Consider the following 51,003-nt stretch of genomic DNA (forward strand, 5'->3'; position numbering starts at 1 on the left):
CGACACAAATTTCTATAACCCTTCTTTATTTTACAAAAGTCAAGACGACTTCATTTAGCGTTTTATTACATAAATAATTTAAAGGGTATTAAATATACCACACAAGAGGATTATATCCTCTTTTTTTATTTTTATCAATCCATAATAAAACTTTTAAAAGGCTATTTAAAGTCAATTAAAGACTGAGCATACCAAGTTTTATTAATAGATAGTTTTCCTGGGACATTTGAGCTAAGATATTAAGCAAACAGCTTAATAAATAACTTATAAATGTCAAATTTTATGAAAACAAAAACATTTCAAAAATTAGTATTGTTAGGTCTAACATTACTTTTATCAAGCAATCTTTTTGCTCAAGGAAACGGAATAGCAGGTATCACAGAAGCTACCCAGATGGTTACTTCTTATTTTGATCCAGCCACTAAACTTATCTACGCTATTGGAGCTGTGGTTGGTCTTATTGGAGGGGTAAAGGTGTATAACAAATTCTCAAGTGGTGATCCCGATACAAGCAAGACAGCTGCAAGCTGGTTTGGAGCTTGTATCTTCTTAATTGTAGCGGCTACAATTCTAAGATCATTCTTCCTTTAAAAGATACTTATATGAAAAAGTATAGTATCAATAAAGGCATTGGAGCAAGCGCAGAGTTTAAAGGACTCAAGGCTCAGTACCTGTTTTATTTTGCAGGTGGACTATTAGGAAATCTAATTCTTGTTATGGTTTTGTATATGGCTGGGGTAAACAACAAAGTTTGTTTAGCCCTTGGTCTTGGACTATCGGGGTATCTTGTTTACAAAGTATTTTCATTAAATAAGAAATACGGCCAGTATGGTCTTATGAAACTTCAAGCCAGAAAGTACTTTCCAAGGTATATCATCTCAAGAAAAGATCTTAGAGGGTATTTAAGTAGAAACTTAAAACTAAGACACTATGAGAAATACAGCTAAGACAAATACATTAGAGCGGATGTTTCCAATTCTATCAGTGGAGAACAACTGTATTGTCTCAAAGCAAGGAGATATCACGGTTTGTTATAAAGTGATCTTACCTGAGATATTCACCATCTCAGATAAGGAGTATGAGACTATTCACAGCCTGTGGCATAAGGCTATAAAAACGCTTCCTGAGTTTACTGTGATTCACAAGCAGGATTGGTTTGTAAAGGAAAGTTACCACGCTGATTTTAAAGATGCAGAGCAAAGCTATCTAAGTAGAAGCTTTGAGAGGCATTTTAATGAGCGTCCCTATCTGAATCACAGTTGTTATTTGTTTATCACTAAGACCACTAAAGAGCGAATTAAAAGTCAAAGTAACTTCTGTTCACTTACAAGAGGAGAACTCATCCCTAAAGAGATTAGAGATAAAGACACTATTCAAAGCTTTTTAGAAGCGACTACACAATTAGAAAAGATAGTAAATGACAGTGGAATAATTCACTTAACTAAACTTACGGAAGAAGATATTATCGGCTCAGAAGATAAAAGCGGGCTCTTAGAGCAGTATTTAACGCTAAGTCCCAGTAAAAGAGGTAGTCTTCAAGATATAGCTATAAGTAGCGATAAGGTTAGAGTAGGAGATAATAATCTTTCTTTACATACCCTTTCAAACACAGAAGATCTTCCTAGTGAAGTATCGTGTTTATCAAGTTATGAAAAACTATCAACTGATAAAAGCAGTATGGCTTTATCGTTTGCAGCGCCTGTTGGACTCTTGCTTAATTGTAATCATATCTACAATCAGTATTTGTTTATAGAAGATAGTGATTACAATTTAAAACAGTTTGAAAAGTCGGCCAAGAATATGCACTCTCTTGCTAGATACAGTAGAGCGAATCAAATAAACAAGCAGTGGATAGAAGAGTATTTAAATGAAGCGCATAGTAAAGGTCTAATATCCATTAAAGCTCATTTTAATGTAATGGCATGGTCAGATAATTATAATGAGCTTAAACAGCTTAAAAATGACTGTGGAAGCGCAATCGCTTCTATGGAGTGCGTACCAAGACACAACACAGTGGACGTCCCCACACTTTACTGGGCAGGTATGCCAGGAAATAGCGCAGACTTTCCAAGTGAAGAGAGCTTTTATACTTTCATAGAACCTGCCTTATGCTTTTTTACAGGGGAGACCAATTATCAAAACTCACTATCTCCTTTTGGAATTAAAATGGCAGATAGACTAACTGGTAAACCGATTCATTTAGATATCTCCGACCTACCCATGAAAAAGGGAATTATCACCAACCGCAACAAGTTTATCTTGGGACCATCAGGGAGTGGTAAGAGTTTTTTTACCAATCATATGGTAAGACAGTATTATGAGCAAAACGCTCATGTACTCTTAGTTGATACAGGAAACTCCTACCAAGGCTTATGTGAATTAATTAAAGGCAAAACAAAAGGGGAGGATGGAGTATACTTCACCTATACCGAAGAAAACCCAATTGCGTTTAATCCTTTTTATACCGATGATGGGGTATTTGATATTGAAAAAAGAGAGAGTATTAAAACGCTCATTTTAACGCTTTGGAAGCGCGATGACCAGCCTCCCTCACGATCGGAAGAAGTTGCGCTTTCAAATGCTGTTAGTGGATACATCCAAAAACTTCAAAGCAGCGATATAAAACCAAGTTTCAATACTTTCTATCAGTACATCAAAACAGATTACAAAACTGAGTTAGAAGAGAAACAAGTTAGAGAAAAAGACTTTGACCTCTATAACTTTTTAAATGTACTTGAGCCTTACTACAAAGGCGGGGAGTATGACTATCTATTAAACTCAGAAAGTGAGCTTGACCTTTTAAACAAACGCTTTATCGTTTTTGAGATAGACTCAATCAAAGAGCACAAAATTCTTTTTCCCATTGTGACTATTATCATCATGGAAGTGTTTATAAATAAGATGAGGCGTCTTAAAGGACAGCGCAAGCTAATCTTAATTGAGGAGGCGTGGAAGGCCATTGCTAAAGAGGGGATGGCATCGTACATTAAATATCTTTTTAAGACCGTTAGAAAATTCTTTGGAGAGGCAATAGTAGTTACCCAAGAGGTAGATGATATTATCCAATCTCCGATTGTAAAGGAAAGTATTATCAATAACTCTGATTGTAAGATTCTACTTGACCAGCGCAAGTACATGAATAAGTTTGATGATATACAAGCGATGCTTGGCCTTACTGACAAAGAAAAAGCTCAGATACTTTCAATAAACCTAAACAACAATCCTAACCGCCTTTACAAAGAGGTATGGATTGGCCTAGGTGGAATGCAATCGGGAGTATATGCTACAGAAGTAAGCTACTCAGAATACTTAGCTTATACCACAGAAGAGACTGAAAAACTACAGGTAATGAACCTATCTAAAGAGCTTGATGGTAATCTAGAGATGGCTATAAAGCGTCTTGTACAAGAAAAACAGACTGAATAAGTAAATACGCTAACCCAACTTTTCTAAGGATAAAAAATAGTACTCAGTAGAGTAACCAATCAATTAAAACATAAAATATGAAAAAACTATTGCAGGTAGTTGTGGTAGCGATGCTACTAGTTCTACCAATAAAGAATTATGGGCAGTGGACAGTATATGATCCTGGAAATTTAGCCCAAGGTATTATAAATAGTGCTAATGAAATAAGGCAAACTTCTGCTACAGTTAGCAATGTAGTTAAAAACTTCAAGGAAGTAGAAAAAGTCTATAACCAGAGCAAGGAGTATTACGATAAACTCCAATCGGTTAATAACCTAGTTAAAGACGCTAGAAAGGTTCAACAGACAGTGCTTTTAGTAGGGGACGTTTCGGAGCTGTATGTCAAAAACTTTGGCAAGATGCTTAATGATCCAAACTTTTCCCCTCAGGAGCTTGTAGCTATTGCCAATGGATATTCCGTGCTTCTTCAAGAAAGCACAGAGCTTGTCAAAGAGCTTAAGCAGATTGTAAGTAGCTCAACCTTGTCTTTAAATGATAAAGAGCGCATGGATGTTATAGATAGAGTTTACAAAGAAGTAAAAGACTATCACAACCTTGTTAGTTACTATACAAGAAAAAATATTGGCATCAGCATCTTAAGGGCTAAAAAGAAAAATAATACCCAAAGGGTACTTGATTTATACGGTACTTCTAATCAAAAATACTGGTGAGTTATGGCTAGAGATAATCTTCATGAGGTTTTACAAAACCTCTATTACGATATGATGCCACTTACAAGTCAGATGGTATCTGTGGCTAAGAGTTTAGCAGGTCTTGGAGCGCTTTTTTATATCGGCATTAAAGTATGGCAAGCCTTAGCAAGAGCAGAAGCTATTGATGTGTATCCAATGCTTAGGCCATTTGCTTTGGGAATTTGTATTATGTTTTTTCCAACCCTTGTTCTAGGAACTTTAAACACGGTTTTAAGTCCTGTTGTAAAGGGAACGCATCAGATATTAGAAACCCAGGTTATAGATCTAACATCTTTACAAAAACAGAAAGATATTTTAGAAAAGGAGGCTATGCTTAGAAATCCTGAGGCTGCTTATTTAATTTCTGATGAGGCCTTTGATAAAAAACTTGATGAGCTTGGCTGGTCACCCTCGGATCTAGCCACTATGACAGGAATGTATTTAGAGAAATGGCAATATGATTTTCAAAAAAACCTAAGAGATGCCTTTAGAGAAATCTTAGAGATGATTTTTCAGGCTTCTGCTTTAATTATAGACACGATTCGGACCTTTTTTTTAATTGTGCTTTCTATACTAGGGCCAATTGCATTTGCCATTTCTATTTGGAGTGGTTTTGAATCTACGCTCTTACAGTGGCTCACGCGGTATATAAGCGTGTATCTCTGGCTTCCTGTAGCGGATTTATTTAGCGCAATGCTAGCTAGAATTCAATCCTTAATTCTTGAAAGAGATATGCTATTGCTTTCAGATCCAAGTTTTATCCCTGATACCTCAAACACGATATATGTGATTTTTATGATCATTGGCATTGTGGGATACTTTACAATTCCTACAGTGACAAGTTGGATTATTCAAGCCAGTGGAGGCTCGGGCTTTCTTCGTAATGTAAATCAATCTGCGCTTAAAACAGGTAATATTAGCTCGGCGGCAGTTGGGGCTACCTCGGGAAATATAACAGGTAGACTAATTAAATAATTTAAACACTTTAAACATGGAATTTAAATCACTTCGAAATATAGAAAATAGTTTTGTGCAGATTCGGCTCTACGCTATTGTATTTGCAGTTGTTTGCCTTATAGTAGTAGGATTCGCTATTTACAAAAGCTATGATTTTGCTAAAGAGCAACGAGAGAAGATCTATGTGCTTGATAAAGGTAAATCACTTATGCTAGCTCTGTCTCAAGACGCAAGTATAAATAGGCCAGTAGAGGCAAGAGAGCACGTAAGGCGCTTTCACGAGCTGTTCTTTACTCTCTCACCTGAAAAATCAGCCATTGAGGGTAATATGCAAAGAGCGTTTAATCTATCTGATAAAACCGCCTTTGACTATTATAAAGACTTACTTGAAAAAGGATATTACAGCAGAGTCATTTCAGGAAATATTCAGCAACGAATTGAGGTGGATAGTATTAAAATAGATTTTAACACCTATCCCTATAAGACGCTAACCTATGCAACGCAGTATATCATACGATCTAGTAACCTAACTAAAAGAAATCTTGTTACAAGTAGTCAGCTTATCTCAGCTGTACGGTCTGATAATAACCCGCAAGGATTTATTATCGAAAAGTTTACAGTTGTAGAGAACAAAGACTTAGAAGTTGTTAAACGTTAAAAAAACAAGATTATGAAGAAGCTACAACTTTTAAGACATAGTTATTTAAGTAAACTACAAGCTTACTGGAATAACCTCTCTATAAAAAGACAACGAGTTTTATTACTTACCGCTTTTACTCTTTACACATTAGTTTGTCTTTTTATTGTAAAGACAAGTTTTAGCTCTAAAATAAAGCAGGCAATAAGTAGGGAGGATCAGAGTAATATAAAACCAGTTAAGTATTTGCTTAAAAGGCAAAAGATAGAATCACACTCAATTATTAAACTAAAATATTATGAATCAAGATCAGTTATCAAATAAAACCCACCAGATAGAGAAAGTACCCAAAGAAAAAAAGGCAATTCAAAATCTTATAGAAAAACACAAAAAGCACATAGTCTTTGCTTTAATGGGCATTGTCTTTTTAGGGGTAATGTACCTTTTGTTTAAACCCGAAGAAAAGGAGTTAATCTCTCATAATGATTCTGTTCCTGAGGCGATAACCAAGGGGATGCCAACAGATAAAGTAAAAGCTTATGAAAAAGAGCTATGGGAACAGAAAAAGCAAGAAAATGAAAATCAGATTCACTCCTTAGCAGACTATTGGAATGATTCGCAAGAGGAGTCTAATAATACTTACAATCACAAGGATTATAATGCGGAACCTACTTACACTCCTTATGAGAGGTCTTACGAGAACTACAAACAAAGCCAAGATGTACTTGGTAGTTTTTACAGTAGTAGTACTGAAAATTCTGAAACCGAAAATCTTAAAAAGCAAATACAAGAGCTAGAGAAACAATTAGAAGAAAAAGACACTCCAACACCTATTACTATGGATAATCAATTAGAACTTATGGAAAAGTCTTTTCAGATGGCAGCAAAGTATTTGCCAGGAGGTCAAAATCAAACTGAATTACCGTCTTCAAATAAGACTACAAACGCTAAAACAATTTCAAGTAAAAAACAGGTCATAACAATGCTTGATAAAACAAGTAAAGAGATTGTATCTTCACTGGTAAAACCAACAAGTTTACTAGATTTTTTACCTATTAATCCTAAATCAAATCAAACCTTTTATACAGCAGAAGGAGAACGTAAAACCCAGAACCATAAAAACAGTATAAGGGTAAGTATTAAAGAAAATCAGGTTATTATAAACGAAGGTTACATCAAACTAAGACTCTTAGAAAGAATCGTAATAAATGGGGCTCTGTTACCTGAATCAAGTACACTGATTGCTAAGGTAAAGGTAAACAGTGGCAGGTTAGAGCTTATTGTAAATTCTATTAAGATAGAAGAGACCATCATAGAAACAGAGCTTATCGGCTATGATAATTATGGGCAAAGAGGCTTAGAGGTATTAGACCTTCAAGAAATAAGCGCCTCAAAAGAAATCATTGCCAATATGGGACAAACAGCAGGAACGAGTATATCTATGAGTAGATCTGCTTCAGATCAAATTGCTTCAGATCTAACTAAAGGACTTATTCAAGGAGTATCTGGTTACTTTTCAAAGAAAGTAAAAGCCCAAAGAGTAACCCTAAAACAAGGACAAGAACTGTTTCTTGTACCGAAAGAATAACATTTAATAACCAAGTAAAACAAATCATTATGAAAACAATCATTAAATATATGTTACTATGCTTATTAGCAGTAAACACAGTAACTTCCCAAAATTATACCAAGTCTATCAATTTATCAAATGCTGAGGTAACTCCTTATGAGGTAGAACTAACCCAAAACAAAACTACTCATATCTTGTTTCCAAGTAGTGTTGAATACGTAGATTTAGGAAGTAGTGACATAATAGCAAGCAAAGTAGAGGTTACATCAAATGTACTTCGTTTAAAAACGATTACAGAATATATTTCACCTACAAACTTTACTGTAATTACAAACGATGGTAAATACTATAGTTTTTGTGCTACTTACAATGAAGAGCCAACACAACTGAGCTATGACTTAACCAAGTTTGAAAATCAAAACAGTAAACAGCAAAGCGAAGTTCTATTTAAAGACTTAGGGGACACCAGTCCAACTCTAGCAGATCTTTTTATGAAAGCAATCATCAAAAGAAACAAGAAAGAGCTAAATATTAAAAGCAAAAGCTACGGGGTAGAAGCAAGGCTGAAAAGTATCTACACTCAAGATGGTAAACTCTACTTTCATCTTTCTATTAACAATAAAAGCAATCTACCCTATGAAGTTGACTATATTAGTTTTAGAATCAAAGACAGAAGGACCTCTAAACGAACCACTATTCAAGAAATGAGTTTAAAGCCCATTAGAAGCTATAGTGATGCTCAAACTATTAATATTCAAAGTAAACAAGACAATGTATTTATGTTAGATCAGTTTACCCTATCAGATAAACAAATGCTTTTAATTGAAATTAATGAGAAGAATGGAGTGAGAAATCAAAAAATAAGAGTGCTAAAACATAATGTATTAAGCAGTAAACAGATTGAATTGTTAAGAATATAGTTTTATACATAGTATAATATTTTATTTAAGTATAGAAAACCACCGCCTTTGGCGGTGGTGATGTTTTATAGGCTATGCCTTTTATAGGTTTGTACTATAAAACATTTAAACAGTGAGTAAATATAGAAAATTAACGCATGTATATTACAAATGTGATTATCACATAGTTTTTACACCCAAGTATCGCTTCCAAATTTTGGAAGGAATGGTAAAAAGTTTGATAGAATATGATATTCAATTGATTAGTAGTTGGAAAGGTGTTCAAATACAAGAAATGAATATTCAGAAAGATCATATTCATTTAGTATGTTCGATTCCCCCCAAAGTATCTATCAGTGAATTTATGGGAATTCTTAAAGGTAAACTAGCTATAAAACTCTTCAAAACATATCCAACATTAAAACAGAAGCCATATTGGGGTAATCATTTTTGGTCTCGTGGATATTTTGTTAGTACAGTAGGATTGGACGAAGATATGATAAAACGATATGTCAAGTATCAAGAACATAACGATAATCAATCGTAATGCCCCTTTGGGGCTAATCTGAAAAACAAAGCCACCATTTTTAATGGTGGTTTTTTACTAGATCTTAAGAGAATTTAAAGTGGGGCTATCTTATAAAGACTAGTCCCACTTTGTTTTTTTTAACTTTGTATGGATGATTCTTATTCCTGATCTTCAACTGATTATTTTAGTTTACCTTAAGAATATAATATAAGTTTTTCCTAAGTACACGACAAAAATCTAAAGCAATTGATATTTAGAGGATTGTACTTATTTTTAGACAGCAATAATCTTGATAAGTAGTCAAGTCCAAGTTTAAATACACTCATAAGCCTATTGCCATGATTCTTGATTGTGATAGGCTTAATAGTATCAATATCCTAGCATTCATAGGGGGGTAACCTTGTTTTTTTGCACAACACTTTTTTAAAGTATTTTAAAGGAAAATCAACGGATGGGTTTTAACAGATAAATGAGAAAATATTGTTGTTTTGGTTGAATAATTCACAATAAAAACGGAAGTGAATTTTTCGATTTGGACAGGTTATTTTCGATTTCAATTGCCACAAGAATACTTTTTTTGTCCTGAGATAAATGAGTGTTGTATATTTATTTTCTAGTATTTTCTTCCTGATTAACCTTTTCTCTACAATGCAATCTGTTTCAACTTTTTAGTAAAGATTGTTTTATATTCTTCTTTGTACTCATCAGTTAAAAAGCTTCGATCTATTAAGTCATATACTTTATTAGCTTGCTTAGAGAAATCTTTATAGATATTATTCCTTACAATTGCTGTAATACCTAAACTCATTGCAAGTTCATCAAAGTTTACTTGTTTAATCTTTTTCTTACGACCACTTAGGGTTAGTGCTAAATCTTCTTTTTCATCAGGAAAGACTAAATTCAGATTTAAAAGGTCATACGCTGGAGAAAATAAGATACCCTTATCTGTGTGCATTAAAGAGAAGTTCTTTAGGTGCATGTCGTTATTACCTGTTATAAAGCTAAACAAGACAAGTCTAAAGTATTTGATTGTATCTAAGCCCGAATTGGTAGCGTATCGTTTAATGATCTTCCCTACACGCTCATAGGAGCTTTTGTATTTTTGTTCAGTTAACAATTCTGATAACTGACATAAATCTTCTACATGAATTTTTTTGTTTTTCACTCGATCAAAACGCTTGGTAATATAAGCCAGCTCACCGGTAGAGGTGCGAATCAAAGCATGTTGTGCGGTTTCAATTTTAAATAGCTTAGCTAGGTGCATGGTCAAGTCTTCTACTTGTGGCATAAAAGCAAAATTAGGAGATTGAGGCTTGAGGATATAATCCCCCCATAAACTGACTAAGGTTAATCGTTTACTACCGTTTTCACTGTTTAAACTTAAGGATATCTTAGGTTGTACCCCTGTTAACGCTAATCGTTCGTTTACCGTTATTTGTGCTAACTTATCTAATTTTTCTTTATCTAATTCTAATATAGGAACTTTTGTAGTGCCAAAGAACTTCTTCGAACAAGTAGTATGATATTCGCCTGTTTCAACAGGCTTATAACAAAATAAACAGTTATTCATGATTTGCCGCCTCCATCGGATAAACTGAGACCGCTCCAATAGTGTCTCTACATAAGTTGATTAATAATTCAAATCGATCTCGGGGATTGAGCTTCCAATGTTTTTCTCCGATATCTAATAGCCATCCTTCAGGAATTAACCCATCGAAAAAAGGAAAGAGTACATTGCTATGATAGGTTTCTTCAGATAGGGGGAGCGTTAGGCTAATTGGATGCGGATGAGGTGTTCTTAGATAATCTTGATTATAGTAAAAGGAATATCCATCATCTCCTTCCAGGAGATAACCAGCTAACTGATCTTGAAAGTATATTTTTGCTTGTCGTGCCATTATTCTCTAGTTTGATCAATTACACCAACTTCTTTACCAAATAAAGCTAACACATCGTTTACTTTGTCTAAACGGAGTGTTTTTTTACCTTGTTCTAAATCACGTACAAAACGCAAGCCTACACCAGCATTTAGGGCTAAATCTTCTTGCGTAAGCTTTAATTCTTTTCGCTTTTGCTTTACAAATACTTGTATTGAATCCATATCTATACCTTTTCAGGTATAAATATACATAAAAAATGGAATAATACCCCTTCGGGTATAGTTTGTGTGAGATTCAATATTTTATACCCGATAGGTGGTATTTTATGAATTAAATAAAGCGTTTTTTCCTTCAAATGGTCTATTTAGATACTAATCCTATTACTTTTTTAGGAATTGTCCACGATTATTCAAATAACAACAAAGGCTTTACTGTTTGGAAAGGCTTATTAGAAGGGTGATTGACCTGCGGAAGGATTTGATTAAATTTGTGACAAATGTAAATCTTTTTTTATGAATGAATCTATTAGTAATCAGATAGTAGATAAGATTTCTAAATCTAAGCGTGGAGAAATTTTTTTCGCTATTGATTTTGTTAAATATGGTACAGCTGACAATATTTGACAAATACTCTCTCGTTTAGAAAAAGAAAACCTTATTGAACGATTAACCCATGGTATTTATATAAAACCAAAGCAAGATTCTTTATTAGGAACAATTTATCCTAGTATAGAGGAAATTGAAAATGAGATTGCAAAAAGAGATAAGGTGCCTATAGCGCCAACTGGTGTATTAGCGTTGTATCTATTAGGATTAACAACCCAGATCCCCTTAAAGACTGTTTATTTGACTAAAGGATCTCAAAGAGAAATTAAGGTTGGAAATAGGAAGATTAATTTTAAGAGAACTGTCCCTAAAAACCTTATGATAAAAGATGATCTGTTACATTTAGTAGTACAGGCTTTTAAAGAGAAGGGGCAAAGAGAAATTACGGATTCTTTTTTAAATGCGATTAAATTAGCTGTTGATAAAATAGATCAACAAGTGGTAGAATCTCAATTGAAATTTGCTCCGGTTTGGATTCAAAAAGAAATTAAAAAACTTTATTATAAACAGGAGTATGTGGATTAATTTATCTGAAGAACAAAGAGTTGCTGTACTAAAAAAAGCTGAAGTTGTTTATGGACTACCAGCTTTTGTAATAGAGAAAGATTGGTGGGTTTGTATTCTTTTAAAGGCAATATTTCAATCTAAGTATGCAGATTCTATTATATTTAAAGGAGGAACTTCTCTGAGTAAGGGCTTATAATTTAATACAGTGATTTTCAGAAGATATTGATTTGATTATTGACCAGCGTTTGCTGGGGTTTGGTAAGCTTGATTCTAAAACACAAATTAAAAAACTTAGAAAAGCTTCTGGAGGATTTATTATTAATGAATTTAGAGAAGAGTTAATACATCAATTAACTGAGTTGGGAGTAGATCCGAATTTATATGAAATTAAGCACACAGCACGTCAATGTAGAGACGATTTATCAACCGTGTCACACAGATAACATCCACAATCATATAGGCGTAAGGTGTTACGCCCATATGATTGTGTGCTGATCACATCCGTAAACAACAAAAGCACAAAAAAATTAATACAATAATCCAAATTGCCATAAAGGAATAACATTCAGAAAGCCAGTTTCTATATCATCTTTTACAACATAACTGTTCTCAATATTTTTAATTTGTTTTTGGCTTTTGTTTTTGCCTCCTATTTCAAAGGTTATATTCTCAATTAAGAAATCTGAGTCAGCAGAAGATATAACATTATGTTTTACTCGTGTCTGATTTAAGAAGAATGTTTCACGAATATTTCCAATATTTGAAGAATCACTTGCTAGGTTGTAAATCAAATTGGTATTGTCTAGATAGATTTTATCTACCTTGCCTAATCCTCTAATTCCCCCAGTATTGTTACGTAGTTGAGTGATTAGCCCAGCTTCTTCAATGTATAGACAATAGTCAGCAATATTATTTCTACTTACAGATAGCATTTCAGCTATTTTACTCATATTAGGTTTAAAAGGAACACTTTGAGAAACGATAGCTAATAATTGTTTTAATTTTCTACCTGTAGCCACATTCATATTAGCATACATTGGAATATCATTCTCTAAAGTCTGATTAATTATCTGAGCCAAACGAATATCAAAGTCTTGTTCTAAGGCAAAAGGATAATAACCTTTCTTTAAGTAATCAGTATAGTATAATAAAGGCCTTTCTATCTCTGGAATATTAACCTTATGCTGTAGTACTTCTTGTAATGTGTATGTTTTAGCAGAAATGTTATGAAATAGTTTCAGATACTCTCGAAAAGACAAACCTTGCATATTATAGATAATAGCTCTACGACTTAAATCAGAAGCTCCCTTTTTAATATCAAGTACAGATGAGCCCGTAAATACAACTTTTAAATTTTTATGGTAATCATAAATCAGTTTGAGGTCTTTTGCCCAATCAGGGTATTTATGAATTTCATCAATAAATAAATACTTGCCTCCAAACTTGACAAAGGTATCAACTAACTCAATGATTTTATTATCCACAAAATAAAAGTCCTCTGCGGTAATGTAAAGTGTTTCTGTAGGACTTAAATTCTGTTTGATATATTGCAGGACAAGAGTAGTCTTACCTACACCACGGGGACCAATTAGACCTATCATTCGATTTTCCCAATTGATTTGATTATATATGTAGCGAAAGAAATCTGTGTTAGCCTCATTGATTAACTTGTTTGAATACTCAAATAACCGTTCCATACTGTTTATTTTATTACAAATATAAGTATAAATGCACTCACATAGTGCGTTTATTTTAAATAAATGCACTATGTGAGTGCTGTTTTATCTTTTTTTGTTGTTACGGATTGTAAATCTGAGCCATCGGGAGTTAATTGAGCCTTGAAAAGCGATAAGTAAATAATCGAGTAAGAGGCTGAAGATTATTTCTTCAGCCTCCTACTCGATTATATTCTTTAGGAGATTTATTTCCTAATACTTTATGAGGATGATTAAAATTATAATTCTCTCTCTATTTATTAGCCAATCTTTGTAATTGGTATATATCATTGAAGTAAAAAGCATGATGTTAACCCTTATCAATGGCTTAAATATGTTCTTGAAAATATTCAATCCATCAACCACAAGAATATTACAGACCTATATCCGCATAATTATAAGAAGTTAATTACAGACTCAGTAGAATGATTTTTAGACTGCACAAGGTGTACTTGCTTAGGTGGATCCTTTTTATGCCTTTTTTAAACGTTTAGGACGCTATTTATTGCACAATATTTAACGCATAAACTGATTTTTGTTTGGTTTATGCGTTTTTTTTGTACATTAGCTATATAGTGAAAGTAACATTTCTCATTGTATAGAATATAATTCATTAATAGGATTATTTGTACTTTATGAACGATATAATAGACATTACTGCTTTATCAGATAAAGCTATTTTACAAAAACTAGGATTTTTTATTCAGCAAACGCGAATCAAAGAAAATCTGACGCAAGAAGACTTAGCCCAACAAGCGGCTATTAGTCGTACTACCTTGAGTTTGCTAGAGCGTGGTGAAAATATTTCGTTGATTAATCTCATCAAAATCTTACGTATTTTAAATGCTTTGTATGTTTTAAATAGTTTTGATGTGCTAGAAGAACTCAGCCCAATAGAATTAGCTAAAGGCGAAAAGCAAAAACGACAAAGAGCATCAAAAGCACCTAACCAACAACAAGACAATTCAGATTTAGGATGGTAACAACTGCATTTATTAACATATATGGCAAACGTTTGGGATCCGAACAGAGGGTTGGCAAGCTTTGAGTATGATCCTCAATTCAAGTTGGAGGAGCTGCCCATTGCTCCCATTAAAATGCCCAACAAAAACCGTATTTATAATTTTCCCGAATTTAGGGATAATGATACTTTCAAAGGAATGCCAGGTTTATTAGCCGATGCATTACCCGATCGCTACGGTAAGGAATTAATCAATGCTTGGTTAGCACGTCAAGGTCGACCAGACAACAGTTTAAATCCGGTAGAGTTATTATGTTTTATCGGAAAAAGAGGAATGGGCGCCTTAGAATTTGAGCCGGTTATAGGAAAAGAATCTACGTCTTACGACTTAGAGTTATCGGATTTAATAGAAACCACTAAAGCGTTATTAGAAAAAAAAAGAAGAATTACATATTAGTACTCAACACAATATGGAAGATGTGATGTTAGATGTGCTTAAAATGGGAACTTCTGCAGGAGGGGCTCGCCCTAAAGCAATTATAGCATACAATAAGAAAACGGGAAAAGTAAAATCCGGGCAAACACTAGCCGAAGATGGTTTCGAACATTGGTTAATCAAGTTTGATGAAATCAGCGATGTCCAATTTGGTGTTTCAAAAAGTTACGGTCGTGTAGAAATGGCTTATTATAAAATGGCGACAGATTTTGGGATTGAAATGACAGAATCACGTTTGATTGAAGAAAACAAACGCGTTCATTTTATGACCAAACGTTTTGACCGTGTGGGTGGAAATCAAAAAGTACATACACAAACCTTATGTGCCTTGCAACATTACGATTTTGCAAATATCACATCATATAGCTACGAACAAGTATTTCAAACCATGCGTTTATTGCGCTTGACTTATGCAGAGGCCGAACAAATGTTTAAACGTATGGTGTTTAATGTAGTAACACGTAATTGTGATGATCACACTAAGAATTTTGCATTCTTAATGGATGCTCAAGGAAAATGGAAATTAGCCCCTGCCTATGATATTTGTTTTGCCTATCGTCCAGATAGTATGTGGGTGAGCCAACACAACTTGAGTATCAACGGAAAACGCAAAGATTTTGAACGCAAAGATTTAGTAACCATCGCCGAACAAAATTCTATTCGCAATCCTAATAAAATCATAGATCAAGCACTTGATTTAGTAAAAAACTGGAATCATTATGCGCAGATGTATCAAGTTGACACAACATTGGCACATCAAATAGATCGTGAATTAATAAAAGAAATGAAATGATTATAGATAAAACACGTAATAAGTTTTAAGAAATCACCACGCCTGTATTTTTGTTCTTTGATCCAAAGCAAGAATATAGAGAGGAAGTATTGGCGATAAATGAACCTGATTTTAAAGTTGAATTCACGCTTTAAAACAGGATCAACAAATGTAAATCATCTTTTTGGCTCTTTTTTACAGAAGCGTTTTATACAATAACCAACCTAATATTAGGGAATCTTAAGCTTAAAATGACTTTTTAAGGTTCGATTAACTATTATTCTATTGCACAAGATGTATTAGCTTAAAAGTATACGGGGATTCAAGTTGTAAATTTGTATTTGAAATTAATCATTTCTTAATTTCTTCAATCGACGTTGATAATCTTGTAAATAATTACGTTTTAGTTTCTCTGATAAGAATGATCTTTCGATTAAATCTACCACTTGTTCTTCTTTCGAAGTTAGATTTTGAAGAACTTTAGCAATCAATTTTTCTGTTATTCCTGCCTTAGCTCCCAATACAATCAATTGATCGATGATTTTTCCTTTTGAGATTGATTTAGGTAATATTGCTTCTTTTAATGCAAAGTCAGCATTGTGAATATGGATTTTAGTATTTAGCAAATCATAAGCTGGACTTAATTTAAAATCGCCTTGTTGAGTTTCTATCAATGAAAAATTCTTTAAATGAGCCTCTCCATTAGAAAATAGATAATTGAAAACGATTAAAGTAAACAACTTAGGTGCTTCTACTTTCCATGCGGGTACATATCTTTTCAATGCATCAAATAACTCTAAATAATTTGCTTCATATTTGTATTGCTCTCCATCTGTTGCAGGTGATTTTCCTAATAATGAAGCGAAATCTTCTATAGCTAATTTATTCCCATTTCCATCATAATCAAAACGCTTTGTAAGATAGCCTGGACTTCCATCTTCAAAAAAGATTAACACATTTTCTGCTGTCTTAATTTTAAAAATTTGTTTCGCAATTTGCATCGTTAAATGTTCGTTTGCAGGTGCAAATTCTCTATTTTTTGGTAAATCTGATATAGGTTTTAAAATATAATGACCACTTTCAATTTCATTTGTCAACCGTAATTCATTTCCATAGATAGATTATTGTATTGTCATTGGGTTTAATAAACCAGAGAAAGCTTTAGATACTTATAAAATAAGATGGCAGATAGAAACACTATTTAAAGCCTTCAAGTCTAGCGGATTTAATATAGAAGATACACACTTGAAAAAAATAGATAGAATTGAAAAACTACTCATGTTAGTGATGATTGCTTTTGTATGGTGCTATAAGATTGGGGACTATATTGACACTATAAAACCTATCACAATCAAGAATCATGGCAATAGGCTGATTAGTGTATTTAAACTTGGACTTGACTACTTATCAAGATTATTACTCTCTAAAAATGGACACAACCCTTTAAATATCAATTGCTTTAGTTTTTTGTCGTGTACTTAGCATCTATTTATATCTTTTTTTAATAATTTAAAATTCTCTTGGTATTATTCAATCAAAAGAGCATCTATTTTTTATCCTCCCTTTCTTCAAAACTCTCCAATTCCTTATTTACTTCTTCCAATAATTGCTGTTCGCTTGGTAAGTAAAGTTCGTATTGGCTTGCAATAATCTGTTTTTGATTTTCTGGTAATGTAAATTTTACTACTGCATCATTTTTATTAGCACAAAGCAAAATCCCAATGGTAGGGTTCTCGTATGGCAGTTTTTCTATCCTGTCATAATAGTTCACATACATTTGTAACTGCCCAATATCCTGATGAGTTAGTTTAGTGGTTTTGATTTCAATAATTACAAAACATTGCAAAATGCGGTTGTAAAATACCAAGTCCACAAAGAACTCATCGCCCTCAATATGTATTCTTTTCTGCCTTGCTACAAAGGAAAATCCATTGCCTAACTCCAACAAGAACTCCTGTAAGTGTGTAATAATGGCACTTTCCAAATCTCTTTCATAATAAGATGTTTCTCTTTTCAAGCCCAAAAACTCCAAATACATTGGGTCTTTAATGATTTCTTTGGCATCAGACGGCTGTTTCTCATTTTTGGCAACCGCTAAAACACTTTCTTTATCATTGCTCAACAAAAGCCGTTCGTACAAACTGCTGTAAATCTGCCGTTCCAATTGCCGCACCGTCCAATTATTTTTTATTGTTTCAGCAATATAAAACTCTCTTTTATCCTGACTGTCAACGCTTAAAAGTAGCTTGTATTGGCTCCAACTCAATTGTGCATACAGTGTATGCACATTCTCAAATGTGCGGTAAAACTGACGGTAAAGGTTGATTTGTCTTGTGGAAAAACCACTTCCGAACTCGGGTTGCAGTTGTTCTGAAAGATATTTGATAAGAAACGTTCCATAATCTGCACGTTCTTTTCCCTCTTGTTCTTCTTCAAAGATACGTTTGCCAATATGCCAATACATCAGCGTTCGCTGATGGTCAACGGCACGTATAGCCTTATCTTTTGATTGGGCTATAATGGCTTTTATATCTGTTATAATGGATTGGTTTATAAGCATACTTAAATATTCATCTACATTTAACAAAGGTACAAATTATAATATACGGCTACTTCTGATTACACCTAATTTAATGTATAATAATGACGTTATTATCAAAGTTGAGCAACAAAAGACCGTTCCAAACCTTTAAATTTATGTGATACCTTTTGCATATCCTTACCGACTTTCTCGTTGAGTATCTTGGCGTAAATCTGTGTGGTGGCAATGTTCTTATGTCCTAACATTTTGCTCAAACTTTCAAGAGGAACACCCTCACTCAAAAACAAGGTAGCAAACGTATGGCGTGCCAAATGAAAGGTTACTTTCTTTTCTTTAAGGCAGTCAATTTGTTGGGAAATTACTTTTAGTCTATCATTACAGAAACTGTTGGACGGAACAGGGAAAACCCTGTCGTCCTTTGACAGTCCTGCGTATTTTTCTATAATTATTTTGGGAATATCCAACAGCATTACATTGGACGATGTGGCTGTCTTTCTTCTACGTACAATAATCCATTGATTGCCGTCAAAGAACTCTTGTATATTACTGTTTTTAAGTCCTTTTATATCCGAATACGAAAGTCCTGTAAAGCAACTGAAAACAAACAGGTCTTTAACCAACTCGTCTTTCTTTTTTTCGCAGTTGAACGTTACAAGCTGTTCCAACTCGTTCCGCAACAGATAACCCCTGTCCTTATCCTTTTTGGTGTTCTTGTACTCGCTGAACGGATTAAAGGCAAGATGCTTTCTGCTCATTGCCAATCGGCAAAGGGTAGTAAAACCAATCATATACACCCAAATCGTATTATGCCCGATACTTAAATCGTTCCGCAGATAGTAGTCGAAATCCTGTACAAATTCGGAAGTAAGGTCGTTAAACGTAATATCGGTATAACCGTATTTGACGAGGGCAAAATTCTGCAGGTGCTTCAAAAGCGTTTTGTACCTGCTGTTTGTGCCTTGTACCCGAAGTCCGCTGTTTACCTTTTTTTCAAAGTCTGCTATAAATTGTTCGTAGAATTTGAAAAAGGTCAGTTCTCCACTTCCCATTCCGAGAAAGGTATTTTTTAGTTTAGTGCTGTTTACCGTTTCCTCGTTCTTTAGGATTTTGGAATAACATTCCTCGATACCCAAACGGATTTTATCAAGTTTACCGTTTACCTCTTGGGCTTCTCGGCTTTTGCCTAAAACCCTGCCATACTTCAAATCCCAATTAGTTGCGGAAATATCCAACTTTGTGCTGAATGCAGACTGTTTACCGTTTACGGTAACTCTGCACATAATTACAACTTTTCCGTTTTTCTTCGGGGCATTCTTTTTAAGGTAGAAAAGAACCTTAAACGTTGATTTTTTGTCGTTTCCATACTCACAATTCTTAATGATAAAGTTAAACCTATGTGAGCCACGAAACAATATGAAAACCTATGCAAAACACTGAAATATAGTTTTTTAGAACGATTGTTTCCAATGTTTAACAGTAACGTTTTAGTAACCTTACTTTTGCCAAACCTCGCTTTTTTCTGCTTTTTACCTCATTACCAAAAAATCAAAAAACGATTGTAAAGCCTTTAAATTTGGACTTTTATTGTCATAGTATTGAAGAAGTTTTACAAAACTAAAAAGTTAAGATGACTTCATTATTAGAAATAAGCTGTAAGTCTTAATCCTGATGCTATATAGTGCAAATCTGCTTTATTAGAATTTAAATTTAATAGAGGGGTTTCAGGAGTATAGATTATTGTTGGTTTTGGACTAGAATAATCAACATATAATGTTAGTCCTAATTGATCTGTTAAGTTGTAAGTTAATGCACTTCCTGCTGACTATCTAAAAGAGCTATGAGGTTTGTATGAAGCAACGGTGATATTATCTTTGATTGTATTGGGTAAAAATATATTACTATTGTTTTGCTTTACTTCAAGTTTTCCTGTTGCACCAAAAGAGTATCCAATGGTGGTTTTTAAAATTAAATTGAAGCTTAGTACACGACAAAATTATTAAACAGTTGATTTTAAGAGAAATAAAGGAAAGGATTATTTGTAAAAAAGGCTGATATTCAGTATATTAAATAATTATTTCTCACGTAATGCCTTTAAAAACGAACAACAGCCTAGAGTACAAAAATACAGAACTTCTAACAACTATAAAAGCTAATTTTAAAGGTAAATTAGGGTTAGCTAGGATCCGACTTATTTGTTTGTTTATCGTCTCTCTATGCAAAGTAAAGTCTGTGAATTTTTCTAAAGTATCAACTGGATTTGACAATTGTGCAACAACTAGTAGTAACTATAGACGTATTCAACGTTTTATATCCTCAGTTGATTTGAAATTGGAATGGGTTTCAAGACTTATTTTTGCACTTATACCTAATGAAGAATCTTATGTTCTTGTGATGGATCGCACCAATTGGAAGTTTGGCAAACAAGACATAAACATCTTAATGCTAGGTATTAGTTATAAGAATATGTGTTTTCCAATACTATTTAAAATGTTAGATAAGCGTGGTAACTCAAATACAAATGAGCGAAAAGAACTCATTAATACTTTTATTGATTGGTTTGGCAAAGATCGTACCCGTTGTGTATTAGCTGATAGAGAATTTGTTGGAGAAGATTGGATTAGCTATCTAAATGATAAACAGATTAAATATTACATTCGTATTAGAAATAACTTTAAAGTTTACCTGCCTAGCAAACAGAAAGAAATAACAGCTTCTCATCTATTTAATAACTTAAAACCTGGTCAAACAAGACAGTATCACAAGATTGTTAGAATTCATAATCAGCTATGTTATATCTCTGGAACTAAAGTGATAACAGATGGTAAAATAGACTTCTGTATAATCATAGGTTTTAATAAACCAGAGAAAGCTTTAGATACTTATAAAATAAGATGGCAGATAGAAACACTATTTAAAGCCTTCAAGTCTAGCGGATTTAATATAGAAGATACACACTTGAAAAAAATAGATAGAATTGAAAAACTACTCATGTTAGTGATGATTGCTTTTGTATGGTGCTATAAGATTGGGGACTATATTGACACTATAAAACCTATCACAATCAAGAATCATGGCAATAGGCTGATTAGTGTATTTAAACTTGGACTTGACTACTTATCAAGATTATTACTCTCTAAAAATGGACACAACCCTTTAAATATCAATTGCTTTAGTTTTTTGTCGTGTACTTAGAAATTGAAGTTATCATTAAAATGAAAGGCTTAGATTACACTATTGTTTGAAAAAAAATACTATATTGTAAATATATTTAATTAAATAGTAGATAATATGTTGTATCCTTTTATTTCAGTTGGTTTAATAGTTGTTTTTATCATTTGTCTTTTATACATATTATTTGTTAAAAGGGATTTTGAAGGACAAAAGAATAATATTTTAGTAGGTTTATTCTTTTTAGTGATATGGGGTATTATTTACTATTACTTATTAGTATAATCAAAAGATTTTCACAAGGCTCTGCCTTGAGGTAGAAGATTAAAGATTAGTATATTTGTTTGATTAGTGAATATATATATTCAAACGGCCTAATAAAAGCTTACTACTATATCATTTGGTTTGTCTAATAAAATATAGAAGAACTGTTTTATCAGAGGATGTTGAAATTAGTTTGGTTGAAGTTTGTAGCAAGATTTCAGAGCGTTATGAAATACATTTTGTTGAAATCGGAACAGATGAAAATCATGTACATTTTCTGATTTAAAGTGTACCAAAACTTTCTGTAAAGATTATTGGTAGGACAGTGAAAAGTATTACCTCAAAAGAGATTTTTCGATTGCATCCAGAAGTAAAAAAAACAGCTATGGTAGAGGTGATTTTTGGACAAGCGGATATTATGTAAATACAGTTGATCAATATGGTAATGAGGATGTAATTAAGAAATACATTCAAAATCAAGGAGAAGAAAATACTGTATATAAGTCGTTCAATCAAAATCAATTACTATTATCTTTTAAGTAACGCGATACCTTGAAGTAGTTTGTTAAAAAAAAATTAAATATTGTCAGAATGTATTTTTGTAATTATGATTTTACAAACCTTTTTGTTAGAGTAAAGTCAGATAGCACAGAGCAACTATATAAGGTTAGATTTAACTACATATCCGTTTGATATTAATAATAAAGCCCCAGTTTAATAGACTTATTTCTTATAAACCAAAAGGATTAATAGCTACAGATATCTATTTCTTATCTCTATGTAATTTTACCAGTAGTAAATCTGTTTGTAATATTAGTAAAAGCCTTGGTTTATTTATTGGAAATATAGATCCCCCCACAACTCTTAAGCTAAACTTGATTTAAGAAAGAGGCCCCTAATTAGGAGCCTCAAAAGTGAATTGTTGTTTGCTAGCTCATTTTGAGCTACTTGAAAAAAGTGTGAGTTTTGATACTTCTTTTAAATCTAGCAACAAAGATTAATTAAAGTGTGAGTTTTGTTGTTACTTTTTTAAATCTAGTAACAAAGATTAAATTGAGAATTAATAATGACTTATTCTCTTCATTAAAACATGTAAATTAAAAATAATAACTTTATCGCTTCCTGCATTTACTGCTTTAACAACAATGCAAAGCTAATTCTTGAACTCTTATTCAAGCTTATATAAAAACGAATAAAAACTGCGTTAATCACCATTCTCTTTATATTTATTTCTGAATTGCAAAGGAGTTAGACCTGTTTTTCTTTTGAAGAATACTGTCAAATGATTAGCTTCTTTAAATTTTAGTTTAAATGATATTTCATTTATGTGTAAATCTTTATATAATAACAATCTCTTAATTTCCATAATCATTCTTTCTGATACCCAAGCATAAGGAGTGATATTATCAGTTTTTTTAAATGCATATTCAATTGATCGAACACTTAGTTTTAATTCAGAGGCATACATTTTTACAGTCATGCTTTTATCTATATTATTGTTAACTAAATGTTTGAAATTAGATACAATTAACTTATCGTGTGAAATATTTAGCTGTTGAGTAGTAGATTTATCAATAGCATTTTCTAAAATTAGTAATGTATTGAAAAGGTAATTATTTAAAATATATTGCTGTTTAGGGTAAAAACTTTTGTTTAACTCTTTTTTGATAAGTGTAAATAATAAAGTTAATTCTTCATACTGCCCACTTATATCAATTGACTGTAAATGATCAGTTAAATCAAAAAGTTTTGTATTATAGAAAAACTGAAAATGTAGCTCATCAATACAAAAGAATTCTTCAGTAAACATCAAAATCTCAGACTTATAATTTATAGGCTGACAATATTGCTCTACCTGATTCTTTGAGACTATTAAAACTCGTTTAGGAGCGACATCAATTGAAACAGAATCTAAATAATATGTTCCTTGTCCTTCCAAAAACAGATGAATACAAAAAAAAGTTAATTTATGAGGATAAAACAAGTGTTGATCCCTAATTTGTACTAATTTATTAACATCTTTGCAGTTGATGTATAATCTATTATTAAATCGGTGAAGAAAAGGTTCCAAAGGTAACTTATTCATAAGTAAAAACAGTAGTGTTTGTTTTAGAGTAATCTCAATAATGAGTAATATTAGTCATTATTTTCTTTGTACAAAAGAAAAGAAAATTAGCTATACAATCTTATATTTTAACGAAAGTAATATGTATATCCCCACAAATAAAAGAGTAATTTGAGATAGAGTCTTTAAATATACCTATCTACCCCTGAGTAAGAGTTTTTTGTGAGATCTAAATATTATTGTACAGTGTTTGAGATTAACTTTTTGTAGTTATAAGTATGTAGATCCGAAATGTTTTTTTTCAGTTTGCAAAAAATATAAATTATAATAGCTTGTAATAAATACAGCATAAATCCCTTTTTTTCAATGTAAAAGCTTTATTTGATTACTCTGGTTGATAAAAACAAGTACACGCCCATTAACGTTTGATTAAGCTTGTTTTAAATAATGCCAAATAGAGAATAAAAACTTTTATCTATATCGCAGGGTGATTAAGATAAATTAAATTGATGCAAACTACTAAGGTTAAATATCAAACAAGGTTTACTGAGAAATCGATTTCACTTAGATTATCTGTATATACTTGTAGCTTAAATCACTAGGATAGAGCATTTCATATCCTTGAATGCTAGTTAACTGATTCTTTGTTAGACTTATAAAATTATTATATTAGGATTGTGTTGATTCTGTTTTATACTTAATTACCCAATAACTAAATGTTGCTGACTTAATTCCTACATTTTTACATTTTTTGCTTGTTTTAATGCACTTGCTTTGTAATGCTTTACAATAGTTACTTTATTGATCATAAAAATAAGCAAGAAGTTAGTATAAGTCAAAGAACCTTTAAATATACAAAAAAGGTTTGGAAAGCTTCAGAGTTGGTTTATGAACAAACCGGTTGCGAGTCATTAATCTCTATAGAGCAAGAGAAACAAAGATTAAAACAAGTTTATAACACTAACTCAGTATTTGCAGATATTACCTATAGTTAGGTATGATTGTATGCTACAATAAAAACATCTAATATTTTATTAGATATTAACAGAATTTAAAGTGGGGCTATCTTATAAAGACTAGCCCCACTTTGCTTTTTTTAACCTTTGTATGGCTGATCTTGATCCATGTAATCCTCAAGAGACTGTTTTAGTTTATCTAGAAACATAGTCCTTGAATAACTTCTTGTTTTCATGCGGTGAAAGGTGTGGTGAATATTATCTGAGATATTAATTTGGAAAACTTGCCCTAAAGCTTTTGATAGTTTTTTTATTTTAACCTTACCATGATTTACAGATTTTGTCACATACAAGGCATATATTAGTTCTATTAATGCGCTATTTGATTCAGACCAGGTTATAGCGTTTTGGGTGGCTGTACCTATAAGGGAATTGTAAGAGGTTGTTTTATTGTTTAAATACGCACTTAGAAGTTCATAGGTTATAATACGTGCTATTTTATAATCATAAAAGGTTGAGAATTTAGGGTTTATTTCAAAACTAAAACTATTTACCAGATGTGTTTTATTTATGTGCCCTGTTGTAAAGTATTCTATATCTCTATGTGAAGCCTTTGTTTTATAATATTTATAGATATCACTATATAGGTGGTATTTTTTATATTCACTGTGGAGTTGTTTTAGTTTTTCTTGAAAGTATATCTTAGCAGATACTATATCACTTGGAGACTCGCACTTAAAACCGTATAATTTATTGTAGAAGATAAGCTTTCCAAGAATTAAAGGTTTAATGTTTTTAAAAAAATCAATTTCTTGCTCTTGACTGGTAAAACCATAAAGAAGAACTTGTTTTTTGATTTGTTTTAAAACAGCTTTTAAAAACTCGATCATTTCTAATGTACTTGAAATAGAAACAGATTCTAATGCCCCTAGTTCAGCTTCTTTTTTGATAATCTGACTAAGGGCATTTTTTGTTGTTGTTGTTTGATTCATGAGTTGTAATTTTTATTAAGGTTGGTTTTGTTTTTAGATTTATCATAAATGTTGGTTTTTGGATAACTGTGCTAAATAAGTAAAAATATTAATCTTAATCAATACGTATTTATACGTATAATTACGTAAAAATACGTATTGACTTTATAGTTTAAAGTATTAAACTTTATGGATTAATTATAAATCAGTATTTTTATGAAAATTTCAAATCAAAGTGGTCAAGTGATTACAAAACAAAAAGCTATTGAGTATATCACTGAGTTTAAAGCTCAGTATCCAGATGCGATAAATAGCTATTATGTAGGGATAGATAAACTACAAGCGCTTTTGAGTCAAACCAATTGTATAGGTATGCGTATCTATCCAGGGCTCAATAAACAAACCGCTTTAACCAATATGGTTTTAGTAGGAGTAGATCAAAAAGGGCAGGATATTAGCGATGGAATTATCCTAGAGGAATTAATCACTTGTCCTCCTGCTTGTTCGTATGATAATACTTTGGGATAAAAGCAAGCTTTATGTATCAATGGAGGTAATAGTATTAACTTTATTGTTTGGAATTATACCCTTTTGTCTTTACCTGTATAAAAGGCAAAAGGGTATTTATTGTGATAAAGCTTATTTGGGAATTGTTTTATTGTTTTTTATTGCTTCTTTGTACGAGACAATAGCAAGTCTTATTTTAAAGATTAATGTTCTTGCATGGTTCCAAGTTTATTCCCTTTTAGAGTTTATAGCTCTGTTTTACCTTTTTATAAACTTATTAAATAGAAAACCAAAGGCTTACTTTTACCTGTCTTTAGGTCTTTTTGTAATAGTTTATCTGTTTTCATTCCGCTTTTTAACAAACCATCATTTTCTGGTATCAAAAACTATAAATAAGGTCTTTGTGATGATTTTTGTGATTGTTTCTAGTTTTATTGTAATTAATCAGAATTTTATTCAAAAAACAAGTCTAAGACTCTTTAAAAGGGCTGATTTTTATATGGTAATAGGCCTTTTTGTTTATTATAGTGTGACTATACCTTTGTTTGTGTTGTGTAGTTATAGAGTGGATAACAAATTATATTTTTTAGATTATTGGTTAATTAATATTCTAGGGAGCTTAACCCTTAGAATTGTAATATCTATTGGAATATGGAAAATAAAATAACGCTTATCTTTTGGCTGGCCACAATCTCGGCCACTGCTTTGTGTGGTGTGGTTATAGCTATTGTGATATTATATCAGAAAAATCTTAAGGAGTATCAAATCAAACTTTTAAACAACCGACTTAGTATTATTTTAGAAGCTGAGCACAAGGAAAGAGCTCGCATCTCAAGAGAGCTTCACGATGGGGTGTGTAACGAGTTGGCATGTGTGTTAAGTTATCTACAGATAATAAAACTCTATCAAGATAAAAAGACAAAAAAAGATGCCTTAAAACAGATAAAGAAAATAACTTTAAACACTTATAAGCAGCTTCAAGAGCTGAGTTATCATTTATCTCCACCTTATATTGAGGATAATCCTTTAGAGTGTATTTTATCTGATTATATAAACCGAATTAACAAGACAAGTAGTATTGAGTTTAGTTATCACTATGAGCCAGTTAGTTTTGAGTTAGATCAAAATGTAAAACTAACTTTTTATAGAGTAGTTCAAGAGCTGATACAAAACATCATAAAGCACAGCGGGGCTAGTAAGGTAAGTTTAAGACTTCTTTGGGATAAGGGTAAACTTATCTTATTAATTAGTGATAATGGAATAGGCTATGATTCTGATATAAAAAGTGATAACGCCCAAAAAGGTATAGGTCTTAGTAATATACATGCTAGATTAAAACAAATTAATGCTGATTTTAGGCATATAAGAGAAGAGAATTCAAATGCAATAGGTATTTATTATGCAGAGCAAAATAATAAAAGTAGCAATAGTGGATGATCATACAGTCTTTCGAGATGGTTTTGAATTGATTATATCTAGGATTAGCTCTGTAAAGGTAGTCTTAAAAAGTTCTAATGGGTTAAAATTATTACAAGGCTTAAAGACAATAGAGGTTGATATTGTGTTTTTAGATATTCAGATGCCTAAAATGGATGGTTATCAAACAGTGGCAGAGTTAAATAAAACTTATCCTTCTTTAAAGGTAATTATACTTTCTAGCTTTTATGATCATCATAGTATCGCTAGAATGCTTAAGTTTAATATCTCAGGATACTTAAGTAAAAAAGCCAAATCTAAGGATATTGAAAAAGCTATTTTAACAGTTAACAAATCATTAGAGTATTTTGGTAAAAGGGTTAGAAAGGTTCTAATAAAACTTAGTTTTGATATAGAAAACACCACATGTGTTTTCTCCCAAAGAGAATTAGAAATTATAACTCTTAGCGCTAGACAGCTTAGCTCCTCTGAAATAGCTGATATCTTACATATTAGTTGTAGGACAGTTGAAAAACACAAAGAAAGTTTACTTGAAAAAACAGGATCTTATAATTTTACAGGTGTTGTTTTATATGCAATTTCAATGCATTATATTAAAAAACAGGATTTTATAAACAGTTATAAAACCTCTAAAAAAAATAAATCATAAAAAAAAAACTAACTAGTCTATGTAAAAAAGCTGTAATTGATTGCTTTTAAATCACATTATAATAAAAAAAACAAGCTTGAGTCTGTTGGTAATAAAAGATTAATTCTTACTAATTGAAGTCGTCTTGACTTTTGTAAAATAAAGAAGGGTTATAGAAATTTGTGTCGCTAAACAAACAAAACCTACAACTCCATATACCAAGTACTCCAAACTACCATCTTCAAAATTACATAGTTACTACATTAGAAAAATAGTCGATCTTCCTATTTTTGGTAAACAAACACTGATAAAATTGAAAGCTCGAAAATTCTATTGTTCTACATTAGAATGTCCTTTGAAAATCTTTACAGAGCGATTTAAATCGATCTTTTCTTCTTATCAAAGAAGAAGTGATAGGTTAACTAAAAAGTTATTGAATTTAGTTATTCTAACAGGAGGTAGACCTATTGAGAAAATATGCGCAGAATTTTCTGTTACTATTAGCGATACTTCTTTACTTCGAATTATAGCAAAACAAGAGCTTCCAACAACTACTAATGTTACACATTTAGGTGTAGATGATTGGGCTATTCGAAAAAGAGAACGCTATGGAAGTATTCTTATAGATCTAAATACCAATAAACCAATTGGTTTGTTAAAAGATAGGGAAGAAAACACATTTTATCATTGGCTTACTCAAAACAAACAAGTACAGTTAATTTCAAGAGACAGATTTATCAATTATCAAAGAGCTTCTACACAAGGAGCACCCCAAGCTTTACAAGTTGCTGATCGTTGGCATTTACTAAAGAACTTAGGAGAGACTGTTCGAAAGATTTTAGATAGAGAATATGCGGTTATTCAAAAAATGAGAAAAAAAATACTATGACAATACAACCAGAAAATAAAAGGCAAAAGACTAAAACGTCAAATCATCAATTACAACGTTTTACCCAAGTCAAAGAGCTATTAGCTCAAAGTAAGAGTCATAGAGAAATAAGTAAATTGCTTCATATGAGTCGTGTTACAGTAAAAAAATATGAGCTGTATGATGAGTTACCTACGATACATTGTCAAAGCTCAACAGGTATAGAAAAACATCTCGAATATATCGAATCACGAATTATTCAAGAACCAACAATTCTACTTAAAACTTTACATTTTGAATTGAAAAATCGTGGATATACAGGCGCTTATAACACATTATCAGACTCACTTAAACGATTTCAAATTTCAATTGGAAAAGCTGCTAGAAACAAGGTGATTTTACCATCAAACTTAGTGTTTTGACGTCCTTCACGTACAATGATATTGTTTGTGACTAAAAAGGAGAGAATCAATAAGGCACAAAAGCATATACTAGATCAGTTTTATGAGTTATCACCTACCTTACGTTTTACATTGGAGGTAGTCAGAGAGTTTCGATGTATGATGTTTGAACAAAAATGTAGTGATTATTTTTATACTTGGATTGACAAAATAAACCTCAGTGGTATCCCAGAGTTTCAGAGTTTTTCTAAAGGGCTTTTAAAAGATACTAACGCTATTAAAAATGCAATAGATTTACCATGGAGTAATGGGCCTGTTGAAGGGAATGTAAATAAACTTAAGACTCTAAAGAGACAAATGTATGGCAGATGTTCAATTGATTTGTTAGAAAAAAGATTGGTGCTTTCGATAGATTAACCACCAAAAGTGGGGAAGATCCACTTTAACGGATTCGTGGTGCAGTATAGAGTGGAATATCCAGTATAGAATTAGATATAGTACCTCACTTACGCTATGTCAAAACCGATAGTAGGATTGTTTATTAATTAATGCTTGGTTAGATAGCTTTTGTTCTTTACTCAATAGATTTGAAACCATACTTTCTAACTGAATGGCGTGGAAATTCATAACTTTTATTGAATAAAAAATGCTCCAAAAGTTAAATACTTAAGGAGCATTTCTATTTGTATATTTTAACTATTTAGAATTCAAATAATTAATCGCTTCATTTACCACTCTATCTACAAAAGTAGGTGAAGTCATCTGTGATACTTCACTATCTGTTAGTGGAGATACATGAATATTTGGCTTAACACCAACACCTTCTATTACCACCCCATCAGCATCTTTCATTGCTAATAATGGCATATAGAATGTTAATTTACCTCCTGCAACTTCATCTCTAGTACCTCCATTAAAGTCATCTACAGCGCCTAATCCTGCTGTTGCTCCAGCACTATAGTCACCTACACTTACGACTTGATTTCCTTGAGATTTTAACATTAGCGTAGTAATTTCAGACATACTTGCACTACCTTTATCTGTTAAAATAGCAATAGGAATATCCGCTGGAATACCAAAATTATGTGGTTTAGTTTTAGCCTCTACCCATGGAGTGTAATTAAATCTACCATTCCCTTCTCTTGTTCTTTGATAAGCAAATACAGCATTTTTAGTAATAAAACGATCTGAAATAAAACGTGCATCAACAACAGCACCACCTCCATTAGAACGTAAATCTATTATTATTTTCTTGATTTCACCTTTATGTAAAGGATTTAAGAACTTCTGATAAAATTCTCCTCTAGTTAAAACTTGGCTTAATGCACCTGTTAATTCTGGAAATCTATAACCAAAATTAACGTGATTATCCATAAGACCTATAAACTCACCTACATAGAATTGTGTCGCTTCATTATATAAGTTTCCGTATGGAGCAACCGTTTTATATTTAGGCAACGCATTATATGCTCTTAAAGCATTTTGGGTAGCAAGCATTAATTCATTACTAACCACTTCAGTTTGGTTAAACTTCGCTGCCTCTTCTATAAATTCTTTATACGCTTTTGAATTAGAATACTCATTGTATTCTTTTAGTATATTAAAGGTCACCTCTTTAATAGCATTACGCATATTAACATCTTCAATTGCCTTTAATTCGTCAGTAGCTTCTAAAATATCTTCAGTCAATAATAGTGCATTGCCTTTTCCAGGATTTAAATAATTGTTCGCTAATGTTATTTTTAAATTATTTGTTACTGCAAATTGACTAAAAGAGAAATAATAGATATCTGGATTAGATTTTAAATTTCCTGCAATGATTCCAAAACTACTTGTATTAGACTTATATCCATTAGCAGTCACTCTATCTTTCATATAATTATACTTCTGTGCAAATGGATACACGTAAGGTCTTACTGTATCAAGTATTCCTCCATAGAGTGTTTCAGTTCTAATAATATTTTTATTAGTTGCAGGAAACTGAATCTTTACATAGAAATGGCGATCTATTATTGGATGTGCAATCTCTTTGAAGTACTGAAAAGCAGTTAAATAATCTTCATGTATTTGACCATCATCCTCATTAGGTCTACCATAAGTTTGTAGAGCGGCGAATTTAGGATAATATGTCTTATATACATTATCCCAGTCTAAACCTCCTTGATTTTTCTGCTCGTAAAAATAATTATACTGTTGATCCATTGTCTTCCAAAAAACTTCAAATAAATCGGCATAAGATTTTACATCTTCTGAAGTAAATCTTCTCGGATCAGTAATTGTAATATCATCAGTAGAACAAGAATTTAATACTGTTAGAGATGATAATGATAATATAGATAAACTAAATATTGTTATTTTATGTTTTACTCTTTTCATCGTGTGTAATTTTATTAAAATTTATAAGCAGCTCCTATAGAAATCATGTGCGAATCTCTAGTATTCTTTTTATTCCCAGGACTATCGTATTTATAAGTCTCTGTAAGACCATAAAGATAATTATAGCCTACATAGACATCTATTTTATCTATCGCATAACCAACTTGAACCTGTCCTTGTAATCCCATAGATAATCTACGTAACTGATTTTCATTCTTCTTAAAATCATATTTTTCAGAAACTGTTGTATAATTAAATGAACCATCAAGCTGTAACTCAGAAAAAACAGGATACTGCCCTTTAGTTTTCATTTTTGCCCAATATTCAGTGTAGATACCTCCTGCTGCTTTAACCCAAATCCCATTAGTATGATATGGATTGTTAATTAAGTATCCACCAACGAGTAAGGGTACTGATATAAAATCATTACTATACTTAGAATACCATCCTTCGCGACTACCTGTTCTTTCAAATTCGTAATTTCTTTGTAAATATGAAACTCCTGTAGAGACAAATATATTCTTCCATACGGCCATTTCTGCAGAAACATTAACCCCAAAACCTCCACGAGAATTATACTTAGAGTCTACTAGATTCGAAATATTAGTATTTAATGAGGTATTAGTATACCCTAAATCAACTCCTACTTTGAATCGGTTTTCTTTTTGTTCAGTTTGCGCATGGAGACTCATGCTAAACATTGAAAGAAAAATAGCTGTTAAGCTACCTAATTTTGTTGAAATCATAATTTATTATTTATTTAGTTGCTCTAAAATAGATAAAAATACTATGTATTTAAAATAATTTTAACTTAATAAAATATGATAAAAAAGATTATGATTATAAAAACAAAACAATAATTACAATATAATTAATTATATAACATATTAAACGGTATATTAATAAATATTTGACATTTGTATCGTATGTTGTTTAAATTATACTTTTAGTGAAATATTTGAATTTTTATATAAAAAATTACTTTGTTAATATCAGTATAGGTTTTTTAGAAGTATTATATACCCTTAAAAAAGATACTTATGTTAAAGCTTAATGTAAGGGAGTGAGTTTGTTTAAAGGGTATCACATTACAAAATAGGTAAGTCTACAAGATAAGTGAATAAGAAATCATGTGCTCTTGTGTAGAGAATTGGTAAGTAGATCGATGGAATGTAATGAAATTTTCAAAGTGGCATAAATCAAACCGGAAAGAGGCAATCTAATTGTAATAGTGTTTTTTGTTTTTAACAAAAAACACATCAATTATTACTAATGATGTGTTTAAAAATACTAATATTTGCAAATTTAAAGCGAGCTTAGATGTGAAAATTACTTCTAATACTGTGCTCTTTTTACATTTACGGCATTGAAACCTTTTTGTCCTTTCTCTACGTTATATGTTACATTATCACCTTGTTTAATGTCTTCTTCTAAACCAGTAGCGTGAACAAAAATATCTTCATTTCCATTTGTTATAAATCCGAATCCTTTTGTTTCATTGAAAAATTTTACTGTACCTTCTTGCATAATCTTAATTATTAATTTAATATTTTAATTGTCCCTAATAAAGTATTTACCTAGGGATTTTATTTTAGATAATTTATTCTATAACCCTCTTAATTTATAAACTAGATGGTTTTTTTTTAAATAGTTGAAGGTATAGTTGTAATATCCATCCATTCATACTTTTTGATATAATCATTTCTTCTAGGGTAAGATCATTTCTATGATCTAGGTGTTGTATTTCTATTCTATTCATATATATTGTTATTGGCTTGAAATTCTTTGTGGAATTCATAACCTATTTGTTTTTTATAATAAGATAATTTGGCTATTTAGTATAACTAAATGAATCTTTTTGTGTAAATATTTATTCTATTAAATGGATTTGTATTACTTACTTTAGTTAGATATAATCTTCTTAAATGCGTTGTGCAATCTAAACTCAATATTATAAATAAAGTATTAACTATCTAACTTTTTAATATGATTGTTAAAAATAATATTAGTGGTTAGATTTAAGTCTTTTATAAGTTGTAAGACATAAAAACACCTAATAAATGGTTGTTTTTTTATTCCTATTATATAGAAGGAGTATTTTTTAGATACTTTAAAAGATGTTGATTAAATTGAAAAAGAACAACTTATTTAAATCATCAATTACTTTTATTAAAAGAGGATAAATATTTAAAATCATACAATGTCTATTTTTTATTTACTTTAATACAGTAGAGGTGTTGTATAAAAGATAACCATGTTTTGAGTACATGAAATTTTGCTTAAAAAAATAAAAAAATGATTTTTTTAAAAGTGCTATTAAATAATAGAATTTATTTTATACTGAAGTTTAAAGAGTAATAAATTCTTAATATAGTGTAGAACTACTAAAGTACATAATAAGCTATTATTTTGATTAAAAATTTCGCCTATCCATATTTACATCGGCAAATGTAAGTATATTATTTGTAATAAAAAAATAATTTTCATTATTTTACCTAAATATACTCTACCTATAAACAATAAGAACGTTATAATTGGTTTTGGAAAAGTACTTTTCTAAAACCAAAAGCGTTATTTTACTTACGATAATGCATACTTTAGTAGAATCATAGATCATAGAAGACACTTGATGAAAAATAAAATTATAATAGGGCTTATAATAGTGTTGAACCTTTTTGTTATTGGTTATTATACTAATTTGCAACAAGAAGAAAAAGTACTAAGCAATTACACTACAGGGTTCAAAGGAGTAGTTGTAGAGAAATTTAATCCTCGTGAAAAACTACCTCATACCTTTTTAAAAATTAGAATTCAAAATGATAAATTAATCAATGTATATCCCACTACTATCATTGGAAGCTATGCTGTAGTGGGGGATAGTATTATAAAAATGGAGAACTCAAATAAGTGTATCGTCAAGAAAAGTAATGGAGTGGTAGAGCATTTTTCTTTTGAAGGTCAGTATATTGAATTTTTAAATGAGTAAGAAGAAATCAACAATTAAAAATAAACATTACACAGATGAAAACAACAAAACCATTTGTAAGTAAAAGCTTCAAAAAGATAACACTCTTAGTTTTTACTTTGTTTACTTGTCTGCTGGCTTTTGGTCAAAACAACCCAATTAAAGATGTTATTTTAGTGGATGCGACACAGCTTAAAAATAAAGACAAAATTGCACAGCCTGTTCTGTTTAATAAGGAGACAAATGAATGGACTATAGAGCCAAACCAGCATGATGTATTTATTTTTAAAGTAATTAAAGAAATAAAATTAGAAGATATTCCTCGTGGATATCAGATCCTACCTCTTGATTCTTTTATTGATGATTCTATATCTAGATATGAGAAACTTAATGGGAAAAAACCAGAACCTCCATATTTTGGAGGAACGCATATAGAGACTATGATTTATAAAAACTTATATTTAAAGGTTAAAGATACTGAAGAACGATATTATAAGGTGTCGATACGATATGAGTGGAAGATTGCGTAATTAAAAATAAGATAAGCACCCTTAATAGAAGTCTATCTTTTATAGCGTGCTTGTGAAACCTTTATCGTAAGAACTCTTTTACTTGATTCACAAAAGAATTAAATGACAACTATAAAGAAATCACTAAATAACAAGATAGAATGCAAATAAATATCAAATACATGTTATTCTTATTATTTATATTACAAACTAGTATGGCTCAAATTAAAGATCCAATAATACTAAATATAGATAATACTACTACACTTAATGTCGATAAAAATAATAAATACAATTATGTACAAATTGATACACAAGAAGAAAATAATCTGCTTTCAAAGTTAACATTTGATCATATTAATTATGATATTCGTATACAATATGATTTTGAAATTGTAGAAGAACTAAGTTCGTTAGATGCTGATATAAAATATAAAGAAATGGATATTCTTCTTTTTATTAGTTATAGTGATTGTAAATATCAAGAACTAATGGAATATCAAAACAACAAGAACCTACCTCCTATATTACAAGGGGCATTTACATTTGATAATGTAATTATTAAAGACAGTAGAGATAAAAACAATATTAAATTGTATAGAACAATAAATAATAATATTCAAGGCTATTTAAATAAGCGTTTTGATTAGTACTTAATATAATTAATTATTATTAAAACCCCTATTATTGTACAACATCCACCTGAATATATAGAACGAATGACAAAACAATTGAATGTCAATAATATGAGAAACTATATTTTATCAATTACCCTATGTCTTATTGCTAATATTTCATTAGCCCAAGTTAATATTACTGATACAATCGTTGTAAGCATAACTAAAGACAAAAGCTACAGGCTAGTAGAAGAAGAAAATAAAATCTCAAGTATTTTTTTTCCTTCAAATGCTGAAGGGGCTCGTTTAGACACTTATGAATTTACATTTCTTGAAGAAGTGCCTGCTTATGCTTTTACAAAAGAATACTCTATAAATGATTTTGATAAGTTTATGTTAGACTACTACTACAATAATATCCATAATAAAAAATTCTTAGATCTTGGCAGAATGTATTTTGGTAATTATAATTTTACAAATCTTTTTGTTAGAGTAAAATCAGATAACGCAGAGAAACTATATAAGGTTAGGTTTAACTATATATCCGTCTCATATTAATATAACCCCAATTTTATAGACTTATCTCTTATAAGATAGTTGTGAAACTTTAATTACGGGAACTTTTTTATTTCCTTCAAAAAGAATTATTCTATAGAGTTGATTATTTATTAAGGTGTAAATATTTTCTTTTAAAATGAAAAAGACCACTGTAGGCAAAGGCTATATGTAAGTGGTCTTTTTGGTCTTTATTTTTAATTTCTATCCTAGTAGTCCTTATCCATATAATCCTCAAGTGATTGTTTTAATTTATCTAGAAATATTGTCCTTGAATAATTTCTTGTTTTCATCCGGTGAAAGGTATGATGAATATCATTTAAGGTAATATTAAAGTAGTTCTGAAATAGATAGGCTATTTTTCTTATTTCTAAATCTCCTTGATTAATAGCTCTACTAGCATATAAAGCGTATATAAGTTCTATTAGTGCTGCTGAGGAATCAGACCAAGATAAGGCATTGTTTATGGTTATGCTTTTGGAAAAAGCAGGAGGATCTATTTGATTTAATCTTATACTTAGATACTCATAGAGTAGTTCACTTGATAAAATACGAGAGAGTTTATAATCATAATATGTTGAGAATTGAAGATCTATTTCAAATGCAAAGCTGTTTACCCCTTTTAAAACATTGATATTACCTCTTGTGTAATATTCTATATCTTTATCTGTTCTTTGACTTTTGTAGTATTTGTAGAACTCAGAACTAGTATAGTATAGCTTATATTCAGAAGATACTTGTTTTATTTTTTTTAAGTAGTATTGTTTTTGAGTTTTGCATGCAGTATTGGGAGAGTGGGTTTCTATTTTATATATTTTGTTATAATACATTAACTTGGAGAGAATCTTGGGTTTAAGAATCTTAAAGAAATAGATTTCTTCTTCTTGATTTGAAAACCCATGAGTTATAATCATTTGTTTTTGCTTTTGTAAAATACGGCTAAGGTATGTGGTCATGTATTTAGCCTCTTTAATAATTTGACTTGGATCTAGAGTTAACTTTGACTCTTCTTTAAGGATTAAGTCTTGAGTGGTTTTGCTGTTGAGTTTTATCATAATTTATTTGTTATTGGTTAATCTAAGTGTAAGAAATAAATTATTGTAAAGTTGTTTACAAGAGATTAAATTACTGATTTTAAGTCTTATATGTGTTAAAATCTTTACTTGTTATGATTTTTAAGCTAATAAGTCTTAATTTGTAATGTTTTGTAAAACAATGAATTATGATTTTGTATGATATTATAACAAAAGTCTCCCCAGATTTTCTTGTTATTCTGTAAGGTTTATTTAGGTAATGAGATTAGATTTAATTAAAGATTTTAGCGGTGTATTACAGCAGTGTTTTTCGATGTTTTTAGAGGGGTTAAATGATAAAACAGTTAATGCTTTAGAACATAGAGTATTACAGCATGCCTGTTTTGTTTTTGATAAGCTGCTTTATTTTGTATGCGCGAAAAAGTATTTTGGATTAAACCTTAAATTATACCAAAACCCTGATGCAAAATCTTTTGTTGTTATTAAAAAGCAAAGTGCAAAGTGGGATATCTCAAGGATGATAAAAAGTGATGAGTTATTTGGATTAGAAAACTCCGAAATTATTAATTGGTTAAAAACTACTACATCCAATGATGTGTTAAGCTTTAAAAAAGTGATAAGTCAAGTAATTATTAAAGATTCAAATGCCATTTTGTTATTAGGTTTTAGTATTAATACATCTTCAGTGAATCAGGTATTTTATATCTGGGGAATAAGGGTTAAGATTAAATCAATTCCCTCTGGGAATATTCTAATTAGTAAACAGCAAAGAGAGGTGTATAAAAGATACTATCAGGATTATTGTTTCTTAAAACAAGAAAGTCCTAGTATTAGTTTAAAGTGGTTTACCCAAGAGATAAATATGCATCCTAAGACCTTTCAGCGTAATTTTAAAAAATATTTAGGTACTTCCTTTTATGACTATCATATTCAAAACAGACTCATTGAATCGTTACTTCTTTTAATGTTCTCTTCTTATTCTGTATCAGAGATTGCCTACAAATGTGGTTATGAAAGTTATAGAGGGTATTTAAGAGCTTTTAATAAAGACCAAAAGTACCAACCTTTATATTATCGCAACCTTTAAGAGATGATATTAGAGTTATTTATTTGATATATTGTGATTTTGATTTTATAATTAATCAAAAATATTTAAATTAAATATGTTATTATTGTAAAAAAACAGATATAGCTTTGTTTGTGTAGAGTATTTGTTAAATTTGTCACATAGTAACAAATTTAATAAAAAATAATGACTGCCCAAGAACTTAAATCTATTGCAGAGAATGCTTTAGAGCAGCAATATAATGGATTGATTTCAAATCTAGAAGAGTGTGCCAAGCAAGGAAAGAATATATATTTTACTGAAGAGTTACCTGATATATTATTAGATAAATTAATTCTAAAAGGTTATAGAATAACACCTGTTGTAAAATACAAGTATAGCTTTTTGTTTCAGAAGAAAAAAGTAAAGTATTATAAGATACAATTCTAGTGGTTAGATAAAAAGTATTAATAGTTAGACTGGGCTGTAAAAGAATGCGCCTAGTAACAAGTTTTAACCTTAATTAAAAAGTGAAGGTGGGAGTAAATTATTATGATTTATCCCACCTTTATTTTTTGTGATTGACTTAAAAAATGTAGCTTAATTTTCGCATTAAACTACTCTTAGGAGACCATTTAAAATAACAACATTTTACTTGTCTTTGGTTTCAAGGCTTTCAAAGTAGGCCTATTTGTCCTTTTTTATCATAAAATTGTCCTTTATATAGACACTTTTGTCCTTTTTGTACACAAGCCTATCTATATATATAATAGAGCTTTGTGAATCAATTTAGTAGGTAAAAATAACACAGTAACTAAATTAAAGAGTTTGTGCCTTTAGAATTTTCGTATTATTTATAGGCTGTTTTTATTATAAAGACCTCGCGAGTTTTTATAAATGTGGTGGATTGATTTAAAAAGCTAAAGTAAATCAACTAAGTAGAAGTTTTTGTTTGTTAACCTTAAAAATGAGATTATATATTTTAAATCAACTAGTAAGAGGCTAGTTGTTGTAACTAAAAATATTTATTATTATGAAAGAACTTATTAAAAACCTACTGATGCCATTGGCCGTTTTTGCAATGCTAACAGTAGGTGCATTTACTATAAATGCTAGTGAAAAAACAGATAATGCTATTAATATAGAATCTGTAACGGATGTAAAAGCAGATGACCCTTTTAGTGGAGATATTTATATTAGAACTTTAGATCCTATAACAGAAGAGTATGTCTTTACTAAAGTAGGTACAGTTGAAGAAGGAGGAGAATGTACTATGACTGTACTTGTTGTGAGATGTACAATTAAGATAGATGGCATAGATCATGATTTATGGGGAGAATCTCCTTTAGGGGGGTATGTGCCTCTTTATAAATTATAAGAGTTTACAAAATTAATCTTAAAAATGGTAAGAGGGGGATATTTAGTCCCCCTCTTTTTATCTATTTAGTAGGTACTTATTGAATATTTATTGTAATCAAGTCCATCTTTTATCCATGGAATGTTTTTTTTGTTTTTTAAATGATAATCAAACCAATCTAATACTCTTATACTTAAATCCCGATTTTCAACGGGATCTGAAGAAAGAAATCCATGAATTATATTTTTATAAAAAAGAGCCATAACGGGTTTTTGTTCTCTTTTAAGGGCTATAAACATTTTTCTAGTATTTTCCCAGTCAACATTATCATCTTGCAATCCTGTAAAAAGAAGCATAGCGGTTTTGGTTTTATAGGCGTTTAGTATAGGGCTATTGTTGTAATATTTTTCAGGATTTTCAGAGAATTTAACTCCCATATTAGGCTGTTCATTTTCAACTATAAACCAATCAGGCATTCCTCTATAATAGTTATATCTAAACATTATTCCTCCTATAAGATCATGAGCCCCTGCTCCAGGGACAGAGGCTTTAAACAAATCAGATAGTACAGATATGGCACTGGCTTTGTATCCACCAAAAGAGTGTCCTGTTACCCCTAGATTGTCTTTGTCTATTGAAGGTTCAATTTCTAGGGATTTTTTAACAGCATTAGTAACGCAATCAACAGCGCTAATTCCTGGTCCTTCCTCAGTTACATATGTCTGTGCACTTAGAACAAAATACTCATTCTCTGTTAGTAATGAACTATTGAAACCTGAATTAGAAGCAACGTGGACAGGAATTGAAAATTCATTAGGTTCAGATACTAATCTTAAATCATATACTTGAACTACCATAGGATATTTCTTTTTAGGATCATAGTTTTTAGGATAGAAAAGGTAACCATGTAGCTCTTTATTAAATTTATCTGTGAAAGTGAAATCAATTCTTTTTCTCCATTTATACAGATCTTTATTAATATCAGATTCCATTACTGTACTGACTTTCTTATTTTGAATAGCTAATATTTTTGTTGGTAAATTATAATCTTCTATTTGAAAAAGTACAGTGTTATGATCAGTACTAAATGTTTTATTTGATGTTGGTGTAAGAGATAAATCATTTATAGTTGTGTAAATAGACTTTATTTTTTGTTTATCAAACATGTATATAGTTTTGTTTTTTTCTTGTGTACCGATAAAATAAAAAGGCTTGTTAGTATCTACATAAAAAGCATATGATGGTATTGACTCTTTGTTTACTAGTCTACCAATATGTACTTTGTCTGTATTTTTAAATTGAGTTAGGTATAAAGTTTTTCTATTTTCTAAATTATAAGAATGTAAATTGCCATTATAAGCATAAAAGATGGTTTTTGAATCTTGTGACCAAATAGGGGAAAAGCCCTTACTTAAGTTATCTGTATCAAAGGAATGTTTTTCTAATGTTTTTATATTTAATATTTCCCATTTATCTTTAGCGCGGTTAACTGGGTATAGAATGTATTTTCCATCAATAGATGGATAAAAAGGGGATTGAGAGGTCATTGATAACGATGTAACATTTTTTTGTTTATCTATATCATATAATGAATACTCTATAGGAGGAAAGTAAGTACTAAAGTCTATATCTTTAAAATAGTTATAAGACAATAAATAACCTGGGATACCTATATTTATATAGTCTTTATCAATTTTTCTTTCCAATTGAATAATAGTGTCTTGTTTATTTTTATAAACAAAGGCTTTATAGATTTTTTTATATTTGGTTTTAAAATTGCTAGGAACTAGTTGTTTAGAATTCCCTTGCCATATATCTACATATTCGCTCTCTGGTATAATCTGATCAGAATTGAACTGATAGGAAACAAAAAGATCATTATTTAAAAAAAAGCTTATTTTTAGGTTTTCAATATCTTTATCTTCAGTAATATCTATAACCCCTATTTTATTAGAGTTAAGATCTATTACATGGAGTTTATTGTCAATGTGTATAACAAAACCATCTTGGTTAATATTCCATTTTAGTGTCTTTATATTGTCTTTTAAATCAATAATTTTATTTGACTCGAAATCTTTTAGATTTATCTGTATTAATTCTTTTTGTTTGGTTACCACAACAAGTGTATTTGAATTAGGAGATAAATAATATTTGTCTATTGCTTGAAGAGAGAGCTCAGTTTTAATTTTCTTTAGATTCTCATTAAGCTTAGTGATAGTAAATTCACTATTATTTTTTAAAGTGAACAATAGATTTAGTTCAAGGTTAGTATCAAACCTTGTTACCTCTTTAATTAGTAATGAATCATTCTGGTTTAAAGAAAAAATAGCAAGGTCTTTTTTGATGTTTCCAACAACAATTCCTTTGTATAAAAAAGATTTATAAAAATTTGAAAAACGTGTAAAATCTTTTTTTTCTTTTGTTGTTGTATTTACAAAGTATGTTTTTTTGGGCCTTGGATTTTTGTTGTATTGTTTTCCTACAACAGCCCATTGTCCATCAGGAGATAAAGCTACAGTGGACAAACTACTCCATGTTAAATCATCGTCAAAAAAATCGTTTTTTACCGTTTCTTGAGAGGCTGCCTTTTGAAAAGAATAAAGGCAAAGTGTAAGAAGTATAAATATTTTTAATTTTGTTTTCATAATGTTATAGTTTTAGGTTTACAACAGTGTCATTTTTAGCGATTAAATTAATAAAGCTTGGTCGGAAAGGATCTATTGTAATGGGAGTGTTCTTAGGTACTTTTATGTTAAATTGTCCATGTTTATCAGTAAAGCGTAAAGATGCCCCCTCTTTTGTATTATTTAAAAAGTTTGTAATTATATAGATATTCTCTATAGGAGTTCCCGTAGTAGATTTATAAATGGTTCCTGATACTGTTACTAAACTATCAGGGTTTGCGTCTTGTAAAAAACGTGATAATGCTTTATATCCAGTTGGAGAGTTTTTTTTAAAATTTTGAATTACCTGTTGAGGTAAAGGTTCTAATTCTATATTTAAAATTTGACTTTTGGTAAATCCTGTAATATCTTTAGGTTTTTTATATAGATAAGAAAGAGGGATGATGGAAAGAGTATCATTTTTATCAATGGTTATTTTGTAGTATCCTTGTTTATTTACAAATACTCTTTTGTTCTGGCCATAAGCTATTGTTTTTTTAGGTGATTCTTCTTTTATAAATTTTGTTATATCTTTTGAAAAATCCCATTTGTTTTTAATGTTTACAGTTGTAACTCCCAAAGGAGCATTATCTGTGTTTTGAACTGTAATTTGTCCTTGTATGGTAATGCTACCGTCAAGATTCTCTAGGCAAGTGCTAGGCTGTGATTGCTCTATCGTATTTAATTGTTTGTCTTGACAAGACAAGAAGATAAATAGGCTAACAACGCATGTAATTATCAATATTATTTTGGCTCTCATTTCTGTATGTTTTAATGGTTAATATCCTGAGTTATTAGGAAGTAATTTTTTGTTGATTTGTAACTGTTTATAGGGGATAGGAAATAAGTTGTGGTAAGGTTTAAAGTTTGGTTTTGTAAGTTTTAAATCTTCAAGTCGATCCGTTATTTTTAAGTCAATAAAGCGCCTAGCGTTCTCTGTAAAGAATTCCTTGCTACTTTCTTCTAGGTAATTTGTTATAAATTCTTGACTTTTTAAGGTATAAGGTAGGTTCTCTAAACCTCGTTTTTGTCTTATAATGTTTAGAGTTTCTATGGCTTGTTTTGTGTTTTCTTGTCTAAATTGACTGTAGGCTAATTGAAAGTATACTTGTTCGATTCTGTAGAAGATTGAGAATTCATCTGTGTTGTTCTGTTGATTCTTGTATTTGTATACTTGATAAAACTCTTGATTATTAATATTTATCTTTTTTAACCACTGTTGTTTTCGTTTATCATTACTGTCAAAAAGATCTAGTAAGTGGTTACTCATGGTAGAGCTATTGTTTGTGAAATTAGAAAAAAGATAGAGTGATGCTTCTGATGTTACATTAGATGCTAATCTTGGTGCAATTTGCCAAATAGTACTTTTTGCATCTTTTTTAAATGTTTTAGCTAGGTCGTCTTCTATACTGTATAATTTTTGATCTAAAATCAAGTGGGCAGTATTTTCTGCCTTGTCATATTTTTTCTGTAAAATATAGTTTTCAATTAGTAAAACTTGTGCTATGGATTTGTTTATGTAGAATTTATTGGGATCTCTATAAGAGTAATCTAACAGCTCTGTGGCTAGAGTAAGATCTGATTCTATTTTTAAAAGTACTTCTTGATAAGAAAGCTTTTGCAAAGACTTATTTAGATTGTAGTCCGTAGATGTAGTATAGGGAATATCTCCATAGAGAATACTTAAGTAATGGTAATATAAAGCTCTTAGAGTATAAGCTTCTCCTAAGAGAGACTTTTTTAAATCTGTTTCTAAAAAAGCTGAATTTGTGACTCCTTCAATAAAGGCATTAATAGGATATATCTTTATATAAGAATCATTCCACCATGTGGTTGCTATAGAGTTTGTATCTAAAATAGTGTTTTCATATATGTCTTTTGCCGCAGTTTCTGTACCTGTGTAGTTTAGTTCATCTGTAAAAAGACTAAGGTTAAAACTAACTCCTGTATTGGACTTATTAAAGATAGAGGAGTAAGTTAAATCAAGATAAAGCCCATTTAGTGCTGCTTTAGTTGTTGCTATATCTTTATAGATTTCCGAATGCTCTATTTTATCATTAGGCATATCTACCTCTATTTGATCAGTACAAGAGGTAAAAAGTAAGGCTACTAAAAAAATGGAGATGGTTATTTTATATATATAGGTAATGTTTGTCATGATTTTTAGTATTAAAAGGTTAATTGAGCTCCAAAGGAAATGGTTCTAAGAGGTGGTAGTCCTCCAAAAGAAATAAACTCAGGATCCATTCCTTTATAAGAGGTAATAGTCCAAAGATTTTGTCCTTGTAAGTAGAGTTTTACAGATTCCATTTTAAGCTTTGGCATTTTTAAAGTATAGGATAGACCTACGTTTTTTAGTCTTATATAGGAAGCATCAGAAATAGTAGCAGTACTTTCTGTAAATGGTAGGTTATTGTTAGGATTACCTATATAAGCAGGCATATAGGTCGCATTTGGATTTGACTCAGAGTAGTAATCTGTCATAACAGCAGGAAGATTAATAGATGCTATTCCAGGGGGGGTATAATAATTATTTATATTGTAATTATCTGTTTTAATAAAATAAAATAAAAAGTCAAGACTAAAGTTTTTGTAGGATATTGTGTTTTGTAAACCTCCAAAAAACTTAGGCGTAAGACTGACTATATGTTGTTTGTCAAGAGATGTTATTTTTCCATCCTCATTGTAGTCTTTGAATGTAAAATTTCCTGTTTCTGGGTCTAACCCTTCATATTTATAGAGTTTTACAATGTTTATCGGTTTACCAATAACGTAAAAACTGTTCTCGGTTCCTTCTTCGAGTCCAGGGTAAGAAAGGAGCCTGTTTTTAGTAAAAGAAATATTAAAACTAGTGTGCCATAAGAAATCTTTGGTCTTCATGTTTTGACTAGAGATAGCAAATTCCCAACCTTGATTTTCTACAACCGCTAGAGAGTTACCATTAATAGAGGAAAATCCTGTTGTGGTGGGTAGAGTCATACCAACTAACTGATCTGATGAGCGATTGTTATAATAGGCAATAGAGGTGCTTATACGATCTTTTAAAAAACTAAGCTCTGTGGCTACTTCAAATTTTTTAGTTTTCTCCCATTTGTAGCTTGGGTTAAAAAGAGCAGTTGGCTTTAGAGTAGGCATATCATTGTAGATAGCTCCCACTGAGTAGGTATCTAAATAAGCATAATCACCGATATTATCACTACCTGTTATTCCGTAACTTGTTCGCAGTTTACCAAATGATAACCAAGAGATATTTTTAGCAAAATTTTCTTTAGAGAATATCCATGCAGCTCCAATAGCTCCGAAATTTCCAAATTTATAATCATTTCCAAACCTGCTAGATCCGTCACGACGAGCTGTTAGATTGATAAAGTATTTAGAGTTATAAGAGTAGTTAACTCTAGTAAAGATGGAAGCATATTTATATTGATTTTTAGCATTAGGGAAGATCGTTTTTTCTTTTGCAGCTCCAATATTTTTAATAAAAGCATTAGAGGCAAAATTTTTACCATAAAACTGAATGGCTTCGGAGTCTGTTTGCTGGTATGAAAAACCTAAAAGCGAGTTTATTTGATGTTTACCTTTTGATAAAACATAATTTAATTGAGGCTCTATAATAAAGCTATTGTGATTTTGATTTGAGAGACTAGATTCAGATTTTTCACTTGTTGGGTTGGCTGCAGGATTTAGTCTTGTGTGAGGCAAGATTTTCCTTTCTTCAAATTGATTTGTTGTATATCCAATGTTTAGTTTTGCGTATAGGTCTTTTAAAAGCCCATAAGAGATATTAGAGTTTAGTATAATAGTTGAGGTTTTATTCTCGTAACTACCCTTTAGCTGTGCTAAGGGGTTCATGAAAGTGTTGTTCTCCCTATTTAGACTCCCATCTTCTTTGTATAACGCAGGAGCATTTGGAGGTAAAGTAAGGGCTTGTCTAGTAAGATCAGTAATTGGAAGATTATTACTCTGGTTAGAATAAGTAGTAGAGGAGTTTACTGATAGTCTACTGTCTTTACTTTTATAATTGTAACTAAGTAGAGCTGAGTTTCTCTTATAACCTTTATCTGTTGGAAAAACAGTTGTGTTTTCACTATGAGAATAATTGATATTGAAATTTGAAAACTCATTACCACCTCTTACTCCTAAAGAAAACTCTTGCCCTGTTGCAGTGTCTCCGATTAGCTTTTTTTGCCAATTGGTATATCTGCTTTTATCCCATACTCCATTTATATCATATGCACTAGCTGGAATTTCTCTATTGCCGTTTATATAAGCCTCTTCACGCATTTTTATATACTGCTGGGTATTCATCATATCTAAATATTTACCAACTTTGCTAAAACTAGTAGAAGAGTTTAGGGTAAAGCTAGTTTTAGATTGGTTCCCTTTTTTTGTGGTTATCAGCACCACACCATTAGCACCACGGGATCCGTAGATAGCCGTAGCATCGGCATCTTTTAAGATTTCGATGCTTTCTATATCACTTGGGTTTATAGCATTTAAAGGGCTTATATTGGCAGATAATATTTCTGCTGATAAATTACCATTATTCATACCAAGAGCATCAGAGATAAACGGAACTCCATCGATAACATAAAAAGGATTGTTTCTTCCTGATAATTTTGCGCCTAAAAAGTTCTGTCCTCTAATCTCAATATCAATTCCACCGCCAGGGATACCTGTGAAATTTGTAATATTTACCCCTGGAGCTCTTCCTTGAAGAGCTTGAAGAGGGTTATTAATTGGTTGAATTTCGATATCCTTGGCAGTAACACGAGCGATGCTTCCTGTGCGCTCACGGTCTTTTACAGAGTAGTAACCTGCATTTATGACTACTTCATCAAGAGTGCTTATCTCTTGAGTTAATTTAATATTTAAAAAGGGTTGACCTGTGTAGGTAATTTGTTTAGTTGCATAGCCCATCATTGAAAAGACTAGGGTTTGTCCTTTGGCTATTTCAATTGAAAAATTACCATCTACATCTGTTATAGTTGCTATATTAGATTCTTTTACCATAACATACACTCCAGGTAGCTCAGCTTCGGAGTCACTAACTTTACCTGTTAGTTTAGTTTTGTCTTGATAATCTAAGATATTAAGACTATCTTTAGGTACGGCGTAGGCACCGGTGATAGTAAGACTACTTAAAAGCAGTACTATCCCGCAACCAGTATTGGTTAAAAATTGAGTTTTCATAATTGTTATAATTGTATGATACAAGAAGACTTTAAATCCTTAAGATTTTTATTGCCGTAGTACTTAAATAAGCCTTTGTATCAAAGGTTAGTTAATTGGTTTTTATATATTGTTTTAATAGAACTATCTCCCTTTGCTCTTTAACATGTCTCCCAAAATGCATAACAAGAGCTCAGGGAGAATAGTCATGGACTTTTAGTATGACTTAAAATCCCTTTAAGCCATACAATGTGTTGTTTGTGTGCCTACAGACTTAACTACTTTTAAAACCTTCTTACTAGTTAATTTCAAACAAACCCAACTAATTAAGCAGTAGCCTGTAGACGTTTTTTCCATAATGTGATAGTATTTTATTTGGTTAATAAATAGAACAGTGGATCGTATTGTTTCATAGCATTTTATCCTTACTAACTAAATTATTTACTGCCTATTAGGTTTAAAAAGATGTGATAACTAATAGGCAATAGAGGTCCTGTACGCATCCAAGAACTGTTCTTGGATCTAGCGTAAAATGTAATTTTACTTGGCAAACTATATGTGAATCCCTTAGAGTTAGGGCTAAGTTGTTTATGAATTCAAAGTCTTAAAAAAAACATAACTCTAAGGGTAGTTACACAAGAGTCTAATCATAGGCTAAATGTGAATTTGGTTACTACTAATTGTTGTTTGTTGTAATAAATAATTGAAAAAATTTCGAATTGAATCATTCGATAAGTCCATTAAGGATAAGGTATTGTAAGTACTATAAAAATTATACTTACAAATCTACCTTGCTTGTTTAAACCTTTATAGCCTAATTGGGAGACGGCTAAAAATTAAAGGTTTATGCGGTATGTTGAGGTATAGAACACTTGTTTCTAATACCTTAATTCTCTTGGATAGTCTAACACCTAGATGTTAGACTATCGCATTTTGTCATCTTTTGTTAAAAAAATACTAGTTAGAGTAAGCTTTCTTTTTGGAAAACATTAAGAAAGGGTTTACTTTTAGAGTGCGAATCATTTAAAGAAAAACCAATCTTGCTTAAAACACTAGTGTTTTTAAGTAAAGATGTAGTGTAAAGAAATCAAGGAATCACGGCCTTTTTTTATCACACTATTTGTATGAGAACAACTTAGAGTTTGAACCTTATACTGTGTTTTTCTTTTTAAGAATAACAACAGTGAGTGGTTAAAACAAAAAATCGCTCACATAGATTATATGAACGATGTTTCTCAAGTATTAATGGAGTATTTTATACTAATAGGTGAACTCCATTGCTTTAGAAAGCGGCATCGCAAAGCCTCATGACAAAGTCATGTTTCCACAAAAGACTTACATGAAGTTCGCCCTACTAGATTTACAAAAATAGTAAAATCTAATAGATATAGTGGCGAACTCAAGTGTTCTCATGTGGATTATTTGCGATTTTCTTTCATGAGAGACATCTAGTATGAAACACAAAATGTTGTGTTTCATGTTTTCGCTGTCGAAAATATTTATTCAAATATAATAAAAGTTTATGTAAAACTCAAACTTTTTTAAAATAAAACATATATGAGTAATTTTAAAATCAAGAATAGACTTAAAGAAGTAGCCGATTTTAGAGGGGTTAGTAATAAATTAATAGCTATGCTTCTCAATGTTCATTATACGACTGTAAGTCATTGGATGAGTAATCGTTATCAACCTAGTAATGTTAATGTTGGTAAATTACTAGATTTATTGGAAGTTGATTATAATGATTTGATTATAACGGAGGGGAGTCCGAAGTATACAGGATTAGGTAAGCTACTTGAAGAGGAGTATTTATATTTAACTAAAGTAAAAAAACTACCTTATGAAATTATTGAATTCAATGATGAAACAAAAAAGAACAATAAAGTATACAATCCCAAAATTATAGAAGCTCTTAAAGAGTTGGAGAAAAAACATATTAAAGGATAGTTACTATCTCAAAAGCCATAATAAGCCAAATCATTCCCCTAGCTTCCTATTTTTATATAGTAGCTTATTTAAAGTGTTTTTTGATGTGGTTTATTATAATAATTAAAGAAAAAGAAAATTGACACAACAACACAACATACTAAAGTATTGGAGAGACATTGAGGTATTTAATCTACCTGGTTTTAATAAAAACGCTGTTTTATTAGACTTAAATCAGATTCTGCCTTGGATGCTTGACCAAACAAAGGCTAAAGATAATTATAAGTGGAGATACACACTTTATTTTGGTAAAATTGGCAATAGTAATATTATTAGCTATTTAAATACACTGCTTAAATCAGAACAGATTCAAGATTGGCAAGAACCTGTAACTGGTTTTAGCTGTTTATCTGCTTTAATACTTAATGAAAACGGCTCTATAGAACAAGATAGTTACATACTGGCTAGTTATATACTTGGAATTAACGCTCTTAAAAGTGGGAGAGACTTATCTACTGTATCTGAAGAACTAGAAAAGGTTAAGGAGGATTTTCTAGAAAGACATAATTTGCTTGATAACTCTAGTGACTCACATCAGCAAAGGGGTAAGCCTTTTTGCTTAACACAAATCCAAAACGAGATTGCTTATCTGTCTAGGCTGGCTCCTTGGCTTAATTCTGATATTAAAGTGTTTGTTTTAAAAGAGCAAGTCTATAAGGATAGTGAGGCTGTAATTAGCTTTTTAAATAGTTTTTTCCTTGATGATTTAAACTATTTAACTAGTATAAAAACTAGTGAATTCAGTCCTAGTTTAAAACAATATCTTACCCTTAAACCCAGTGTTGATAAAAGAAGAGACTTAATAACAGACAAACAGCATTTATTTAAGGCTCTTAATCCTTGCTATCTTACCATGGGAAGGTGGCCTTCTAAAATTGAATATGGACTTTACTCGGCTCAAAGTGCGGCGGTAAACACAATATTTAAAGATCTTAAGGACTCTGAGGGGATTCAAGGTGTAAACGGGCCTCCTGGTACTGGTAAAACTACGCTATTGTTAGATGTTATTGCCGAGATAGTTGTAAAAAGAGCTCTTGTTATATCAGATTTAGGTTGTGATCATATTTTTGATCAAGGACATAATATTATACCTAAAGAAAATGGCTTTGATTTATATACTTATCCTCTTAATACAAAACTTCAAAGGGATTTTGGAATTGTTGTGGCAAGTAATAACTATTTTAGCCCCTAAATAAGCTGGAGTGAAATTAGTAAATTAATTACATAACTTT

Annotated in this window: 51 protein-coding genes and 2 pseudogenes; 35 read left to right on the forward strand and 18 right to left on the reverse strand. The window is 30.9% G+C overall.

The window, feature by feature from the left end; translation table 11 throughout:
• Positions 1-282: 282 nt before the first annotated feature.
• From RT228_RS16200 to tnpA (RT228_RS16245), 10 genes are all read left to right on the forward strand, one after another.
• On the forward strand, positions 283-591 hold the full coding sequence (locus RT228_RS16200) for a DUF4134 domain-containing protein (protein WP_036496719.1): 309 nt from the start codon (positions 283-285) through the stop codon (positions 589-591).
• A gap of 11 nt (positions 592-602) precedes the next feature.
• Positions 603-947 carry a DUF4133 domain-containing protein gene (locus tag RT228_RS16205; RefSeq protein WP_006258126.1) on the forward strand — a complete coding sequence of 115 codons (345 nt, stop codon included), beginning with the start codon at positions 603-605 and terminating at the stop codon, positions 945-947.
• A complete protein-coding gene (locus RT228_RS16210) occupies positions 931-3,426 on the forward strand; it encodes a TraG family conjugative transposon ATPase (RefSeq protein WP_058699843.1) in 2,496 nt (831 codons plus the stop codon). Before RT228_RS16205 ends, RT228_RS16210 begins: the two co-directional genes overlap by 17 nt.
• Positions 3,427-3,503: 77 nt before the next feature.
• Positions 3,504-4,136 (forward strand): DUF4141 domain-containing protein, encoded by a 633-nt coding sequence (locus RT228_RS16215; RefSeq protein ID WP_058699844.1) that lies wholly within the window; start codon positions 3,504-3,506, stop codon positions 4,134-4,136.
• Between the two features lie 3 nt (positions 4,137-4,139).
• Positions 4,140-5,132, forward strand: coding sequence for a conjugative transposon protein TraJ (gene traJ, locus RT228_RS16220; RefSeq protein WP_006258123.1), 993 nt, complete (start codon positions 4,140-4,142; stop codon positions 5,130-5,132).
• A gap of 16 nt (positions 5,133-5,148) precedes the next feature.
• Complete coding sequence (traK, locus tag RT228_RS16225) at positions 5,149-5,772, forward strand: conjugative transposon protein TraK (RefSeq protein ID WP_006258122.1); 624 nt, start codon at positions 5,149-5,151, stop codon at positions 5,770-5,772.
• A 12-nt stretch (positions 5,773-5,784) separates the two neighbouring features.
• Entirely contained in the window at positions 5,785-6,075 is a 291-nt protein-coding gene (locus RT228_RS16230) for a hypothetical protein (protein ID WP_006258121.1), read from the forward strand.
• The gene (gene traM, locus RT228_RS16235) at positions 6,050-7,339 is read left to right on the forward strand and encodes a conjugative transposon protein TraM (RefSeq protein WP_006258120.1); all 1,290 of its coding nucleotides are present in this window, start codon (positions 6,050-6,052) and stop codon (positions 7,337-7,339) included. The genes RT228_RS16230 and traM overlap by 26 nt, the downstream gene beginning before the upstream one ends.
• A gap of 29 nt (positions 7,340-7,368) precedes the next feature.
• Entirely contained in the window at positions 7,369-8,241 is an 873-nt protein-coding gene (gene traN / locus RT228_RS16240; protein ID WP_006258119.1) for a conjugative transposon protein TraN, read from the forward strand.
• Positions 8,242-8,353: 112 nt separating this feature from the next.
• Positions 8,354-8,767 (forward strand): IS200/IS605 family transposase, encoded by a 414-nt coding sequence (gene tnpA, locus RT228_RS16245; RefSeq protein ID WP_006261444.1) that lies wholly within the window; start codon positions 8,354-8,356, stop codon positions 8,765-8,767.
• Between the two features lie 625 nt (positions 8,768-9,392).
• Here tnpA (RT228_RS16245) and RT228_RS16250 read toward each other — a convergent pair.
• Genes RT228_RS16250 through RT228_RS16260 form a run of 3 tightly spaced genes read right to left on the reverse strand, consistent with a single transcriptional unit; the run spans position 9,393 to position 10,850 of the window.
• The gene (locus RT228_RS16250; RefSeq protein ID WP_286399660.1) at positions 9,393-10,319 is read right to left on the reverse strand and encodes a HipA domain-containing protein; all 927 of its coding nucleotides are present in this window, start codon (positions 10,317-10,319) and stop codon (positions 9,393-9,395) included.
• On the reverse strand, positions 10,312-10,647 hold the full coding sequence (locus tag RT228_RS16255; protein ID WP_182650162.1) for a HipA N-terminal domain-containing protein: 336 nt from the start codon (positions 10,645-10,647) through the stop codon (positions 10,312-10,314). Before RT228_RS16255 ends, RT228_RS16250 begins: the two co-directional genes overlap by 8 nt.
• Positions 10,647-10,850 (reverse strand): type II toxin-antitoxin system Y4mF family antitoxin, encoded by a 204-nt coding sequence (locus RT228_RS16260; RefSeq protein WP_002992043.1) that lies wholly within the window; start codon positions 10,848-10,850, stop codon positions 10,647-10,649. The genes RT228_RS16255 and RT228_RS16260 overlap by 1 nt, the downstream gene beginning before the upstream one ends.
• 405 nt (positions 10,851-11,255) lie before the next feature.
• On the opposite strand from RT228_RS16260, the gene RT228_RS16265 reads away from it, so the two are divergent.
• From RT228_RS16265 to RT228_RS16275, 3 genes are read left to right on the forward strand one after another with little or no spacing between them, the layout of a single operon-like run.
• Entirely contained in the window at positions 11,256-11,759 is a 504-nt protein-coding gene (locus tag RT228_RS16265) for a DUF6088 family protein (protein ID WP_262491722.1), read from the forward strand.
• The gene (locus tag RT228_RS16270; RefSeq protein WP_006258113.1) at positions 11,749-11,937 is read left to right on the forward strand and encodes a nucleotidyl transferase AbiEii/AbiGii toxin family protein; all 189 of its coding nucleotides are present in this window, start codon (positions 11,749-11,751) and stop codon (positions 11,935-11,937) included. The genes RT228_RS16265 and RT228_RS16270 overlap by 11 nt, the downstream gene beginning before the upstream one ends.
• Positions 11,938-11,968: 31 nt before the next feature.
• A complete protein-coding gene (locus tag RT228_RS16275) occupies positions 11,969-12,184 on the forward strand; it encodes a hypothetical protein (RefSeq protein WP_225581824.1) in 216 nt (71 codons plus the stop codon).
• Between the two features lie 84 nt (positions 12,185-12,268).
• On the opposite strand, the gene RT228_RS16280 is transcribed toward RT228_RS16275, so the two are convergent.
• Positions 12,269-13,438 (reverse strand): AAA family ATPase, encoded by a 1,170-nt coding sequence (locus RT228_RS16280; RefSeq protein ID WP_313138831.1) that lies wholly within the window; start codon positions 13,436-13,438, stop codon positions 12,269-12,271.
• A 315-nt stretch (positions 13,439-13,753) separates the two neighbouring features.
• On the opposite strand from RT228_RS16280, the pseudogene RT228_RS16285 reads away from it, so the two are divergent.
• The 4 genes and pseudogenes from RT228_RS16285 to RT228_RS16300 form a co-directional block, all read left to right on the forward strand.
• A pseudogene (locus RT228_RS16285) lies at positions 13,754-13,885 on the forward strand (transposase domain-containing protein); the annotation flags it as partial.
• A gap of 206 nt (positions 13,886-14,091) precedes the next feature.
• Positions 14,092-14,439: a helix-turn-helix transcriptional regulator gene (locus tag RT228_RS16290; RefSeq protein ID WP_006261442.1), complete on the forward strand. Its 348-nt coding sequence runs from the start codon at positions 14,092-14,094 to the stop codon at positions 14,437-14,439.
• Positions 14,440-14,460: 21 nt separating this feature from the next.
• A complete protein-coding gene (locus RT228_RS16295) occupies positions 14,461-14,874 on the forward strand; it encodes a HipA N-terminal domain-containing protein (protein WP_006258109.1) in 414 nt (137 codons plus the stop codon).
• A gap of 13 nt (positions 14,875-14,887) precedes the next feature.
• Entirely contained in the window at positions 14,888-15,706 is an 819-nt protein-coding gene (locus RT228_RS16300; RefSeq protein WP_286395667.1) for a type II toxin-antitoxin system HipA family toxin, read from the forward strand.
• A 326-nt stretch (positions 15,707-16,032) separates the two neighbouring features.
• Here the strand turns inward: RT228_RS16300 and RT228_RS16305 are convergent, their stop codons facing one another.
• Positions 16,033-16,782: a type II toxin-antitoxin system HipA family toxin gene (locus RT228_RS16305; protein ID WP_131540960.1), complete on the reverse strand. Its 750-nt coding sequence runs from the start codon at positions 16,780-16,782 to the stop codon at positions 16,033-16,035.
• Between the two features lie 37 nt (positions 16,783-16,819).
• Here RT228_RS16305 and RT228_RS16310 point away from each other — a divergent pair, with 37 nt between their 5' ends.
• Positions 16,820-17,167: a transposase gene (locus RT228_RS16310; RefSeq protein WP_286394525.1), complete on the forward strand. Its 348-nt coding sequence runs from the start codon at positions 16,820-16,822 to the stop codon at positions 17,165-17,167.
• A gap of 64 nt (positions 17,168-17,231) precedes the next feature.
• Here RT228_RS16310 and RT228_RS16315 read toward each other — a convergent pair whose 3' ends face one another.
• Together RT228_RS16315 and RT228_RS16320 are read right to left on the reverse strand one after the other, a co-directional pair.
• On the reverse strand, positions 17,232-18,245 hold the full coding sequence (locus tag RT228_RS16315; RefSeq protein WP_036496715.1) for a YhcG family protein: 1,014 nt from the start codon (positions 18,243-18,245) through the stop codon (positions 17,232-17,234).
• A 95-nt stretch (positions 18,246-18,340) separates the two neighbouring features.
• Complete coding sequence (locus RT228_RS16320; protein WP_036496846.1) at positions 18,341-19,606, reverse strand: site-specific integrase; 1,266 nt, start codon at positions 19,604-19,606, stop codon at positions 18,341-18,343.
• A gap of 850 nt (positions 19,607-20,456) precedes the next feature.
• Between RT228_RS16320 and RT228_RS16325 the strand changes: the two genes are divergently transcribed.
• The gene (locus RT228_RS16325) at positions 20,457-21,419 is read left to right on the forward strand and encodes an IS4 family transposase (protein WP_313138838.1); all 963 of its coding nucleotides are present in this window, start codon (positions 20,457-20,459) and stop codon (positions 21,417-21,419) included.
• 331 nt (positions 21,420-21,750) lie between these two features.
• Positions 21,751-22,202: pseudogene (tnpA, locus tag RT228_RS16330) on the forward strand (IS200/IS605 family transposase).
• 661 nt (positions 22,203-22,863) lie between these two features.
• Here the strand turns inward: tnpA (RT228_RS16330) and RT228_RS16335 are convergent.
• A complete protein-coding gene (locus RT228_RS16335; protein WP_006258102.1) occupies positions 22,864-23,745 on the reverse strand; it encodes an AraC family transcriptional regulator in 882 nt (293 codons plus the stop codon).
• A 1,075-nt stretch (positions 23,746-24,820) separates the two neighbouring features.
• Positions 24,821-25,672, reverse strand: coding sequence for an RteC domain-containing protein (locus tag RT228_RS16340; protein WP_006258100.1), 852 nt, complete (start codon positions 25,670-25,672; stop codon positions 24,821-24,823).
• 195 nt (positions 25,673-25,867) lie between these two features.
• Between RT228_RS16340 and RT228_RS16345 the strand changes: the two genes are divergently transcribed.
• The 6 genes from RT228_RS16345 to RT228_RS16370 all read left to right on the forward strand — a co-directional run bounded on the left by RT228_RS16345 (position 25,868) and on the right by RT228_RS16370 (position 29,909).
• A complete protein-coding gene (locus RT228_RS16345; RefSeq protein WP_006258099.1) occupies positions 25,868-26,179 on the forward strand; it encodes a hypothetical protein in 312 nt (103 codons plus the stop codon).
• Between the two features lie 630 nt (positions 26,180-26,809).
• The gene (locus RT228_RS16350) at positions 26,810-27,595 is read left to right on the forward strand and encodes a sensor histidine kinase (protein WP_006261437.1); all 786 of its coding nucleotides are present in this window, start codon (positions 26,810-26,812) and stop codon (positions 27,593-27,595) included.
• A complete protein-coding gene (locus RT228_RS16355; protein ID WP_286420912.1) occupies positions 27,558-28,244 on the forward strand; it encodes a response regulator transcription factor in 687 nt (228 codons plus the stop codon). Before RT228_RS16350 ends, RT228_RS16355 begins: the two co-directional genes overlap by 38 nt.
• Positions 28,245-28,401: 157 nt before the next feature.
• Positions 28,402-29,112 (forward strand): ISL3 family transposase, encoded by a 711-nt coding sequence (locus RT228_RS16360; protein WP_262491721.1) that lies wholly within the window; start codon positions 28,402-28,404, stop codon positions 29,110-29,112.
• A complete protein-coding gene (locus tag RT228_RS16365; protein WP_006258094.1) occupies positions 29,109-29,513 on the forward strand; it encodes a hypothetical protein in 405 nt (134 codons plus the stop codon). Before RT228_RS16360 ends, RT228_RS16365 begins: the two co-directional genes overlap by 4 nt.
• A 15-nt stretch (positions 29,514-29,528) precedes the next feature.
• Entirely contained in the window at positions 29,529-29,909 is a 381-nt protein-coding gene (locus RT228_RS16370; RefSeq protein WP_006258093.1) for a transposase, read from the forward strand.
• A 279-nt stretch (positions 29,910-30,188) separates the two neighbouring features.
• Here RT228_RS16370 and RT228_RS16375 read toward each other — a convergent pair whose 3' ends face one another.
• From RT228_RS16375 to RT228_RS16390, 4 genes are all read right to left on the reverse strand, one after another.
• Entirely contained in the window at positions 30,189-31,868 is a 1,680-nt protein-coding gene (locus RT228_RS16375; protein WP_006258092.1) for a S41 family peptidase, read from the reverse strand.
• A 14-nt stretch (positions 31,869-31,882) separates the two neighbouring features.
• Positions 31,883-32,614, reverse strand: coding sequence for an outer membrane beta-barrel protein (locus tag RT228_RS16380; protein ID WP_006258091.1), 732 nt, complete (start codon positions 32,612-32,614; stop codon positions 31,883-31,885).
• Positions 32,615-33,203: 589 nt separating this feature from the next.
• Positions 33,204-33,395: a cold-shock protein gene (locus tag RT228_RS16385; RefSeq protein ID WP_006258090.1), complete on the reverse strand. Its 192-nt coding sequence runs from the start codon at positions 33,393-33,395 to the stop codon at positions 33,204-33,206.
• A 94-nt stretch (positions 33,396-33,489) separates the two neighbouring features.
• Entirely contained in the window at positions 33,490-33,627 is a 138-nt protein-coding gene (locus RT228_RS16390) for a hypothetical protein (protein WP_165868435.1), read from the reverse strand.
• A gap of 870 nt (positions 33,628-34,497) precedes the next feature.
• Here RT228_RS16390 and RT228_RS16395 point away from each other — a divergent pair.
• The 4 genes from RT228_RS16395 (at position 34,498) to RT228_RS16410 (ending at position 36,517) form a co-directional block, all read left to right on the forward strand.
• Complete coding sequence (locus tag RT228_RS16395) at positions 34,498-34,854, forward strand: hypothetical protein (protein ID WP_006258088.1); 357 nt, start codon at positions 34,498-34,500, stop codon at positions 34,852-34,854.
• A gap of 35 nt (positions 34,855-34,889) precedes the next feature.
• Positions 34,890-35,363 (forward strand): hypothetical protein, encoded by a 474-nt coding sequence (locus tag RT228_RS16400; RefSeq protein WP_006258087.1) that lies wholly within the window; start codon positions 34,890-34,892, stop codon positions 35,361-35,363.
• Positions 35,364-35,557: 194 nt separating this feature from the next.
• On the forward strand, positions 35,558-35,992 hold the full coding sequence (locus RT228_RS16405; RefSeq protein ID WP_230456739.1) for a hypothetical protein: 435 nt from the start codon (positions 35,558-35,560) through the stop codon (positions 35,990-35,992).
• 69 nt (positions 35,993-36,061) lie between these two features.
• Positions 36,062-36,517, forward strand: coding sequence for a hypothetical protein (locus RT228_RS16410; protein WP_313138853.1), 456 nt, complete (start codon positions 36,062-36,064; stop codon positions 36,515-36,517).
• Positions 36,518-36,723: 206 nt separating this feature from the next.
• Here the strand turns inward: RT228_RS16410 and RT228_RS16415 are convergent, their stop codons facing one another.
• Complete coding sequence (locus tag RT228_RS16415) at positions 36,724-37,569, reverse strand: RteC domain-containing protein (RefSeq protein ID WP_006258084.1); 846 nt, start codon at positions 37,567-37,569, stop codon at positions 36,724-36,726.
• A 238-nt stretch (positions 37,570-37,807) separates the two neighbouring features.
• Between RT228_RS16415 and RT228_RS16420 the strand changes: the two genes are divergently transcribed.
• From RT228_RS16420 to RT228_RS16430, 3 genes are all read left to right on the forward strand, one after another.
• Positions 37,808-38,635, forward strand: a complete 828-nt coding sequence (locus RT228_RS16420) for a helix-turn-helix domain-containing protein (protein ID WP_006258083.1) — start codon at positions 37,808-37,810, stop codon at positions 38,633-38,635.
• 165 nt (positions 38,636-38,800) lie between these two features.
• Entirely contained in the window at positions 38,801-39,043 is a 243-nt protein-coding gene (locus tag RT228_RS16425; RefSeq protein ID WP_313138857.1) for a hypothetical protein, read from the forward strand.
• Positions 39,044-39,626: 583 nt separating this feature from the next.
• The gene (locus tag RT228_RS16430; RefSeq protein ID WP_313138859.1) at positions 39,627-39,971 is read left to right on the forward strand and encodes a hypothetical protein; all 345 of its coding nucleotides are present in this window, start codon (positions 39,627-39,629) and stop codon (positions 39,969-39,971) included.
• 65 nt (positions 39,972-40,036) lie between these two features.
• Here the strand turns inward: RT228_RS16430 and RT228_RS16435 are convergent, their stop codons facing one another.
• Genes RT228_RS16435 through RT228_RS16450 form a run of 4 tightly spaced genes read right to left on the reverse strand, consistent with a single transcriptional unit; the run spans position 40,037 to position 47,806 of the window.
• Positions 40,037-42,595, reverse strand: coding sequence for a prolyl oligopeptidase family serine peptidase (locus RT228_RS16435; protein WP_313138861.1), 2,559 nt, complete (start codon positions 42,593-42,595; stop codon positions 40,037-40,039).
• 4 nt (positions 42,596-42,599) lie between these two features.
• Complete coding sequence (locus RT228_RS16440; protein WP_313138863.1) at positions 42,600-43,373, reverse strand: hypothetical protein; 774 nt, start codon at positions 43,371-43,373, stop codon at positions 42,600-42,602.
• A gap of 18 nt (positions 43,374-43,391) precedes the next feature.
• Entirely contained in the window at positions 43,392-44,771 is a 1,380-nt protein-coding gene (locus RT228_RS16445) for a RagB/SusD family nutrient uptake outer membrane protein (protein ID WP_313138865.1), read from the reverse strand.
• Positions 44,772-44,782: 11 nt separating this feature from the next.
• The gene (locus RT228_RS16450; RefSeq protein WP_313138867.1) at positions 44,783-47,806 is read right to left on the reverse strand and encodes a TonB-dependent receptor; all 3,024 of its coding nucleotides are present in this window, start codon (positions 47,804-47,806) and stop codon (positions 44,783-44,785) included.
• Positions 47,807-49,342: 1,536 nt separating this feature from the next.
• On the opposite strand from RT228_RS16450, the gene RT228_RS16455 reads away from it, so the two are divergent.
• Together RT228_RS16455 and RT228_RS16460 are read left to right on the forward strand one after the other, a co-directional pair.
• Positions 49,343-49,732, forward strand: a complete 390-nt coding sequence (locus RT228_RS16455) for a helix-turn-helix transcriptional regulator (RefSeq protein WP_025124823.1) — start codon at positions 49,343-49,345, stop codon at positions 49,730-49,732.
• A gap of 118 nt (positions 49,733-49,850) precedes the next feature.
• Complete coding sequence (locus RT228_RS16460; protein ID WP_313138870.1) at positions 49,851-50,963, forward strand: hypothetical protein; 1,113 nt, start codon at positions 49,851-49,853, stop codon at positions 50,961-50,963.
• Positions 50,964-51,003 lie beyond the last annotated feature (40 nt).

It is taken from the genome of Myroides sp., assembly GCF_032073645.1.
In the GTDB taxonomy this organism is placed as follows: domain Bacteria; phylum Bacteroidota; class Bacteroidia; order Flavobacteriales; family Flavobacteriaceae; genus Flavobacterium; species Flavobacterium odoratimimum.

Coding starts and splice junctions, on each gene's coding strand:
- RT228_RS16435 (WP_313138861.1), bottom strand. CDS start 42,595: ATGAAAACAAAATTAAAAATATTTATACTTCTTACACTTTGCCTTTAT.
- RT228_RS16425 (WP_313138857.1), top strand. CDS start 38,801: ATGACTGCCCAAGAACTTAAATCTATTGCAGAGAATGCTTTAGAGCAG.
- RT228_RS16380 (WP_006258091.1), bottom strand. CDS start 32,614: ATGATTTCAACAAAATTAGGTAGCTTAACAGCTATTTTTCTTTCAATG.
- RT228_RS16335 (WP_006258102.1), bottom strand. CDS start 23,745: ATGAATAAGTTACCTTTGGAACCTTTTCTTCACCGATTTAATAATAGA.
- RT228_RS16200 (WP_036496719.1), top strand. CDS start 283: ATGAAAACAAAAACATTTCAAAAATTAGTATTGTTAGGTCTAACATTA.
- RT228_RS16255 (WP_182650162.1), bottom strand. CDS start 10,647: ATGGCACGACAAGCAAAAATATACTTTCAAGATCAGTTAGCTGGTTAT.
- RT228_RS16395 (WP_006258088.1), top strand. CDS start 34,498: ATGAAAAATAAAATTATAATAGGGCTTATAATAGTGTTGAACCTTTTT.
- RT228_RS16230 (WP_006258121.1), top strand. CDS start 5,785: ATGAAGAAGCTACAACTTTTAAGACATAGTTATTTAAGTAAACTACAA.
- traJ (WP_006258123.1), top strand. CDS start 4,140: ATGGCTAGAGATAATCTTCATGAGGTTTTACAAAACCTCTATTACGAT.
- RT228_RS16315 (WP_036496715.1), bottom strand. CDS start 18,245: ATGCTTATAAACCAATCCATTATAACAGATATAAAAGCCATTATAGCC.
- RT228_RS16210 (WP_058699843.1), top strand. CDS start 931: ATGAGAAATACAGCTAAGACAAATACATTAGAGCGGATGTTTCCAATT.
- RT228_RS16295 (WP_006258109.1), top strand. CDS start 14,461: ATGGCAAACGTTTGGGATCCGAACAGAGGGTTGGCAAGCTTTGAGTAT.
- RT228_RS16440 (WP_313138863.1), bottom strand. CDS start 43,373: ATGAGAGCCAAAATAATATTGATAATTACATGCGTTGTTAGCCTATTT.
- RT228_RS16420 (WP_006258083.1), top strand. CDS start 37,808: ATGAGATTAGATTTAATTAAAGATTTTAGCGGTGTATTACAGCAGTGT.
- RT228_RS16455 (WP_025124823.1), top strand. CDS start 49,343: ATGAGTAATTTTAAAATCAAGAATAGACTTAAAGAAGTAGCCGATTTT.
- traK (WP_006258122.1), top strand. CDS start 5,149: ATGGAATTTAAATCACTTCGAAATATAGAAAATAGTTTTGTGCAGATT.
- RT228_RS16450 (WP_313138867.1), bottom strand. CDS start 47,806: ATGAAAACTCAATTTTTAACCAATACTGGTTGCGGGATAGTACTGCTT.
- traM (WP_006258120.1), top strand. CDS start 6,050: ATGAATCAAGATCAGTTATCAAATAAAACCCACCAGATAGAGAAAGTA.
- RT228_RS16340 (WP_006258100.1), bottom strand. CDS start 25,672: ATGAATCAAACAACAACAACAAAAAATGCCCTTAGTCAGATTATCAAA.
- RT228_RS16215 (WP_058699844.1), top strand. CDS start 3,504: ATGAAAAAACTATTGCAGGTAGTTGTGGTAGCGATGCTACTAGTTCTA.
- RT228_RS16400 (WP_006258087.1), top strand. CDS start 34,890: ATGAAAACAACAAAACCATTTGTAAGTAAAAGCTTCAAAAAGATAACA.
- traN (WP_006258119.1), top strand. CDS start 7,369: ATGAAAACAATCATTAAATATATGTTACTATGCTTATTAGCAGTAAAC.
- RT228_RS16415 (WP_006258084.1), bottom strand. CDS start 37,569: ATGATAAAACTCAACAGCAAAACCACTCAAGACTTAATCCTTAAAGAA.
- RT228_RS16345 (WP_006258099.1), top strand. CDS start 25,868: ATGAAAATTTCAAATCAAAGTGGTCAAGTGATTACAAAACAAAAAGCT.
- RT228_RS16390 (WP_165868435.1), bottom strand. CDS start 33,627: ATGAATAGAATAGAAATACAACACCTAGATCATAGAAATGATCTTACC.
- RT228_RS16445 (WP_313138865.1), bottom strand. CDS start 44,771: ATGACAAACATTACCTATATATATAAAATAACCATCTCCATTTTTTTA.
- RT228_RS16290 (WP_006261442.1), top strand. CDS start 14,092: ATGAACGATATAATAGACATTACTGCTTTATCAGATAAAGCTATTTTA.
- RT228_RS16300 (WP_286395667.1), top strand. CDS start 14,888: ATGGAAGATGTGATGTTAGATGTGCTTAAAATGGGAACTTCTGCAGGA.
- RT228_RS16375 (WP_006258092.1), bottom strand. CDS start 31,868: ATGAAAAGAGTAAAACATAAAATAACAATATTTAGTTTATCTATATTA.
- RT228_RS16260 (WP_002992043.1), bottom strand. CDS start 10,850: ATGGATTCAATACAAGTATTTGTAAAGCAAAAGCGAAAAGAATTAAAG.
- RT228_RS16355 (WP_286420912.1), top strand. CDS start 27,558: ATGCAGAGCAAAATAATAAAAGTAGCAATAGTGGATGATCATACAGTC.
- RT228_RS16205 (WP_006258126.1), top strand. CDS start 603: ATGAAAAAGTATAGTATCAATAAAGGCATTGGAGCAAGCGCAGAGTTT.
- RT228_RS16410 (WP_313138853.1), top strand. CDS start 36,062: ATGACAAAACAATTGAATGTCAATAATATGAGAAACTATATTTTATCA.
- RT228_RS16405 (WP_230456739.1), top strand. CDS start 35,558: ATGGCTCAAATTAAAGATCCAATAATACTAAATATAGATAATACTACT.
- RT228_RS16370 (WP_006258093.1), top strand. CDS start 29,529: ATGATATTGTTTGTGACTAAAAAGGAGAGAATCAATAAGGCACAAAAG.
- RT228_RS16280 (WP_313138831.1), bottom strand. CDS start 13,438: ATGGAACGGTTATTTGAGTATTCAAACAAGTTAATCAATGAGGCTAAC.
- RT228_RS16250 (WP_286399660.1), bottom strand. CDS start 10,319: ATGAATAACTGTTTATTTTGTTATAAGCCTGTTGAAACAGGCGAATAT.
- RT228_RS16430 (WP_313138859.1), top strand. CDS start 39,627: ATGAAAGAACTTATTAAAAACCTACTGATGCCATTGGCCGTTTTTGCA.
- RT228_RS16350 (WP_006261437.1), top strand. CDS start 26,810: ATGGAAAATAAAATAACGCTTATCTTTTGGCTGGCCACAATCTCGGCC.
- RT228_RS16385 (WP_006258090.1), bottom strand. CDS start 33,395: ATGCAAGAAGGTACAGTAAAATTTTTCAATGAAACAAAAGGATTCGGA.
- RT228_RS16270 (WP_006258113.1), top strand. CDS start 11,749: ATGTGGATTAATTTATCTGAAGAACAAAGAGTTGCTGTACTAAAAAAA.
- RT228_RS16365 (WP_006258094.1), top strand. CDS start 29,109: ATGACAATACAACCAGAAAATAAAAGGCAAAAGACTAAAACGTCAAAT.